Genomic DNA, 57520 nt, shown 5'->3' on the forward strand with positions numbered 1-57520 from the left:
GGGCACATAGTCGGTCGAGGTCACGTCGCACCAGCGCCGTGCCGCGGCGAGCGAGGCCATGCCGTTGCCGGCCGCGACATCCAGCACCGTGGAGCCGGCCTTCAGATCCAGGCTTTCGCAAAGCTGCTCGCCGACGATCTGCAGTGTCGTGCCGACGATGGCATAGTTGCCGGACGACCAGGCCGCCTGCTGCTTGGTCTTCATCGCGGCGAAATCTGGTGTTGCCGGCGCTTGCGATGTGGCGCTCAATGCGGTCGCGGTGTTGGACATATTCCTCCTCCTGAAATATCCGGGCGCGGCACTGTGCCGCCCGTACTGAACCTGTATGGCCTTCGGCGCACCCAAAGACTCTGAGGGGAGGAGCATTTTGCCTTGAGGGCGGCGTGATTTTTTGCTGAGACGCCTGAAGGGGCGAGGATAGGCCTTGCGATTTCTCTTTTCAGACCATGAGCTTGACACTGATCTGCGCGAGCTGCGCCGCGGCGGCGAGCGGATCGCCGTCGAGCCGCAGGTGTTCGACCTGCTGGTCCATCTGATCCAGCATCGCGACCACGTCGTCAGCAAGGATGATCTGATCGAGACGGTCTGGGGCGGCCGCATCGTCTCGGAATCCACGTTGACGAGCCGCATCAACGCCGCGCGCCGGGCAGTCGGCGACAGCGGCGAGCGGCAGCAGGTGATCCGCACCATCGCGCGCAAGGGCTTTCGCTTCGTGGGCGAGCTCGCGCCCGACGCCGCCCCGCCGCGCGAGCGGACGCCGGAGCCGGCGAACGGCGGCGCGCCGCAACAGGCCGAGGCGCAGCCAAGCGAGCCCACCCTCCGCCCGGCGCTCGATCGCATCGCGATCGCGGTGCTGCCTTTCACCAACATGAGCGGCGACCGCGAGCAGGACTATTTCTCCGACGGCATCACCGAGGACATCATCACCGCGCTGTCGCGGCTGCGCTGGTTCTATTGCATCGCGCGCAACTCCTCCTTCGTCTACAAGGGCCGCGCCGTGCACCTGAAGGAAATCGGCGAGGAGCTCGGCGTGCACTATGTCGTCGAGGGCAGCGTGCGCAAGGAGGGCGGCCACGTCCGCATCACCGCGCAGCTCAACGATGTCGCGACCGGCAGCCATCTCTGGGCCGAGCGCTACGACCGCGATCTCGCCGACGTGTTCGCCGTGCAGGACGAGATCACCCAGGCCGTGGTCGCCGCGATCGAGCCGCAGCTCTACGCCGCCGAGAACTTCCGCGCGCAGCGCAAGGGGCCCGACAACATGGACGCTTGGGATCTCGTGGTGCGTGCGCTGTCGCATTACTGGCGTGTGACGCGGCAGGATCATCTGGTGGCGCAGGCGCTGCTGGAAAAGGCGATCGCGTTCGATCCGCAATATGGTCGCGCGCTCGGCCTGCTCGCCGCGACCCACATCTTCTCCGCCCATATGGGCTGGGTCGACATGGCGGCGACGCTGCCGGTCGCCGAGCGCGCCGCGCTCGCCGCGATCCACGCCGACAGCGAGGACCCCTGGGCGCATTATGCGCTCGGCAGCGTCTATCTGTTCGAGCGCCGCTTCGACGATTCGCTCGCCGAATTCGAGCTCGCGCTGCGGCTCAACCCGAGCTTCTCGCCGGCGCGCGGCATTTATGGCGTCGCGCTCGCCTATTGCGGCAGGTGGGAGGAGGGCGACCGCGCCGCCCGGCACGCGCTGCTGCTCTCGCCGCGCGATCCCTTCGCCGGCATCTATGACGGCGTTGCCGCCTACTGCCAGTTCGTCGGCCGCAACTACACGGAGGCGATCCGCTTCGCCCGCGAAGCCCTGCGGCTGCGCCCCGATTTCGTCGGCGCCCACCGCGTGCTGACAGCCGCCGCCGCCATGGCCGGCCAGGACGATCTCGCCGCCTCCTCGCTGGAGGCGCTGCGCATGGCCCAGCCCGGCGTCTCGCTGTCCTGGCTCGAGAGCGAGATGCCGTTCAAGCTCGACGAGGAGCGCGAGCATTATGTGGGGGCGTTACGGCGGGCGGGGTTGGGGTAGGGGCGCGAGGTGTGTCCCCTAGCACCACGGGGCATGCACGCACCATGAAGCGCTCTAGCAGACTGTTGAAAAAAAGCACAATGATTCGCGGTGCGATTCCAGTTTGTTCTCTTTCGGATTCAGCTACGTTCACCGGCAAAACGATTTTTTCAACAGCCTGCTAGTGCAGATTGTGCTGTACGCAAATTTGCACGACGCTATCGCTTTTGTGGAACATCAGGCGCGCGTACCTGAGCGCCGGTCCGATTTTAGCCGGTCTGAAGACGACTACTTTAGACTAGCGCGCCTAAATCCCGAAAACCCAAACCGCAACAACCGTCCCGAGCACGGCTAGGCCGGAGATCGCCCAGCCGGTGACGTACGCGGCATGATCTGTTGCAGGTCTATCGACCATCGTGTCGTGCACGTGGGTCATGACGGCCTCCGGTAGATTGCTCCTGGAGGTAGGTCGCCGCCAGGGGCTCTAGGTTCAAACTCTTGGGGCGCTGACACACCTTCCAGTAGGCCGATATTGCTTTTTCGATCATTGCGACGATTGCGGCGCGGCCGCGGGATCACAGCGCGCAGAATGGTATGCCTGCGAGGACCGCTACATTCAAGAAGTCGATCCACAATCTTTCTTCAGGAGCATTGACACAACTCGTGCGCGAACGTCCACTCAGGCGCTCGATCCACTGCGACAGCGCGATGCGCAACAATGGCAATTCGACATTCATTCGAACCGAACGCTGGATATCGGTTTTTCAAAGGCAATGTGTCCGTGCTATTGCACGCGGCCGCGCGCTTTAAGCGCGACGCCGTTGTTACAAATATCGACCTGTTTAACTTTTTTCGTCATCTGAATAGATATCTTCAGAACGTTGGCGCATATGAATTCGAGCGCCAAGGCCCAAGCAAGCTAATGACTGCCGACAACTTTTTAACTCTGGAAGGTGCTGTATTCTATAAATTCATGTCTGACAGCACGCTCAGTCATTTCATGAACGGATCATTTCAACTCGGTTCGATTAGTTACTATCGCAGCATTGAGCAACAAAATAGCAAGGACGCCATGGAAGGACTTGCTAACATAGCGTTTCAGGCACCCGGAAACGTGTTCGGCTTATCGTTGGCATCAGGATACAATTTCGGCATTTTTTGCGGAGCACAGAACTTGGACCGATGCGCTGAAATGTCAGAACGATTCGGGCCTCGCATCATCAGGATCGCGAACTTGCAAAGTTTTGCAGAGGAGATAAAGATATTGTTCGGTGCCAATCGCTTCTATTACGGCCACGTAATCTACAATGATCTAAAACTACTAAGAGCAAAAACGCTCAAAACGATCCGATTGTCGCAAGAGCCGTCAACAAACTTCGATCCAGCGCTGATCAACGATGCACTATTTGATCTTCTTTATAAGACTAGCTTTCATCCGAGCCTCTTTATGAAGCCAACGCGGTTCGCGATTGAGGATGAGTTGAGACTCGTCTTCGAAATGCCGGTAGATGTACCGCCACCATACGTTCTTAGAAAAGCAAATGTCGATCTCATGAAGCACATCGATATCATCCGTTAGCTTGCCAGCGGCTTGGTCGCTAGATCGGGAGTCGCAGCAGTCAATGCCGGTGACAAGCGCGAGATGGCGTTGACGCGATGGTCTCTGCCGCCACCGCGCACAGGTGGCCCGTGACAGGACGGACTGCAAAGAAGCTCTGCAATCCCTCAACCATACGCCGGCCCATCGACCAGCGTGCCGATCAAACGCAACAGGGCCTGGTGCTCAGGTCCTTTCACGTCCCCTCGCAAGAACTCGCCTAGCTCGATCTGCGACGGTCGGCCACCGGAGGGCGCGTTTGGCTCATGAATGACGAACGCCTTGCCGCTGGCCGGTTCGCGCGCAAGGAACCAGGCGTCGCCATTTGGACTGCGATACAGCTCTCTTCTCTCCGACATCGGGTTGCTCCTGATTTTGCCGACCGGCGCCAACCAAGCTCATTCGGTCTCGTCGCCGTTCAGTTCCCGCTCCGCCTGTAGCCAGAACTCGAGGTCGCGGCCCGCAGGCCTACCGTGCTGTTCCCAAAGTTCGTGAGCTCGCGCCTTGATTTCCTGCCTGGACCGCCGCGCGGCTATGCGCCGCCGCAGCCCCTCGCTCAGCTCTTCGACAAATGCGCGGAGCCGCTGATACGTGGTCTGGTCTGATATTCCCGAGGCAAGCCGCTTCGCCTGTTCGAGTTGGCGCTCTATTTTGCGGCGATCGCTGCTCTGGCCCATGGCCACCTCCGTCCAGATAAGACGGCGGGAGCCAAAATCGTTCATTTTGAGGTGGTTGCCTCGGGAAGCCGGATCACGAGGCGCGCCCCGCTCCAAAGCTCGATACTGCCTCCCTCAAGCAGCCGCCCGGCTCGCTCGATGGCTTCTTCGTCATTGACGCAGACCATCGGTTCAAACCCGACGATATGACCGTCCACGCTGACGAGGTAGGCGCGGTACTCCGCCATGGCTATTGCGGGGCGCGCAGGCCGGGAGAGCTAAGCCATTCATCGATGTTGGCGGCGGTCTCGCTCTGCCGCGCGCTCCGCAGGAGGCTCTCTCGCTCCTTACCCGGCGGCAGTCGTCTCGCCTGGTCACGTGCGCTCTTTGCGTGTGCGACCAGGCGATCCCGGAGGGATAATGTCTGCTTGAAACGCCGTCTCATGGGCGCGCTCCTTCAAGGCGGGAGCACAACACTCTCAGTCACCGCCAGGTGCCGGAAGATGGAACGGTGATAGCGTGAGGCTATACCCAGTCTGTCTCCGTGTATGTCCACAAGTGCACACAAGCCGGCGCGCTGCAAAGCAATAGGAACCTTGGGCTCCGCCAGGAGTCGACTCTTCAGGTTAGGCAAGCCAGGTCTTCATAAGCCTCATTCGGCACGCTGATGTAGAGGGAAAGGGAGCAGGAAGTGACTTACGTCCATGAGTCGAGAAAACCCACGCCCGCCCAGCGCGAGGCCCAAAAGGCTTTCCGGGAAGCGGACGCCAAGGTCGCGATGTCAGAGTACCAACGCGCCCAAAACGCATTTCATGCGAACCGGGAGCGATTGAAGGCGGAGCGATTGGCTCGCGAGGCGGCAGCGAAGGGCGAAGTCGCGCAGAAGCGAAACCCTTGAACGGCGCAGTATTGCCATCGGCAAAGAAAGGATGGCTTCCGCCATCAGGCACAAGACGGGCGAAAGGGCTTTCGACTGTCCATCATTTCCGATTTTCCGAAATTTCCTTGACGCCTATCCCAAATCAGCACTACAAATTCCCCGTCCCGCCCGACATGAGGGGCGTATCGCGATCGTCACGAACGTGCGGCGGGATGCGGTGGACGCTGATGGCGCGACAGACGAGTGCGCTTGTCGGCGGACGGCGAAGTCGTGTGGTTCTGGCGCCGCGACGCTGGCGTCAAGTCGGTGAGAGGCGAAAGCATCTCGCAGGCGACGGTGGCAAAAAAAGCCCGCTCACCGGGAAGATCACGAAGTAAGCCGTAAACCATTGCGCGGGGAAGGCCGGATGTTTCCGGTTGAACCTGTGGTCCTACCCCCGTGCTTTTTGTTGCACGGGACCCATGGGTGCAATCGGCGCCCGGCCTTCCTCGCGCCCTCTGATCTCTTTCAAGGGCGGATCTGTCAGCAACACTCGGGCGCCTCGCGCCGCGGGACCGCTTGCGTGCGTCTTGCCCTGCTTCTTCTCTCTTGTGTTCTCTTGGCTGTATGAAAATTGAATCAGAACGGCTGGATCATGATGCGATACGTCCAATCGCATCATGCTCTAATCTCTTTGTTTGAGCATGATCTCCGCGCAAACGCTTCGCGTTTGTCGCGCGGGAAAACCGCTACACACTTTTCCGGATCATGCTCTATCGCGCGATCGGCTTCACGCGGCGCGCGGTCTTCGGCCTGGCGGCTTCGGCGAGCGGATTCGCCGCGGCGTGGGCGGCCGCTTCGGCCTCTTTCGCGTGGCGAAGTGCGCGCAGCCGCTCCATGTTCTTGCGCACGGCGATCGCGTCGCGTTGGACATCGGCCAAGGCGCGCGCGCCTTCCTCCGCCGCGATGCGCTGGCGGTTGGCTCTCGCGATGCTCTCGGGCGAAAGTTCTGTCGGCTTCCTGGCCATGGATTATCCTGTCTTCGAATAAGATGAAGCCCGCCCAATCCGCTGGATCGAGCGGGCCGCGTCGTCATTCCAGTACATCCGTGGAACGACGCTGAGCATGATCCCGAAAAAGTGCGCGGCGGCCTTCTGAGCCAATCACGCTCAAGAAAGGCTCACGCCAGCGAGAGATTCTCTGCGCTGGTCTTGCCACGCATCTTGTCGGTCTTCAGCTCGAACGAAACCTTCTGTCCTTCGGCGAGGCCGGAAAGACCGGCACGCTCGACCGCACTGATGTGAACGAACACATCCTTGCTGCCGTCGCTGGGCTCGATGAAACCAAAGCCCTTCTGGCCGTTGAACCACTTCACAGTGCCTGTCGGCATTTCTCTTCTCCAAACGGTTGCTCGCGTGGTGGACGCGTCACCAATTCAACCGACGATGTTCTTTGGAAAAGGGCCGATGGGACCATTCAACAAGGCACAACGGCTAATCGAATGATTGAAATATATGCACTTTTTCCGTGAAGACAAGGTCCGGACGGGGCAGGAGCGCGGCCGCGGGTTCCGTTCGAGGTCGCTTCCGCTCTCAGCGCAGGATGCTGAGCGCGGGATCGTGCGGCAGATGCTCGGACGATCAGCGGTTGAACAGCTGCCGCAGCACTTCGTTCATCGCCGGATTGTCCTGCGGGGCGGCCGCATCGCCCGGCGGGGGCGTCGGCGGCGGCGGGGCATCGTCGGAGGGCGATGGCGCAACGCTGCGGCCCGGAGCCGGTGCCGGGCTCGGGCGCGAGGAACTGCCCTGGCTCAGACTGCCAAGGCCCTGCTGCAGCAGATTGCCGATGGTCTCGCCGAGCTGCCCGCCGAGCGAATTGGCGCCCGCGGGCGGCGCGCTGCCGCCGGGCTTCCCGTCGTTGGCGCCGCCCTGACCGCCATTGAGGAGGCCGCCCAGCCCGCCGAGGCTCTGGCCGTGCGATCCGAACAGGCCCTTGCCGAGTTCCTTCAGCTTCGCATAGGCGGCCTCCGGATTGTCGAGCACGCCCTGCACCTCGGGATAGATCCGCGGCGCGGCCCACGGCCCCTCGATCATCACGGGGATGCCGAAGCCGACCGGGCTGCCGGCACGGCCCTGGCCTTCCGTCGTCATCACGAGCTGCGGCTCGACGCGGAAGCCGATCTGCCTCGTGTTGAGGTCGATGGTGCCGGTCCCGGTCATCTTCACCAGCGGCCCGACCAGATTGAGATCGGTGGTGACGGCCTGGCCCTGGTCGATCTTGAACGATGCCGAAAGCTGGCTGAGATCGGTCGCGAGTCCCTCGCTTTCCTGCCAGCCCGACAGCGTGCCGGCGGCGAGGTTGCGGATCATCTGCGCGACGTTGAGGCCGCGGATCGCGCCGTCCTGGAACACGGTGAACGCGGTGCCGCTCAGGTTGGCGACGATCGCGCGCTCGCTGTTGCCCTGGGAGCGCAAGTTGATCTTCGCCTGCATCTTGCCGTCGAGCTTGTCGAACTCGGCAAGGCTCTTGAGCACCGGCAGCGCACGCACGCCGGCGAGATCGAGCCGCAACGCATAGGTCTGGTTGGCGGTCGTGGCGTCGATGGTGATATCGCCATTGACGCTGCCTTCATAGGCGCCGAGCTTGGAAAGCTGGCCTTTCAGCACGCCGCTCGCGAGCGTGGCGTCGATCGCCGCCGGAGCGAAGCGGCCATCGCCGATCACGAGTTCCGCCGCCGAGATGCGCGCCTGCCCGTCGACATAGTTCAGGCCTGTGAGATCGATCGAGGCGTTGCTCCAGGAGATGCCCGAAGAGGTGTTCGAAGGTTGCGACGCGGCGTCAGGTTGGCCCGGTGTGGTCGCAATCGAGATCCGCTGGAAGTCGAGATCGAGCTTCACCAGCGGCTTGTTGCCGGCAAAATCGACCGAGGCCCAGCCGTTGAAGGCGCCGTCGCCGCCGAGCGTGCCGGAGACGCTGTTGAACATCGCGACCGTGCCGTTCAGCCGCACCTCGGCCTTTGCCGCGATCGGCGAGGGCAGCAGGTCCGGCGCGTCGATGGTGAACTCGGCCGGCAAGTTCTGCCGGTCCGGCGCCGCCGCAGCAGCCCTGATCTCGAATTTCAGCGGCTTGTCGCCCCCGCGGGCGTTGCCCGTGATGACGATATTGCGGTCGGCGCCGATGGTCGCATTTGCGTTCAGCGTCTCGATGCGGCTCTCGACGCGGTCGCGGATATTGGAGAATACGACGGTGCCGCCGGTGAGGCTGACATGCTCGATCGTGATGCCGGGAGCGTCACGCGATGCGGCGGATTTCGCCGGTGGATCGTTGTCGCGTGTTCGCTCGCGCTGCAGCGGCACGTTGATTACCGGGCGGACGATGACGAGGTCGCTGATCTCGGGCCTGTCGGACCACAGGCTCGACAATGTCATGTCCGCCCGGATGCTGCTCGCGGTGAAGCGGTTGTTGATCTCGCGCTCCTTCGGGTCCTGCAGCGCGACGTCGCTCAGCGTGACATTGACGGTCGGCCAGATGCCGATGCTCACGCCACCATTGATCGCGAGCTTGTAGCCCGTCTCGCGCTCCACCCGATCCTTGATTGCCGAGGTCAGGAAGGTGGAGGGGATTCCGATCAGCGCGAGCAGCGCGATGATCGCGATCACGGCGGCGATTGCACCTCCGGCAAATTTCAATGCTCTCATGTCGAGTTCCAGGCCGCGCAAGCGGCATCAGATTGGTCGCGTCACCAGTGGGAACGACCGATCGCGCGAGTCTATCCGCAAAACGGAACCTCGCTCCAAGGGTTGCAAAAATAATCGGCGCTCCGCGTGAACTTATGTGACTTATCACACACTTCCATGGGAGTGAGCTTTGTTAACCGGCACAACGGGAGCGCCGGCTTGATTTTTGGAAGGTAATATTATGAGCAAACAGGCCGAATTTGCGGTCATTCTCAAGATGAATCCGATGTTCGCGAATTTGGGCGCGGATGAATTGCAGCGCCTCGCGGGTCATTGCCATACCCAGCAGCTCGCGGCCGGCCAGGTCCTGTTCCAGAAAGGCGATGCCGGCGACGCACTGTTCGGGGTCCGCAGCGGCCAGGTTCGCATCGAGACCGGCGCCTCCGACGGCAGACGGCTGACGCTCAATTTCATGGGCCCCGGCGATCTCTTCGGTGAGGTCGCCGTTCTCGACGGCCAGGCGCGCACCGCAGACGCGACCGCGGGCGAGGCCAGCGAACTGTTCGTGCTGCGGCGGGAGGAATTCCTCGGCTTCCTCGAACGTGAGCCGAAGGTCGCGGTCAAGCTCATCGAATTGCTCAGCCGGCGCATCCGCTGGCAGAGCGAGCGCATGGAGGAATCGGTGCTGCAGCCTTTGCCGGTGCGGCTCGCGCGGCGGTTGTGCGCATTGTCGGAGGATTTCGGTTCCGAGGTGCATATTTCGCAGGAGCAACTCGGCATTTTCGTCGGCGCGGCGCGCGAGAGCGTCAACCGTCAGCTACAGGCCTGGCGCCGGGACGGCATCCTTGACCTGCAGCGCGGACGTATCCTGCTGCACAACATGAACAAGCTCACTGCGGTGGCGCGCAACGAATAGCGCCTTATCCAGAAAAGTGTGTCGCGGCTTTCCGAAAAGATAATGCTCAGACACGAACCAGAAGCGATCACCTTGCGTGAGCGGAACTTCCTTGCGTCGTCGGCGAACGTATACATGCGCGGACAATCTGCTCAAAAGACTTGCTTGCGGAAACAGCGTGGGATCGCTTTCATCCTTGGCGCGGGTCCTTGGGGTGACACCCAGCCTTGCTGGCCTCACGCCATCCACCTGCAAACCCCTGCTGTCTCCCAGGACCGCAGGGGTTTTGAATTTTGGAGACGCCGTTCCAGCTATTCTCACTCCGCCGCGGGCGACACCATGTTCGGCGGCGGGCCGGGCGGTCCCTTGGCGGCCGGATCGGCGGGATGTTCGGCCGGCGTCAATTCATGGTCGGCATGGGAGACGATCAGCCGCTTGCCGAGGCGCCAGGTCAGCGCGCCGATGTCGTCCATCACCATGAACATCGCCGGGACGAACACCAGCGACAGCACGGTCGAGAACAGTAGCCCGCCGATCACCGCAAGCGCCATCGGTGAGCGGAACTCGCCACCGGCGCCGAAGGCGAGCGCGGAGGGCATCATGCCGGCGACCATCGCGACCGTGGTCATCACGATCGGGCGGGCCCGTTTCATGCCGGCGTCGATCATCGCCTCGTCGCGCCTCTTGCCGTCGCGCATCGCTTCGATGGCAAACTCCACCAGCATGATGGCATTCTTGGTGACGATGCCCATCAGCATCAGGATGCCGATCCACACCGGCGTCGTGAGCTGCTTGCCGGTCAAGAGCAGCGCGCCGATCGCGCCGCCGATCGAGAGCGGCAACGAGAACAGAATGGTGATCGGCTGCAGGAATGTGCCGAACAGCAGCACCAGCACCGCGTAGACCATCATCAGGCCGGCGGTGATCGCGGTGGCAAAGCCGTCCGAGAGTTCATTCAGGCTTTCGGCATCGCCGGACGGGCTGACCTTGACCCCCTTGGGCAGGCTCTTCATGACCGGCAGCTCGTAGATCAGCTTGGTGGCGTCGCCGAGCGCGGCATTGCCGACGAGGTCGGCGGCGACAGTCGCCTGCCGCTCGCGGTCGTAGCGGTTGATGCTGGTCGGGCCCTGGTCGAGCTGGATATCGGCGACGACAGACAACGGCACGCCGCCGCGCTCACCGCGCTGGCCGAGCGGCACGCGCAGTTGCTCCAGCATCTGCAGGTCGCTGCGCGCATTGTCCTCGAGCTGGACGCGGATTGGCACCTGGCGGTCACCGGCGTCGAACTTCGCCAATGCCGGGCCGACGTCGCCGATCGTCGCGACGCGGATGGTCTGCGACAGGCTTTCGGTCGAGACGCCGAGCCGTGCCGCGAGTTCGGCGCGCGGCCGGATCCGAAGCTCGGGCCGATCGAGCGCCGTCTCCGAAATGACGTTGGCGATGATCGGTATCCGCTTCATCTGCGTCGCGAGTTCACTGGCGACATTGTTGACGATGTTGCTGTCGGTTCCGGTGACCACCAGCGAGATCGCCCGCAGGCCGTTCTCGTCGAGGAACCAGAAGCGGATGTCAGGCACGTTCTCGAGCTCTTTGCCGATCGCAAGTTCAAGCTCGCGTTGCGTGATCTTGCGGTCCTTCTTGGGCGTGTAGTTGATGATCAGCGAGGCGCGGCGAACCTCCTGCGTGCCGGGCGGCACCCGTCCGCCATCGACGAAAACGCTGCGCACTTCCGGCCGCTTGCGCAAGCGCGCGACGATCTCCTCGGTGACCTTCTCGGTATAGGCGAGCTGCGAGCCCGGCGGCAGCTCCATTGCGAGCAGCGATCGCGCGGTGTCCTGCGCCGGCAGGAAACCCTGCGGCAACAGCGTGATGCTCCAGATCGAGGCGGCGAAGATCGCAAACCCGATCAGCACGGTGATAAAATAGTGCTTCACCGACCATGTGACGACGCTGTGATAACCGCGCAGGATCCGCCCGGGCGGCGGCTCGTCATGGGCGTGAGGTTTGAGGAAATAGGCGGCAAGCATTGGTGTCACGAAGCGCGCGGCGAGCAGTGAGAAAAACACCTGCACCGAGACCGTGATGCCGAACTGCTTGAAAAACTGCCCGGCAATACCCGACATGAAGCTCGCGGGCGCGAAGATCGCGATGATCGTGAGCGAGATCGCGATCACGGCGAGGCCGATCTCGTCGGCGGCTTCCAGCGCCGCGCGATACGGCGTCTTGCCCATCCGCATGTGTCGGACGATGTTCTCGATCTCGACGATGGCATCGTCGACGAGAATACCGGTCGACAGCGTGATGGCGAGGAAGGAGACGAGGTTGAGCGAGAAGCCGAGAATGTCCATCGCCCAGAATGCCGGGAAGATCGACAGCGGCAGCGAGACCGCGGCGATGATCGTGGCGCGGATATCGCGCAGGAACAACAGCACGATGATGACGGCGAGGATCGCGCCTTCGAACAGGGTCGAGATCGCCGCCTCGTAATTGCCCTTGGTAAATTCGACCGACGTGTCGATCAGCTTGAGGTCCACGTCAGGATAGGCCGCCTTCACCGCTTCGATGCGCTTCTGCACCGCGGCTGCGACCACGACGTCGCTCGCGCCCTTGGAGCGCTTGATGCCGAGCGCCACCACCGGTTCGCCGTTGAAGCGGGCAAAGGTGCGGCGGTCGGCGATGGTGTCGGTAACCGTCCCTAGATCGTCGAGCCGCACCTCGCCACCGCCAAACAGCGGGATCATGGTGCCGGCTAGCTCGTTCAGCGTTTTGGCGCCGGCGAGCGTGCGGATCGCCTGGTCGTTCTTGCCGATCTCGGCACGGCCGCCGGCGAGGTCGACATTGGTGCCGCGCAGGATCTGGCTGACGTTGACCGCGGTGAGGCCCGCGGCCTGCAGCTTGTCGGGATCGAGCGACACCAGAATCTCGCGCTCAACGCCGCCGATGCGCTCGACCTGCGCGACACCGCGCACGCCCTGCAGCGCGCGCTTGACCACGTCATCGACGAAGTAGGAGAGCTGCTCCGGCGTCTTGCCCGGCGATATCGCGGCGTAGGTCACGATCGGCAGGCCGATCACGTCGACGCGCTGAATCAGCGGTTCGGTCACGTTCTGCGGCAGGTTGGCGCGCACGCGGGTGACGGCGTCCTTGACGTCGTTGAGCGCGCGGTCGGTGTTGGTTTCCAGCGCGAACTGGATCGTGGTGACCGACAGGCCGTCGGTGATCGATGACGAGATGTGGCGCACGCCCTCGACACCGGAGACGCCGTCTTCGATCGTCTTGGTGACCTGCGATTCAAGCTCCGAGGGCGCGGCGCCGAATTGCGAGACCGCGACGGAGATCACCGGAATGTCGGCGCTCGGCAACCGCGTCACCGCGAGCTTGGTGAAGGAGACCCAGCCCAGCACGAGCAGGATGATCGAGAAGACGATCGAGGGAAGCGGGTTCCGGATCGACCAAGCCGAGATGTTCAGAGCCATTAGCGTGCCCGCGTGCGATCTAGTTCGTCTGCGAACATGGTTTTGATCTGGTCGCCGTCATGCAGCGAGGTGCCAGCGTCGGCCACGACGATTTCGCCGACGTCGAGGCCTTCGAGGATTTCGGTCGCGGTGTCCGACGTCAGCCCGACCCGCACCTTGCGCGTCTCGATCGTGTTGCCCTTAACGACCTGCAACGTGAGGCGATCGATCGCGGTGCGCGGCACGGCGACGCCGCACGAGCGCTTGGCGTCGATATTGGCGCGCGCGAACATGCCGACCTTGAGCGTGGGATTGTTGTTCAGCGAAATGCGGACATGCCCAAGCTGGGTCGTGCGGTCGATCTGCGGCGAGATCTGGCGAACCTTGCCGACCATGTCGGGCGCGTCATCGCGGCTGATCCGCACGGTCGCGCCGGGGTTGAGCTTCAAGAGCTGAAAGCTCGGCACTTCGGCGTCGAGCTCGATCTCGTTGTTGATCGAAATGCGGAACATCGGCCCGCTCTGCGGCGAAGCCGGCGCGCCGACGGCGGTGCGCACCTCGGTGATGAGGCCGGCCGCCGGCGCGCGCAGCACAATCGGCTGGGCATTGCCTTGCGCTGTCTGCTGCGGCGGCGGGGTCAGCCGGGCGAGGTCCTGGTTCTTGGTGACGATGTCGCCTTCGCGCACGAGCACGTCGGTGACCTTGGAACCCTCCTGATCGACGTTCACCTGCGCTTCGCGGCGCGGCACGATGAAGCCGGTGACGCGGACCATGTCGGAGAAGCAGGCATTGGTCGATTTTGTCACCACGACGAGCGCCTGGCCCGGCGTTTCCTTCTCCTCGGGACGCGAGCGGTGCTCGAATGCGTAATAGGCGACGCCAAGCGCGACAAGGAACGCCGTTCCGAGCGCAGGCTTGAGGTAGTCGGAAAGATTCATTGCCGGATCAATCCAGAGGGTGGCGCGTCATGATCGTTCGGATCGTCATCCCGCTTGGTACCTTGTTATTCGAGCATGCGGAATGCCGATACCCATTCTTCCGGATCATGCTCGGGCGTCATGTGAAGCGAGCCGAATGGCTGCTCCCTGAAGCACCCCAAAAGCAAATGCGTCCCGCCGGGGTGCGAGACGCATTCTAACCTCAAACAATCACGCCACGCCACGCCCATCACTTGGACGCGGTCGCCTTGTTTTCCATGTTCACGACCTGAACGCGGCGGTTCACTTCCGCCATCGGCTGGCTTGGGTCCTTCAGCTTGCTCTTGCCATAGCCGACGGTCACGAGGTCGGCGCCGTCGACGCCGGATTTGTCGACCAGGTAGCGCTTGATGGAATCGGCGCGCCGTTCGGAGAGGCCCTGGTTGTATTCCTCGCCGCCGGCGGCGTCGGTGTGGCCGGCGACCACGAAGGTCGAGCCCTTCAGGTCGGGATTGGTCAGCGCGCGGCCGAGCGCCTGCACCGAGGGCAGCGATTTCGCGCTGATGTCGGCGGAGTTGTAGTCGAAATTGATTTCGAGATCGATCTTGGGTTTGTGCTTGACAATGGTCGCGATCTCCTCGCGCTCGGCCGTCGACAGCGAGCGCGTGGCGCGGCCGCGGACGCTCTGGACGAACTTGGCCTGCTCCGCGTTGAGTCCGGGCGAGGCCTGGGGGGCTGCCGAGAGGCCGCGCGTCAGGGGCTGCTTCTCGGATGCCAGCGCCTTGACGATCTGCTCCTCGGTGACGTCGTCGCCGGCGCGGGCGGCGGCCACGCCGCACGAAAGTGCGGCACCGATAGTCACGATGGAAAGGATTGCAATCAGACTCGCGGATGGTTTGAACATGTTTGGTCCTGCTGCGCCAATCGGCGCGGTTCCAATAAATATTCAAAAATCATCGCCGGCACCTAGCGCGCCGGCATGCACCCTCTGATATGTCTGCCAGTTCCACCCGCGGTTCGAGGAATGCCGCAGGCAGCTTCAAAATGCGTCACTGGACGCCGTATTCGGCGAATTCCTTCACAATATTAGGATCCATCGCCTTGGCGTTCGTGATGTCGAGATCGCCCTCCGCGATCGCGCCGTTCCGCTTCTTGGCGAGGCCGCGTCCATACAACGAGGAGGTCAGGCGCGGGTTGATCTTCAGCGCGGCGTCGAAATCGGCGATGGCGTTCTTGTTCTGCCCGCCCTTCAGGTTCATCAGCCCGCGGCTGTCGAGCGCATCGACGAAATTGGGACGCAGCCGCAGCGCCTCGTTGCAATCCTTCAGCGCGGCCTGCAGGTCGCCGATCACGGTGCGGGCCCAGCAGCGGTTGTTATAGGCCTCAACGTCCTTCGGGTTCAGCCGCAGCGAATTGGTGAAATCCTTGATCGCGAGGTCGTAGGCGCCTTTGCTGGCATACACTTGGCCGCGCCGGTAGAGCGCGGCCGCATCGTCGGGATTGTCGTTGAGTTTGGCGGTGAGGCTCTTGATCGTCGGGTCGTCGGCGAGCGCGACGGTGGTCGGGCTGGCCGAGGTCGTCGGTGCTGGCTGGACGACGGTCGGCGCCGGAGGGGGCGGCGGCGGCAGCGCGATCTCGGCCGGCTTCTGCGGCGCAGGAGCGGGTGGCTCGGTCGCAGCCTGGACCTGGGGCGGTGCAGGCGGAGCGGGAGGCGGCGTGGCGGCCGCCTCACTCGGCGGCGGGCTTGATGGCCGCGGCGCGTTTCCAGGAATGAAGGAGAAGTCCTCTGCGAGCGAGGACGAAATCCATGGCACCTGCTCCTGGCGCGAGGCGCGGGTGACGCCGACGCGGGTGCGATTCAGCGTCTCCTCCGCCATCAGGTCCGGCGTGCGGATCTCCTTCAGCAGTTCCCGCACGAACAGGCTGCGGTCGCTACCATTGTCTGAGACGACCGAGGACAGCGCGGCCGAATACATCACGAGCGTCCCGTTCGGCGCGATCACCGGTGCCAGCCCGGCCGAGAAGCTGCGGAACCGGCGTTCGAACGGGTTGCGCCTGGAGGCGTCAATCAACGCGATCTTCACGCCCGCGCCGCGACTGTTGATCTCGCCGAGCACGGCCTCGAGACTGAAGCCGTCGCGGCGGACGTCGGACTCGGCCCAGATCTGCGCATCGACGGGAATCATGTAACTCTGGCGGTTCGACTGGATGCCGTAGCCCGAAAAGAACACCAGCGCGACCGAACCCGGTTTGATCTTGGCATAGAGCTTTTCGAAGGCGCGGCGCATCCCGTCGCCTGTCAGGTTCTCGCCGACCTCGACGGCAAAGCCATCGCGCTTGAGTTCTTCAGCAACGTCCCGTGCGTCGTTGATCGGCTCCTTCAGCGGCGCGTCGGCGTCGGGATATTTGGCATTGCCGATGATCAGCGCGAACCGCTCGCCGGCCGCAAGGGCGGGAGCGGGCGAGGCGATCGAAAACACCAGGGCGGCCAGTAAGGCAAGACGGATTTTCATAATCGCAGCAATCCAGATCGCGGCATTCCAAATGAAATGGCGCCGAATCCAGCTTGCGCCTCGGCGACTCTATCCTACGAAAATCCATTATCAAACCACCCCAATCCCCTCGTCAACCGCTTGCGATGTCATCGTTAATTGCGACAATTGACCGCGACAGATCAGGTGCATCGCAGCGGAGGCATCTCGGGTCACGACGAATCGCCACGGAACGGGTTCCCGGAAGCCTGTCATGTGACCGCTCTCGGGGCTGCGCGACCCTGTCATGCGCCCGTCCCGGTCATCAGCAGTTTGACCTTTGCGACAGGTGATGGCTTGCTGCGGCGAGCCAGCCCAACACGTCAAGAAGAGCGAAACCGATGGGAAGCGCCTACGAGATCTACGCACTCCGCTATGCGACGATGTCGCCCCGCACCCCCCACCTGAATTTTCTTGTCCCCGATCCGCACGACACGACGGCGCAGGACCTCGATTACTTCGTGTGGCTGATCCGCGGCCAGGGCCGCGACATCCTGGTCGACACCGGCTTCAACGCTGAGGAAGCCAAGCTGCGGGCCCGCAAGCTGACGCTCAACCCCGTCGATGCGCTGGCCCGCTTCGGCGTCAGCGCCGACGCGATTGGCGATGTGATCGTCACTCATCTTCACTACGATCACGCCGGCAACCTCGATCGCTTCCCCAATGCCCGCTTTCACCTGCAGGAACGCGAGATGAGCTACGCAACCGGCCGCTGCATGTGCAACGGCATGCTGCGGCATCCGTTCTCGATCGAGCACGTCACGCAGATGGTGCGGCATGTCTACGGTGAGCGCGTCGCCTTCCATTCCGGCGATGGCGAGATCGCGCCCGGCATCACGGTGCACCGCGTCGGCGGCCATTCGGACGGCTTGCAGGTGGTGCGGGTCGAGACCGCGCGCGGTCCCGTCGTCCTCGCCTCCGACGCCGCTCATTACTATGCGAACCTGCACAAGCGCAGCCCATTCCCGATCGTCTACAATGTCGGTGACATGGCGCAGGGCTGGGAGATTGTCGAGCGGCTCGCCGGGCATCCGGACCGTTTCATCCCCGGCCATGATCCGATCGTGAGCGAGATCTACCCGCGCGCCAGTGACAAGGTCGATGCGTTTGCCTTGCATCTCGCCCCCTCGCGCTCGTTTGCGAAATAGGCCGAAGCGCTTTCAAAGCGAAGTTGACACGCGCCAAGAGAAGACTGGACATGTCCGACTACAAGACGCTCGGCTTTATCGGCCTCGGCGTGATGGGTGAGCCGATCTGCCGCAACCTCGTAAGGAAGAGCGGCAAGCGCGTGATCGTCTTCGACCTCGCGGCCGAGCCGTTGCAGCGGTTGCGCGCCGACGGCGCCGAAGTCGCACACTCGGTCGGCGACGTCGTCAATCATTGCGATGCGATATTCCTGTGCCTGCCGAGCGCCAGACATGTGCGCGCGGTGTTTGAAGGCGATGGCATCCTGCGGAACGTCAGGAGCGGTCAGGTCGTGGTCGATCTCGGCACGTCCTCGGTCGCCCAGACCCGCGACTTTGCCGGGCAGTTGCAGACCAGGGGGGCGGCCTGGGCGGATGCGCCGATTGCGCGCACGCGTCAGGCGGCGCAGGACGGTACGCTCAGCGTCATGGTCGGCGCGGCGCCTGCGCTCTATGCGGCGATCGAGCCCTTGATCCGCTGTTTTGCCACCGACGTCACCCGTTGCGGCGACGTCGGCGCGGGACAGGTCACGAAGATCCTCAACAACATGGTGCTGTTCGAGACCGTGAATGCGCTGGCGGAGGCCGTCGCGGTGGCCAAGCACAACGGCGTCGACCCAAAACTGTTGCTGGAGACCCTGTCGAAGGGCTCGGCCGACAGCTTCGCGCTGCGCAACCACGGCCTGAAGGCGATCGTGCCCGGTGCGTTTCCGGAGCGCGCCTTCTCGACCGAATATGCGCTGAAGGACCTGTCCTACGCGCTCGAACTGGCGCGCGATGCCGGCGTCAAGATCCGCGGCGCCGAACTGGCCGGCACCATCCTGCAGGAAGCGATCGACGCGGGATCAAAGGACAATTATTTTCCTGTCATCGCAAGGCACATCGACAGGACGTAGCGCAGTCTCTCCGCCCTCATTGCGAGCGAAGCGAAGCACCGCCCGTCCACCGAGTACGTATCCCGATCCCCGCCGGGACGTGGGAGAGCGACGGGCCTAATACGCTTCCTTCGCGTCCGCCTCTTCGCTGGTCTGGACCAGCGCAAGGCTCTTCTCGACCTTGCCGAGCAGGCGTCCGAGATCGCGGCGCTCCTGTGCCGACAGGCAGGACAGGATCTCCTGCTCCTTGCGCAACAGGCGCGGGATCAGTTCCTCGTAGAGCGCGTGGCCCTTGCGCGTCAGTTGCAGGCGGAATTCGCGACGGTCGTCCTCGTTCTCGACGCGCTCCACGATCTCGCGCTCCATCAGCGCCGAGACGGCTCGACTGATGGTGGATTTGTGTGTGCGTGTGCAGTACGCGATGTATTGGGCGCTGCAGGCATCATTGCGGAAGCCTAGCGTTGCGAGCACGCGCCATTCCGGAATGTCGAGGTCGTAGCGCGCACTATATTCGACCGAAAGCGCCGAACTGACCTCGGCGGCGAGACGGTTCAGGCGGAACGGCACGAAGTGGAACAGGTCGAGGCGCTTTCTCCGCAGCGCGATGTCGTCGCGCGGATCGGCCTCCACCGCGGGGCCCGGCCGGGGCGGGGGCTGGCTCGCAGACGTCCTTGCCAAAAATCCCTCCAATTTGAGTTGACGACCAGCCCGACAGGGAGTTTAGATAGTTGCATGTGAGACTAATTTAGCAAGGTCGCATCTCGGTCGCAAGGCCGTCACAGGCCACAAAAGTAAAAGACCGGCGCTTCAGGGAACGGTCACGCCATGGCACAGGCCAAAACCCAGTTCGGCTATCGCCGTCATCCCGATCAGGATCGGGCGGGAGCCAACGTCGCAGAACACGCGGTTGTAGTGGTCGGCGCCGGACCGGTCGGCTTGTCGCTTGCGATCGATCTGGCGCAACGTGGCCAGCGCGTGGTGCTGCTCGACGATGCCGACCGGATCGGTGAGGGCTCGCGTGCGATCTGCTTCTCAAAGCGCTCGCTGGAATTCTGGGACCGGCTTGGCGTGGGCGACCGCATGGTCGAGAAGGGCGTGGTGTGGAGCGTCGGCAGGATTTTCCATGGCGCTTCGCAGCTCTATCAGTTCAACCTGCTGCCCGAGGAGGGCCACAAGCGGCCAGCCTTCATCAACTTGCAGCAATTCTATGCAGAGGCCTATCTGGTTGACCGCGTCGAGCAGTTGCCCGAGATCGATCTGCGTTGGCGCAACAGGGTGATTGCGCTGGAGAGCCGCAACGATCATGTCGCGCTGACGGTCGCAACCCCTGACGGCTCCTATCGCCTGCATGCATCTTTCGTCGTTGCCTGCGATGGCGCCCGCTCGTCGTTGCGGCAGATGGTGGGCGCGGACTTTGCCGGCCAGATGTTCGAGGACCAGTTTCTGATCGCCGACGTCAGGATGACGTCGGCCTTTCCGACCGAACGCTGGTTCTGGTTCGACCCGCCGTTCCATGCCGGCCGCTCGGCGTTGCTGCACAAGCAGCCGGACGACATCTGGCGCATCGATCTGCAGCTCAATTCGGATGCCGATCCGGCGGTGGAGAAGCTGCCGGAGAACGTCCGGCCGCGGATCGCGCGCATGCTCGGGCATGACAAGTTCGAGTTCGAATGGATCTCGCTCTACAAGTTCCAGTGCCGGCGGATGGCCAAGTTCATCCATGGCCGGGTAATCTTCGCCGGCGATGCCGCGCATCAGGTCTCTCCGTTCGGCGCACGCGGCGCCAATTCGGGGCTTGAGGACGCCGAGAATCTGTCGTGGAAGCTCGATCGTGTCCTGCGCGGGCTCTCGCCGGAAGGCCTGCTCGAGAGCTATCACGTCGAGCGCGGCGCCGCAGCGGACGAGAACATCCGCGAGTCGACGCGCTCGACCGACTTCATGGCGCCGGCCACGCGGCAGGAGGCGCGGCTGCGCGAGGCCGTGCTGTCGCTCGCCGCGGAAACCGAGTTCGGAAAGCGCATGGTCAATGGCGGCCGCCTGTCGGTGCCGTCGGTCTATGACACGCCGCTGTCGACAGATGACCGCGACAGCTGGCGCGGCGGCCCGCGGCCGGGCGCATCGATGCCGGACGCGCCGGTGACGGATCAAAGCGGCAGTTCCACCTATCTGACTGAAGCCTTCATCAAACAGGGAACGCGTTTCACATTGCTCGCGTTTGGCAATGGCGCGGTGATCGACGTGCCCGACGGCGTCGGCACGCTTCGCGTCGGCGGCGGTCTCGTCGACATCAAGGGGCTTGCCGGCCAGCGCTACGACGCCGAACCTGATACGGCCTACCTGCTGCGGCCCGACGGCTATGTCGCGGCGCGATTCCGCAAAACCTCGCGGCTGGCGCTTGATGCGGCGCTGGCGCGCGCGTCCGGCCTGAACTGAGGTCTGCTCATGGCGCTGTCGACCAGCTCGAATTTCGCGAAGCCCGACGACGCCTTCCGCGCCATCGTCGAGGCCCATCGCGGCCTGACCGAGGCGCAAAGCGCCGATCTCGACGCCGCGCTGGTTCTGATTCTGGCCAATCATATCGGCGACATCGACGTGCTCAGGGATGCGATCGTGCTTGCCAAGCGTCGAATGTTGGACACGAGCCGGCAACAGCAACAGCAACAACAATAGTCACCGACAAGAACCGACAGGATCGAACTGATGGCCAAAGGTTTTGCCTCGACCACTGACCTCGCAGAGAAGAAGATCACGTTCTCCGAGATCGGGACCGATCTCTACGCCTTCACCGCCGAAGGCGATCCCAACACCGCCGTCATCGTCGGCGAGGATGGTTGCCTGGTGTTCGACGCGCAGGCGACGCCCGCGATGGCCAACAAGGTGATCGAGCGTGTGCGCAAGGTCACCGACAAGCCGATCAAGTATGTCGTGCTGTCGCACTATCACGCCGTGCGCGTGCTGGGAGCCTCCGCCTACCATGCCCAAGGCATCGTCGCCTCGCAGGAAACCTTTCGCCTGATCGAGGAGCGCGGCCAGCAGGACTGGGATTCCGAATATGGCCGTTTTCCCCGCCTGTTCCAGGATGCCCAAAGCATCCCCGGCCTGACCTGGCCGACGCTGACCTTCGAAGGCGAGATGTCGATCTATCTGGGAAAACGCGAGGTGCGGCTGATGCAGCTCGGCGCCGGGCATACCTCCGGCGACATTGTCGCCTGGGTGCCGGATGCGGAGGTCATGTTCTCCGGCGACCTCATCGAATACCACTCCGCCTGCTATTGTGGCGACGCGCATCTGCGTGAATGGCCGATGACGCTGAACGAAATTCGCGCCTTCAATCCGAAGGCGATCGCGCCCGGCCGCGGCGATGCGCTAAAGGGGCTCGCCACCGGGCGCGATGCAATCGCGATGACCCGCGATTTCGTCACCACGCTCTACAATGCAGCCGAAGCCTCGGTTGCCAAAGGCCGCACGTTGAAGGAATCGATGGCGGCGACGCGCGAGGCGATGGACCCGAAGTTCTCGAGCTTTGCGATCTACGAGCACTGCCTGCCCTTCAACGTCTCCCGCGCCTATGACGAGGCGTCGGGGATCGACGATCCCGTGATCTGGACCGACAAGCGCGACCAGGAGATGTGGGCCGCGCTGCAAGGAGGAGGATGAGCATGAATATCAATACCTCGCCTGATCAGATCGCGCGCAGCAGCGCGCAGGTGACACCGGGTTACATGTCCGGATTCGGCAACAGCTTTGAAACGGAGGCACTGCCGGGCGCGCTGCCGATGGGGCGGAACTCGCCGCAACGCTGCGCCTACGGGCTCTATGCCGAGCAATTGTCCGGCTCGCCGTTCACCGCGCCGCGCGGCGCCAATGAGCGATCCTGGCTCTATCGCATCCGCCCGTCGGTCAAGCACTCCGGCCGCTTCGCAAAGGTGGACGCCGGGCTATGGCGCACCGCGCCTTGCCACGAATACGATCTGCCGATCGCGCAATTGCGCTGGGACCCTGCGCCGATCCCCAAGGAGGACCAGACCTTCCTTCAGGGCGTTCAGACCATGACCACGGCGGGCGACGCAGATACGCAGGCCGGCATGGCCGCTCACGTCTATCTCATCACCAAATCGATGGTGGATCAGCATTTCTACAATGCCGATGGCGAGATGATGTTCGTGCTGCAGCAGGGAAATCTGCGCTTGGTCACCGAGTTCGGCCGCATCGATGCCGAACCGGGCGAGATCGTGATGATCCCGCGCGGCGTGAAATTCCGTGTCGAGATACCCTCAGGTCCCGCGCGCGGTTATGTCTGCGAAAACTATGGCGGCGCCTTCACGTTGCCGGAGCGCGGCCCCATCGGCGCCAACTGCCTCGCCAACTCGCGCGACTTCCTGACGCCGGTCGCGAGCTACGAGGACAAGGACACGCCGACCGAGCTGTATGTGAAATGGGGCGGGTCGTTGTTCAAAACGACGCTACCGCATTCGCCGATCGACGTGGTCGCATGGCACGGCAATTACGCGCCGTACAAATACGATCTGCGCACCTTTTCGCCGGTCGGCGCGATCGCCTTCGACCATCCCGATCCCTCGATCTTCACGGTCTTGACCTCGCCGTCGGAGACCGCTGGCACCGCGAATATCGACTTCGTGATTTTCCCGGAGCGCTGGATGGTAGCCGACAACACCTTCCGCCCGCCCTGGTACCACATGAACATCATGTCGGAGTTCATGGGCCTGATCTACGGCGTCTACGACGCCAAGCCGCAAGGCTTCGTGCCCGGCGGCATCAGCTTGCACAATTGCATGCTGCCGCACGGCCCCGACCGCGAAGCCTTCGAGCACGCCAGCAACGTCGAACTGAAGCCGGTGAAGCTGACCGGCACCATGGCCTTCATGTTCGAGACGCGTTTCCCGCAGCGCGTCACACAGCATGCCGCGACGTCACCGACCTTGCAGGATGATTACTCGGATTGCTGGAAGGGACTGGAGAAGAGATTCGATCCGAACAAGCGATGATGTGAGTTGCACGTTGAGCCGTCATGCCTGGCCGTCCACGTGGCGGCGGAAGAGAAAGTCGTGGATTGTCTGGACCAGACCCGGTCACGACCGCGTAAACTGGAGGAAATGGTGTCCCATCCGAACGACCCAAAACTTCGTTCTTTCATCGACGTCGCGCCGACCTCCGATTTTCCGATCCAGAATCTCCCCTATGGCGTGTTCTCGTCGAAGGACGGCCTCGCCTCGCGAGTTGGCGTTGCAATCGGCGATTACGTGCTCGACCTCTGGGAGCTCGAACAGGGCTCGCGGCTTGACGTCGGACCGCTTGGCGTATTCTCGCAGCCCTCGCTCAATCCTTTCATGGCACTCGGCCCCAAGGTCTGGTCGAAAACCCGGGCGCGAATCAGCGAGTTGTTGCGTTCCGATCATCCGGAGCTGCGCGACAACAGGGAGCTGCGCGCCCGCGCGCTGGTGCCGACGGCGGACGTGAAGCTGCACATGCCGTTCGCGGTCGCCGGCTACACCGATTTCTATTCGTCGAAGGAGCACGCGACCAATGTCGGCGTCATGTTCCGTGGCAAGGACAATGCGCTGCAGCCGAACTGGCTGCACATGCCGATTGGTTACAACGGCCGCGCCTCGACGGTGGTGGTGACAGGCACCAAGGTGCGGCGGCCGCGCGGGCAGTTGAAGCCGCCGGCCGCCGAGTTGCCAAGCTTCGGCCCCTGCAAGCGGCTCGATTTCGAACTGGAGATGGGCGTCGTGGTCGGGCAGGCCTCTGCCATGGGCGAGATGCTGACCGAGAAGCAGGCCGAGGAGATGATCTTCGGCTTCGTCATCCTCAACGATTGGAGCGCGCGCGACATCCAGCAATGGGAATATGTGCCGCTTGGCCCGTTCCAGGCCAAGGCGTTCGCGACCTCGATCAGCCCATGGGTGGTGACGCGCGAGGCGCTGGAGCCCTTCAGGACGCAGGGCCCCGCGCAGGACCCGACGCCGCTGGCCTATCTGAAGCAGGCGCAGCCGAACAACTACGATCTCGTGCTCGAGGTCGGCTTGCGCGCAGGTGCCATGAACGACGCGAGGACGGTCTGCAGCACCAATTTCAAATACATGTACTGGTCGTCGGTGCAACAGCTCGTGCACCACGCATCGAGCGGCTGCGCGATGAATGTCGGCGATCTCCTGGGGTCCGGCACGATCTCCGGCCCGGAGAAGCATCAGCGCGGCAGCCTGCTGGAAATCAGCTGGAACGGCACCGAGCCGGTCGAACTCGCTGATGGCGTCAAGCGGACCTTCCTCGAAGACGGCGATTCGCTCGTCATGCGCGGCTGGTGCCAGGGCGACGGCTACCGCGTCGGGTTCGGGGAAGTCGAGGGGACCGTCGACGCCGCCGAGTAGATCTCTCAGCCGTCATATCCGCCGAAGCCTCGGCGAAGGCGGAACCAATCGATCTGTCGTCGTGTGCGGAGCGATGGATTGCCGCGCTGCGTTGGCAATGACGGGCGCGCTCCTAACGGTCCTCCGGCCGAACATCCCGCAGCCGCGCCGAATGCGCCGCGACATCGTCGAGGCTGTATTTCAAATGCATCCGCTTGTCCGAGGGCGGATGTTTTGTCACACAGACGCCTGTCCGCCATTCCTTTGCGGGCCGGATCGGGCGCGGCACGAAGCCGCCGCCGCAGTTTGGGCAGACGTTGCCGAGCTTGGTCTCGACGCAGTCGGCGCAGAACGTGCATTCATACGAGCAGATCCGTGCGTCGGTTGCGCTCGGCGGCAGGTCCTTGTCGCAATACTCGCAGTTCGGTCGCAACTGCAGCGCCATGGTTGTCTCTCGTCTCCAGATCGGGGTGGATGATCGCAAATCGCGGCGCGAAAGCGAATGCCGTATTTCCCTCGATTTGCGCCACCTCATGCTTGCAGCGCGCTCAACGGCAGCTTCGCGCTCTCCTTCAGCCGGTCGAGTACGATCGAGGAGCGAACATGTGCGACGCTCTGGTGCGGCATCAAAACGTTGTTGACGATGTCAGAGAGGCTTTTCAGGTCGCGCAATATGACCTTGAGGAGGTAGTCGGCATCGCCGGTCAGCGAATAGGCCTCCTGGATGTCGTCGACGCGGCTGACCAGCTCGCGAAACCGTTTCGCGTTGTCGGGCGAATGGGTCGCCAGCGTGATGTGGATGAAGGCGATGAGGCCGAAGCCGAGCACTTCTCCGGCCAGGTCGGCGTGGTAGCCGGATATGACCTTCTCCTCCTCGAGCCGCATTCGCCTCCTGGAGCATTGCGAGGCGGAGAGGCCAACGAGCTCGGCGAGCTCCTGGTTGGTCAGCCGGCCATCGTCCTGCAGAGCGGCCAGCATCTTGAGGTCGAAGGCGTCGACTGGGATCATGCGCTGAATGGCGATTTAGTGCACGGATCGTGCGTGATCCTAGCCAGCTTTGAACCATTTTGCACGCACTTTGCGCCCGGCAGAGCAGAAAATTCCTTCCAGCCAGATCTGGAGATTCCACAATGGGTCCGTTTCCGCACGATGCGCCGCCGGCCGAGATCAGCGCCGACAATCCGATGGGTACCGACGGCTTCGAGTTCGTCGAATATGCTCATCCCAATCCGGAAGAGTTGCATGCGCTCTTCAAGCTGATGGGCTATGTGCCGGTTGCCCGCCACAAGACCATGAAGATCACCGTCTATCGCCAGGGCGACATCAATTGCCTTGTCAACGAGGAGACCGGCACCCACGGCTTCGACTTCATCAGCGCCCACGGGCCGTGCGCGCCGTCAATGGCGTTCCGCGTGGTCGACGCCACGCATGCTTATGAGCGCGCGATTGCGCTGGGCGCCGAGCCGGCCGATGTTTCACCGGCGCATAAGGTGCTCGACGTTCCCGCGATCAAGGGCATTGGCGGCAGCCTCCTCTATTTCGTCGATCGTTACGGCGCCAAGGGCTCGCCCTATGACGCTGAGTTCGAATGGCTCGGCGCGAGGGACCCGCGCCCGGTCGGCGCGGGCCTCCATTACGTCGATCACCTCACCCACAACGTCCATCGCGGTCGCATGGATGTCTGGACCGGCTTCTATGCGAAGCTGTTCAACTTCCGTCAGATCCGCTTCTTCGATATCGAGGGCCGCGCCTCGGGCCTGTTCTCGCGCGCACTGACCAGCCCGGACGGCAAGATCCGCATTCCGATCAATGAGGACGCCGGGGAGTCCGGGCAAATCGAGGAATATCTCAACACGTATCGTGGCGAAGGTATCCAGCACATCGCCTGCGGCGCGCGCGATATCCATCACACCGTCGAGACGCTGCGCGAGGCCGGCCTGCCGTTCATGCCGTCACCGCCGGACACTTATTTCGAGCGGATCGACACCCGGCTGCCAAAGCATGGCGAGGACGTCGCGCGACTGCAGAAGAACGGCATCCTGATCGACGGCGAGGGCGTCGTCGATGGCGGTCAGACCAAGGTGCTGCTGCAGATATTCTCGGCGAACGCGATCGGGCCGATATTCTTCGAATTCATCCAGCGCAAGGGCGACGATGGATTCGGCGAAGGCAATTTCAAGGCCTTGTTCGAATCGATCGAGGAAGACCAGATCCGCCGCGGTGTGCTGAAGGTCGATCACGCGGCGTAGCGTCAGTCCGGGGCGCGTCGGCGCGAACCCGAAATCTCGATGCAACGTCCTCCGTCATTCCGCCTTCGCTTGCTTCACGAGCGCCCGGAATGACGGTCATTTCTTCCATGCAGCCGTCACATCGGAAAGCTTCGCCACCTCGGGCTCGCGGATCGCGGAGGGGGTGCGAGAGAAGCGCGGCGCCGGCGCGGGTTGGGTCACGCCGTGACGCTCGACGAATACGTTGCGCGCGACCATGTGCGGATGTTTCGGAGCTTCCGCCATGGTGAGGATCGGCGCGAAGCAGATGTCGGTGCCCTCCATGATGTTGCACCAATCTTCGCGCGTCTTGCTCTTGAAGACCTTGGTCAGCTTCTCCTTCAGCGCCGGCCAGGCCTTGCGGTCCATCTGCGCATCGAAATCGGCGTCGGTCAGGCCGGCATGTTGGCGGAGTAGCGCGTAGAATTGCGGCTCGATCGAGCCGATCGAGATGAAGTTGCCACAGGAACATTCGTAGACGCCGTAGAAATGCGCGCCGCCGTCGAGGAAGTTCTGGTCGCGTCCCTCGGTCCAGCGCCCCATCGCGCTCATGTCGAAGAACATCGACATCAGAGACGCGGCGCCGTCGCACATCGCGGTGTCGACCACCTGGCCTTTGCCGGACTTCCGGGCTTCCAGCAGCGCGGCGAGCACGCCGACCACGAGATAAAGCGCGCCGCCGCCGAAATCGCCGACCAGATTGAGCGGCGGCACCGGCTTGTCCCTGGGGCCGATCGCTGCAAGCGCGCCGGTGATAGAGATGTAGTTGATGTCGTGCCCGGCGGCGTGCGCCAGCGGGCCTTCCTGGCCCCAGCCGGTCATCCGGCCAAAGACCAGTTTGGGATTGCGCGCGAGCACGACGTCAGGGCCGAGACCAAGGCGTTCCATCACACCGGGGCGGAAGCCTTCGATCAGCGCGTCGGCGTGATCAAGCAGGTCGAGCACCTCCGCGATCGCGGCCTTGCTCTTCAAATCAAGCTCGATCACCTTTCGGCCGCGCACCGCGACCGCCTTGAGATTCTTGCCGGCGCCCACACGATCGAGGGTGATCACCTCGGCGCCCATGTCGGCGAGCAACATGCAGGCGAAGGGGCCGGGGCCGATACCGGCGAATTCCACGATGCGGAAGCCGGCGAGCGGGCCGGAGGCGCGAATGGCGGCTTGAGAGGCTGGTTTATCGAGCACGTTGTCGTTCCAATGCTGCTGGGCAGGAAGCGGCTGAGGTCTTGCTGCCGTGGCGGTCGCGATCGCTCAGCGTCATGTTGGCCGTCGGCCAGAGCTTTGCGTTCTCTTTCCAGCGCGCGGCGGCATTTTCAATGGCTGATGAACCAAATTGTCTCGCCGAATGCGCGATGTGGCAAGCGGCTTTTGCCTGGAGCGGCCGATAAACGCGAACGGCGCGCATCGCTGCGCGCCGTAGCTCATTTGTGTTTAGGCGCTGTCAGCCGGCGGCCGTCACCGCGCGCTGTCCCATCACTTTCACGAGGTTCGCGCGATACTCGGCCGAACCGTGGATGTCGGCGAGCAGGCCGTTGGCCGAAATCGTCACGCCGCCGAGCGCACCCGCCGACCAGTTCGCTTTCAGCGCTTGCTCGATCGCCGGTACCCGCATGACGCCGCTTTGCGATGCGCCGGTCGCCGTGGCGCGTACGTCGCCGGCCTTGGTCTTGGCGACGAACACGCCGGTCAGCGCGAAGCGCGAGGCTGGATTCGGAAACTTCGCGTAGCCCGCTTTTGCCGGAACCGGGAACGAGACCGCGGTGATGATCTCGCCGTCTTCGAGCGCCGTTGCGAACAGGCCCTTGAAGAAGTCGTCCGCCGCGATCGAGCGCTTGGTGGTCTTGACCGTCGCGCCGAGCGCCAGCACCGCCGCCGGATAGTCGGCCGCCGGATCGTTGTTCGCGAGCGAGCCGCCAATCGTGCCGCGATGACGCACGGCGGGATCGCCGATCATCGACGCGAGATGAGCGAGCGCGGGGATCGCTTTCCGGACCGCATCGCTCTGCGCCACATCGTAGTGCGTGGTCGCTGCCTTGATGGTCAGCGTATCGCCCGAGGCCTCGACGCCTATCAGGTCCTTGATCTTGCCAAGGTCGATCACGTCGGAGGGCGCGGCGAGGCGCTGCTTCATCACGGGAAGCAGGGTCTGCCCGCCGGCAAGGAATTTTGCGTCCGTGCCTTTCGCGAACAGCGCCGCGGCGTCGTCGACCGAGGAAGCGCGGTGATAATGTGTCTCGTACATGGCGTTCCCTCCTCAACCGTGAATGGCGTGCCAGACGCGACCGGGCGTCGCAGGCATTTCCAGCTTGTTGTTGCCGATGGCGTCCGTGATCGCGTTGATCACGGCAGCGGATGCGCCGATCGCGCCGGCCTCGCCGCAGCCCTTGACGCCGAGTGGATTACCAGGACACAGCGTCGTGGTGTGGGACAGCTGGAACGACGGCAGGTCGTCGGCCCGCGGCATGGTGTAGTCCATGAATGACGCGGTCACGAGCTGACCGGTGCCGTCATAGACCACGCCTTCGAGCAGTGCCTGGCCGATGCCCTGTGCGAGACCGCCATGGACCTGGCCCTCGACGATCATCGGGTTGATCAGCCGGCCGAAATCGTCGGCAGCGACGAAGTTGACGAAGGAGGTCTTGCCGGTGCCCGGATCGACCTCGAGTTCGCAGATGTAGGCGCCGGCCGGAAAGGTGAAGTTGGTCGGATCGTAGAACGCTGTCTCCTTCAGGCCGGGCTCCATGCCCTCGGGCAGGTTGTGCGCGGTGTAGGCCGCGAGCGCGACCATCGGCAACGCAATCGACTTGTCGGTACCAGCGACCTTGAACTCGCCGTTCTCGATCACGATGTCGCTCTCGGAGGCTTCGAGCGCGTGCGCGGCGATCTTCTTGGCCTTGGCTTCAACCTTCTCCATCGCCTTCACGATCGCCGTACCGCCGACCGCGATCGAGCGCGATCCATAGGTGCCCATGCCGAACTGCACCTTGTCGGTATCGCCGTGGACGATCGAGACCTGGCTTAAGGGCACGCCAAGACGCTCCGCGATGATCTGGCAGAATGTCGTCTCGTGACCCTGGCCGTGGCTGTGTGAGCCGGTCAGCACCTCGATGGTGCCGACCGGATTGACGCGGATTTCCGCTGATTCCCACAGGCCGACGCCGGCGCCCAGGCTGCCGACTGCCTTTGACGGCGCAATGCCGCAGGCCTCGATGTAACAGGAGACTCCGATGCCGCGCAGCTTGCCGTCCGCCTTGGCCTTGGCCTTGCGGGCGGAGAAGCCGGCATAGTCGATCGCCTTCATGGCCGCGTCGAGCGACGCATGGAAGTCGCCGATGTCATAGGCCATGATGACCGGCGTCTGATACGGGAACTGGGTGATGAAGTTCTTCTTGCGCAGTTCGGTCGGATCGACCTTCAACTGCCGCGCCGCGGTCTCCATCATGCGTTCGAGCAGATAGCTCGCCTCGGGGCGGCCGGCGCCGCGATAGGCGTCGACCGGCGTGGTATTGGTGTAGACGCCCATCACTTCGGCGTAGATCGCCGGGATCACATATTGGCCCGACAGCAGCGTCGCGTACAGATAGGTCGGCACCGCCGACGAGAACAGGGACATGTAGGCGCCGAAATTGGCGTGGGTCTTCACCCTGAGGCCAAGGATCTTGTTGTCCTTATCGAACGCCATTTCGGCCTTCGAGACATGATCGCGGCCATGCGCATCGGTGAGGAAGGCTTCCGAGCGGTCGCCGGTCCACTTCACCGGGCGGTTGATCTTCTTCGAGGCCCACAGCGCCACCATCTCTTCCGGATAGATGTAGATCTTGGAGCCGAAGCCGCCGCCGACGTCAGGCGCGATGACGCGCAGCTTGTGCTCGGGCGCGATGTTGTAAAACGCCGACAGCACGAGGCGGGCGACGTGCGGGTTCTGCGACGTCGTGTAGAGCGTAAAATGCTCTTCGGCCTGGTCATAGTTCGCGATGGCCGCGCGCGGCTCCATCGCGTTTGGCACCAGGCGGTTGTTGGTGAGGTCGAGCGTCACCACATTGGCGGCCTTGCTGAAGGCTTCCTTGACGGCGGCTTCATCGCCCAGATGCCAGTCATAGACGACGTTGCCGGAGGCTTCGGGGTGCAGTTGCTGCGCGCCAGGTTTGATCGCGGCCTTGATGTCGGGCACCGCCGGAAGCTCTTCGTAGTTGACGACGACGGCTTCGGCTGCGTCCTTGGCCTGGTTCTTGGTCTCGGCGATCACGACCGCGACGGCCTGTCCGACGAAGCGCACGGTCTCCGGAGCCATCGCCGGCCACGCGCCCATTTTCATCGGCGATCCATCCTTCGAGGTGATCGCCCAGCCGCAGATCAGGTTGCCGACCTTGTCGTCGACGATCTGCTGCCCGGTCAGCACGGCGACCACGCCGGGCATCTTCACGGCTTCAGACGAATCGATACCCTTGACCTTGGCATGCGCATGCGGGCTGCGGATGAAGTGAGCGTAGGTCATGCCCACCATTTTGACGTCGTCGACGTAACGCCCTTGTCCTGTAATGAAGCGGCGGTCTTCCTTGCGCACGACGCTTGCGCCAATTCCTTCAACACCCATTGTCTGGTCCTCCCGACCGGAGATTTCGATTTGCCGCCGTTTTCCATCGAGATCGGCGGTGATGAGCTTGATCGTATGTGGTTCGCCAGGCTGCTATTCGGCGGCTTGCGCGACCTTCATGCGGCTGGCCGCATCCAGCACCGCCTTGACGATGTTGTGGTAGCCGGTGCAGCGGCAGATATTGCCTTCGAGCTCGTGCCGGACGGTTTCCTCGTCGAGATTGCCGCCATGGCGATGCACGATATCGACCGCCGACATGATCATGCCGGGGGTGCAGTAGCCGCACTGCAGGCCGTGATTGTCGCGGAACGCTGCCTGCATCGGGTGCAATTCGTCGCCCTTGGCGAGGCCCTCGATGGTGGTGACGTTACAGCCCTCCGCCTGGCCGGCCAGCATTGTGCAGGATTTGACCGCCCGCCCATCGACATGGACGACGCAGGCGCCGCACTGGCTGGTATCGCAGCCGACATGGGTGCCGGTCAGGTTCAGGTTTTCGCGCAAGAGCTGCACGAGAAGGGTCCGGTCCTCGACGTCGACCGCGACCGCCCTGCCGTTTACCGTTAGTTTGACTGTGGACACGCGCCTATCCTCCCGATTGTTCTGTAATTATTCCAATTAGAAACAGCGGCTGTTGAAACTTGCAACAGGGATTTTGGTCGCGATGCGCGATGCCATGATTAAGGGAGCTCCGCCCGTATCGCGGCCGTCCCGCTAAAGCGAACGTCCGCCTCGTACCCAAAAACGGCGCGTATTTACGTACCTTTATCCATTCTGCGCTAGTTTTACTGACCGGGTCTGGGGGGCGGGGGCGCCGCAGACACCGCGTGGTTTTCAGAATGAAGACGGGGGTTGGAATGCCGGGGCTCAAACGATCGCTGTCGATCAAATTCCCGACCCTCCGATTCCGCGGCAAGATCATGCTCGGCTTTGCCGTGACACTGGCCATTTCGGCAGCCACCATGGGCTTCGCCTATATGGGCTTCGAGCGGGTCTCCGCCGGCGTCGAATCGTACCGCCAGAGCGTCACGGAAGCCGATCTCGCACGCAACATCGACCGCGAATTGATCTCCTACCGATCGCTGGCACGCTATTTCGTGGCGACCGGAAAGGAAGAGGACGCCAAGGCGGCGCTCGCCGCCGAGGCCAGCCTGAAAGACGCCATCCTGGCCTCGATGAAAGGTACCAGCAACCCCGCCCGCCTCGATCAGGTCACCAAGCTGGAGCGCGAGTTCCGTGCCTTCACCAAGATCTTTGCCGAGATCGTCAAGCTCAAGGACGAAAGTGCGCAGGTCGCGCAAAACAAGCTTGCCCGCACTGCGACCTCGCTGCGCTACAAGCTCGATGACCTCCCGAACGCTGCCGACGATTCCGAGCAGCGGGCGATCCAGTTCGGCGCCAAGAAGGTCGCCGACCAGCTCCAGGCGGCGACCGCGTTGGCCAACATGTTCGTCGTCAATGGCGACAAGACGATCGCCAACAGCGCGATGGCGCGGCTGAAATTCGTCGAGAATGCGCTGCACGCGATCACTTCGAACGGCGAGCGGGTCGGCCAGGGGCTGAAGGAGGTCGCCTCCCTGCTGGGTGATTACAGTCAGGCGCTGGCCCAACTGATCGAGAACTCCAAATCCATCGACGAACTGACCGTCGAGATGACCGAATCGGCCGCCGCCATCAGCCAGGGCTCGGCCGCGATGAAGTCAGACCTGCTCGCCGACCAGAAGCGGCTTGAGAAAGAATCCCACGCCACGATCGGCGAGACCGAACGGCTGATCCTGATGCTCGCCGCCGGGGGCTTCGCGCTCGGCTTCATCTGGGCATTGCTGCTCGGCAAAGGTATCTCCCGGCCGATCGCGGCGATGTGCGCCGCGATGCGCGAGCTCGCCGCGGGCAATTTCGACGTCGTGCTCCCGGGCCTTGGCCGGCGCGACGAGCTTGGCGAGATGGCCGGCGCGGTGGAAGAGTTCAAGCTCCAGGCGATCGCCAAGGCCGAGCGCGATGCCGCGACCCAGGAGGCCCAGAACAAGGCAGGCGCTGCCGCCCGGCGCGCCGAACTCATCCGCTTCGCCGACGAATTCGAATCCGCCGTTGGCTCGATCGTGTCAAACGTATCGGCCTCGGCGGTGCAGCTCGAATCAGCGGCGGGTACGCTGACGCGGACGGCGGAGACCACGCAAAACCTCTCGACCCAGGTGGCCGGCGCGTCGGAGGAGGCGTCCAGCAACATGCAGTCGGTTGCTTCCGCCACAGAAGAACTTTCCGCCTCCGTGGACGAGATCGGCCGGCGCGTGAAGGAGTCGAGCCGGATCGCGGACGCCGCGGTGCGCCAGGCCGAGCGGACCGACACGCGCATCGGAAAGCTGTCGCGTGCCGCGCAGGAGATCGGCGACGTGGTCAAGCTGATCACCGCGATCGCCGAGCAGACCAATCTGCTGGCGCTGAACGCCACCATCGAAGCAGCCCGCGCCGGCGACGCCGGCCGCGGCTTTGCGGTGGTAGCGGCCGAGGTGAAGTCGCTCGCAAGCCAGACCGCGAAGGCGACCGACGAAATTTCAAACCACATCGCGGGCATGCAGGCCGCGACGCAGGAATCGGTCGCCGCCATCAAGGAGATCGGGGGCACCATCGGCCAGATCTCCGAAATCGCGGCCACGATTGCCAGCTCGGTTGAGCAACAGAGCTCGGCAACGCAGGAGATCGCCCACAGCGTTCAGAACGTCGCGAAAGGCACCCACGAGGCCGCCACCAGTGTCACCGAGGTCAACCGCGGCGCGACCGAAACCGGCGCGGCGTCGGAAGAAGTGCTGAACTCGGCGCGCACGCTGGCGATCGAGAGCACCCGCCTGCGCGAGGAGCTCGATCGCTTCATGGCGAATATCCGGGCAGCGTAGCGGATGCTCTGTCGTCCCGGCGAAGGCCGGGATGACGGATTCAATCGCGGCCGAACTGGTGCTTCAATTCCAGCCTGGCGCGCTCCAATCGCGTTCGTTCGGTCTTCGGCAGGCTCTTGCCCGCGCGGTTGATGTAGAAGGTCAGCATCGACAGGGCGGATCGATAGGCGCCGCTCTTGCGGCGCGCGCTATGCTCGGCGGAGCGTTTCAGCGATGCCGCGATTTTCTTTGCGCTTGTCAGTTTGAAGACGCCCTGCTTGAGGTCAAGCGCATCGCTTTGCCTTGTCACGCGCTGTGACCAGCGCTTCGGCGGCGTCTTGCGTGCTCCGCTCTTCCGGCGCGCCCTGCCCGGCTTCCTCACGGTGGATTTTCGTGTGGTCCTGCGCGTTGCGTGCTTGCGTGCCGCCATATATTCGCCTCCTTGCAATTCAAGCCGGAAACAGCTTACGGCGGACTCCGCTCCCGTCGCGCGCCCTGCGGGAACTCCCGCGCGTCGCCTGCGTTATTTCGCTGTGGCGGGCATCCCGTTTGCCGCAATCCTGGGAGTGAGAACCTTGGAGCGCTTCGTTCCAGGGTTTTTCCCGTTGGTCTATTCTGATGAACGCGCAGCAGATACAGCACAGCTCTGCGACGACGGACGAGGTGAAGTCGCCGGCCGCGCCGGATAACGGGCGCATCATCGAGACCTCGATTCCGCTTCGCCTCGACGATCTTCGCTGGAGTGGCTTTCACACCCGCGTCGTGGTGGCGCTTGGCATCACATGGATCCTCGATGGTCTCGAGGTTACGCTCGCCGGCGCGCTGTCGGGCGCGCTGAAGGAGAGCCCGACGATGAGATTCTCCAACTTCGACGTCGGCCTCGCCAACAGCGCCTATCTTGCCGGCGCAGTGCTCGGCGCGCTCGGCTTTGGCTGGCTCACCGACCGGATCGGGCGCAAGAAGCTGTTCTTCATCACGCTTGCGCTCTATCTTTCCGCGACCGCCGCAACCGCGCTGTCCTGGAGTGTCGCAAGCTACGCGCTGTTCCGCTTTCTGACCGGCGCCGGAATCGGCGGCGAATACACCGCGATCAATTCGACGATCCAGGAACTGGTGCCGGCGCGCTATCGCGGCTGGACCGACCTCGTCATCAACGGCAGCTTCTGGATCGGGGCCGCGATCGGCGCCGCGAGCGCGATTGTCCTGCTCGATCCGGCGGTGCTGGCGGTGGATCATGGCTGGCGGCTCGCCTACTTCACCGGCGCGGTCCTTGGCCTCGTCGTGCTTTTCATGCGGATGTGGATCCCCGAAAGCCCGCGCTGGCTGATGATCCACGGCCGTCCCGACGAGGCGCACAGAATCGTCGCCGACATCGAGACGTCCGTCCTTGGCCGCGAACAGTCGAGCAAGGGCTTCGACACGATCAAGCTCAGGATGCGCGACCACACTCCGTTGCGCGAAGTCGCCACCACACTGTTCTCGACCTATCGGCAGCGCTCGCTGGTTGGGCTTACGCTGATGGTCGCGCAGGCGTTCTTCTATAACGCCATCTTCTTCACCTTCGCGTTGGTGCTGACGGATTTCTTCGATATCCCGGCCAACCATGTCGGCTGGTACATCCTGCCCTTCGCCGCCGGCAACTTCCTCGGCCCGCTGCTGCTCGGCAGGCTGTTCGACACGCTCGGCCGCCGCATCATGATAGCGGCGACCTACGGCTTGTCGGGCGTGTTGCTGGCGCTGTCCGGCTATCTGTTCTCGATCGGCGCGCTGAGCGCGCAGACCCAGACCATCGCCTGGATGGTGATCTTTTTCTTCGCCTCGCCGGCCGCGAGCGCCGCCTACCTTACCGTGAGCGAGACCTTTCCGCTGGAGGTGCGCGCGCTTGCCATTGCCGCATTCTATGCGATCGGCACCGGCATCGGCGGCGTGATAGGGCCCGCTCTGTTCGGTGCGCTGATCGACACCGGATCGCGCAACAGCGTCTTCGCCGGCTATCTCCTGGGGTCGGCGCTCATGATCGCAGCGGCAGGCGTCGGGTGGCACTACGCTGTGGCGGCCGAGCGCAAATCGCTCGAATCCGTCGCACGGCCGCTGGCATTTTTGGAGTAGAATGAGATGAAGCATCATGTGGCTGAAATGCCTGACAACGACACTGCCCCGGACGATGCGCGAACGCCGGAAGCCGTTCCGGTGCCGGCATCGCTCGTTCCGCATCTGAGCGAAACCGCGGTGCTGCTCGACATCGACGGCACGTTGCTCGATCTGGCGCCGACGCCGCGCGAGGTCTGGGTGCCGCCCGGGCTTGCGCAAACATTGAAGCGGCTGCACGAGCGTACCGGCGGCGCGCTGGCGCTAGTCAGCGGCCGCTCGCTCAACGACATCGATCTGATCTTCGCACCGGATCTGTTTCCCGCCGTCGGCGGCCATGGCGCCGAGATGCGGCTTCAGACCGACAACGAGGCGGTGGCCGCACACGCGCCGCCGATGGACAAAGAGTTGAAGCGGCGCCTTGCCGCGATCGCAAAGCTCAGCCCGGGAATCCTGCTCGAGGACAAGGGCTATTCGCTCGCGCTGCACTACCGCCTGGCGCCGCAAGCCGAAAAGGCGATCTACGAGGCGGTGTCTCTAATCCGCGCCGAACTGCCGAACGCGCCGATCGAGGTGCTGCCGGGCAAGAGCGTCTGCGAGATCAAGCATTCCGGCTTCACCAAGGCGAGCGGCGTGCGCGAGTTGATGACGCATGAGCCGTTCAAGGGGCGGCGTCCGTTCTTCATCGGCGACGACGTCACCGACGAGACCGTGTTTGCGATCATGCCCGATTTCAACGGCCTGTCATTTTCCGTCGGCCGCCGTGCCACCGGTGTCGCCGGGCATTTCGATGCGCCGAGCGATGTGCGCGAATTTCTCGCGCATCTTCTCGACGACGAAAGGAACGTGGCCCTGTCCTAACCAAATCGCAGCAAGCCTTTGCGACGCATCGAATGCGGTTCTTTTGCGTCCCAATGCGCGACTCGCGAGAGATTTTCTTTTTGGGTTCCAGTGAGTTCCTGCGGCCTTCGCCAGAATTTGGTTTCATTTGGGAGATTCCTTGCCAAGGAACCATCTTGATGAATGGCTGTTAATACGCGACTGCCCAACAGCCGCGACTGACCAACAGGAGGGGACCGGGTGAACCTCGTCGTCGTTTCAAACCGCGTGGCGCGCGGAAAACCCAATGAACCCATGACGGGGGGACTTGCAGCGGCATTGCTGCCTGTCGTCGAAAAGACCGGAGCGATATGGGTTGGTTCCAGCGGACGCGTCCGCGACGGGAACCTGAAGGAACCGTTCGCCGAAGTCGAAGCCCTCGGCGCCGGTGCGCTCGCCATGCTCGATCTGCCGGCCGCCCATTACGGCGGCTACTACGAAGGCTTCGCCAATTCGGCGCTGTGGCCGGCGCTGCATTCGCGCGCCGATCTGATCCGCGCTTCGCAGGAAGACTATGCGAGCTATCGCGCGGTGAACGCCTTCATGGCGCGTGCGCTTCTGCGCTTTCGCAAGCCGGACTGCGCGTTCTGGATCCAGGACTATCACTTCCTCGCGCTCGGGGCGGAGCTGCGCGATCTCGGCGTGAGATGCCCGATCGGCTTCTTCCTGCATACGCCGTGGCCTGCGCGTGCAGTGATCGGCGGCGTGCCGAATCATCGTGAGCTGATCGAGGCGATGCTCGCCTACGACCTGATCGGCTTCCAGACCGAGGAGGACTGCGAGAACTTCCTCGGCTATGCGCGGTGCGACCTCGGGCTTGCCGTTCACGATGGCTTTATTACGTCACAGTTCGGCCGCACGCGTGCCGCCGTGTTCCCGATCGGCATCGATCCCGAGAGGTTTGCGCAGCAGGCGACCAAGGCGATGACGCACCCCGACGTTTCACGGCTGCGTCGCAGCCTCAACGGCGAGAAGCTCGCGATCGGCGTCGACCGGCTCGATTACTCCAAGGGCCTGATCAATCGCATCAAGGCGTTCGACCGGATGTGGACGGTGCAGCCGAACCTCAAGCGGTCGGTGTCGCTGTTGCAGATCGCGACGCCCTCACGCGGGGCGATCGAGGCCTACGGCAATCTGCAGAGCGAACTCGCGAAGCTCGTCACCGATGTCAACGGCGTGCATGGCGAGGTGGACTGGACGCCGATCCGCTATCTCAACAAGGGTTTTAGCCAGGCGGTGCTCGCAGGCCTTTATCGCACCGCGCAGGTCGGTGTCGTGACGCCGCTGCAAGACGGCATGAACCTCGTCGCCAAGGAATATGTCGCGGCCCAGAACCCTGCCGATCCCGGCGTGCTCGTGCTGTCGAAATTCGCCGGCGCCGCCAACGAACTCGACGCCGCGCTGCTCGTCAATCCGCACGACATCGACGGCATGGCGCGCACGATTGCAACGGCGCTTGCGATGCCGCAGGCCGAGCGGCAGATGCGCTGGGAGGCGATGATGGCGAAGCTGCGCACCGGCACGATCCAGCAATGGTTCGCCGACTTCATCGAGGCGTTGCAGGATGCGCAGCACAGCGGCGACTCGATGCTGCCGGAGCCGCCGACCCTGTGGCCGCGCCGCGCCGGCGATCTGGCCGCGCGTTATCACTGAGCGGATCTACCGAATGTGATCGTCCCGGCGCAGGCCAGGACAGTCATGTTTGGAGGCATGCGCGCTTCCGGGCTGACGGGATTGTGGGAGGCCCGGCGCCGAGACTCGCGGCATGATCGGCACATGCGATTGCACCGCGCTTCCTCGGTCTCAATAGCAATACGCCGCGCCATCGAGCACGGGGCAGCGTGCGCGGCGCGGATCGCTCGGGTTTTCCATCGGCGCTACACCCTTGCCATGGCCGACGAATACGCCTTGCCCGACCACGACCGACGATTTGTTGCCGACGATCACGCTCGGATGTGGCGAGGCCATGCTGGACCGCGTGCCGTCGCTCCAGATGATCGTGTCGCCCGAGAGCACACCGCGCCGGCCGTCGTCGCAGCTCACGTCGACGCCCGCTCTTGTGCAGGATTGCGCCAGCGCGGGCGCCGCGGCACAGGCGGTAACCGCGCCAAACATGATGGAAACGATGAGCCTGCGTGCGATGGGCATGTCACGGACCTTGGCTGATTTGCGCGTCAGCGAAAGCCCGCCGCCGGTTCAAGCCGGAACCTGCGCGCGCGGGCCTCGGGAATGGCGCAATTATTCAATAATTTCAATCAATTGGGGAAATTTCAGCTCCCGCCCCCGCACTCCCTTGCAAAATCCGCCTCGGCCCTTCAAGAGAGGGCCTCCCGGAGAGATGGCCGAGTGGCTTAAGGCGCACGCTTGGAAAGCGTGTGTGCGGGAAACCGTACCGTGGGTTCGAATCCCACTCTCTCCGCCAGACCGTATTGAAAACATTGAATTATTAGGAATTTTATAGATAAACCCACGGCTGGTCCTCCGACCCGGATCACGCTTACTCCCGAAATTCCTTGAAGGCTTTTAGGAGTTTCATGGTGGCTTCCATCCCCAACTCGTCGCCGGAGTAGCGGCACTGGTAGAGGCCCTGCAAATTTGACGGAAGTTCGAGGCCAACGCCGTCTTCAACCACGAGGATGAAGTTGCGCTTGTAGAGCGCCATCGCGGCACCGATTTCGATCAGCACGTTGTCGTTTATTTTGGGACGCTCCGGGCGACATACGAAGCGGTTGAATGGCGCACGGGGCGGTGGACGGCATGGAAACCAGTGCATCGGACCCGGCTTACGCGCGAGCTTTCGAAGCAAAGCTGCGGATCGTGCCGATCACGCAAACCAGCCGATGCAAATCCGACTTTTGCCCGACACTTGCCCAATAGGGCGCGAGATGGAATCCTAGGTAGGACCGCGCTGGATCGAACGGTCAACAGAGAGCTAAAGGCGCGGACATGTAGTTCCTACGCCATCAGCCGATGGCGAGCGCGCGTGGAACGGCATATGCAGAATCTGGGAGGACAAGATGGCGAGCGCTTCCGAGCGGCGAACCTTGGTTCGTGCAGCATGCCCACACGATTGCCCGGACACCTGCGCGATGCTGGTGACGGTAGAAGATGGACGCGCGGTCGCGGTACGTGGTGACCCCCAGCACCCCTTCACCCGCGGAGGGCTTTGCGTAAAGGTCAACAACTACGAACAGCGGGTCTACAGCCCCGATAGAGTGCTCTACCCGCTCAAGCGCTCGGGACCGAAAGGGACCGGACGGTTCGAGCGCATAGGCTGGGACGAAGCCGTCGAAATGATCCGCGACCGCTGGACCGGGATCATCGGCAAGTATGGGCCAAGCGCGATCCTGCCATACAGCTATTTAGGCACCGAGGGCATCCTTAACGGGCTGAATGTGGGCGATGCCTTCTTTAACAGGCTTGGCGCCACCATCAGCGAGCGGACCTTTTGTGATTCGGGCTCGTGCACGGCCTATTTCATGACGATAGGTCCCTCTCCCGGCATGGACCCGGAGAGCTTCAAGCATTCGAAATACATCATTCTATGGGCGTGCAACACGATCAGCACCAATTTGCACCACTGGCCGTTTATCGCAGAGGCGAAGAGCAGGGGCGCAAAGCTGGTCGTGATCGATCCAGTCAAGACGCGGACAGCCCGCGAAGCCGACTGGCACATTCCCATCCGACCTGGCACCGACGCGGCGCTCGCGATGGGTATGATGAACGTTATCATCAGCGAGAATTTGATCGATCGCGAGTATGTGGAGAACTATACGGAGGGGTTCGAGGAGCTTCGGGAGCGCGTCCAAGCCTACTCGCCCGAGCGGGTCGCCGAGATCACCGCCATTTCGCCGCAGGACATCAGGACCCTAGCGCGGGAATACGCTACCACTCAGCCGAGCGTGATCCGTATCGGCGTCGCGATCGAACGCCACGCGGGCGGTGGCCAGACGGTGCGCGCTGCCGCGTGTCTTCCGGCCCTCGTCGGTGCGTGGCGCCGGGTTGGCGGCGGCATCTTGCAGCTGCCAATTTGGGCCTTCCCGGTCAAATGGGAAAATCTGATGCGGCCGGACTGGATCAAGCCCCGAACGCGGGTGCTGAATCAGTGGCGCCTCGGCTCGGCGCTCTTGGACGAAGACAGGCTCGACCCGCCCATCAAGTCCTTGTTCGTTTACAACTCCAATCCGGCGATTGTTGTGCCGGAACAGGACAAGATTATCCGAGGCCTCGAGCGCGAAGATCTTTTCACCGTGGTGAGCGAGCAGTTCCTCACTGACACCGCCCGGTACGCGGATATTGTACTCCCTGCTACCACGCAGCTGGAGCAGTTCGACATCATGTTCTCCTGGGGACATCTGTATCTGTCGCTGAATCAAAAGGCGATCGAGCCACTCGGCGACGCGGTCTCCAACACGGAGCTGTTCCGACGACTTGCCCGCACCATGGGCTTCGATGATCGGCAATGGCAACGTAGCGACGAAGAGATGGCGTTGGACGCTCTAGATTGGGCAAGTCCGGCGCTTCAAGGCATAACGATGGATCTTTTGAGGGAGAAGGGATGGGCGCGTCTCAACATTGGGACACCCGACACGTACGCGCCGCATGCCGCGGGTAACTTCCTCACTCCATCGGGCAAGTGCGAGTTCAAGGCGTCGATGGCCGCGGGCGGCAATTTTGTCCTACCGTTGTTCCGCCAGGGCTCGAACGAGTTTCAGGCGGGCGAGCCGGTAGACCCATTGCCAAACTATATTCCACCACGAGAGTCGCCGGCGACCAACGCGCGATTGGCGGCGAAATACCCCCTCAACGTAATCTCGCCGAAGAGTCACGCTTTCCTCAATTCCTGCTATGGCAATCTGCCGGCTCAACTGCATCACGCGGGCGAGCAGGTCGTGCTTGTCAATCCAAAAGATGCGATCGCTCGTAATGTCGGCGAGGGAAGCGCTGTGCGGATTTTTAACGATCGCGGCAGCTTCGAAGCAATTGCGAAGGTAAGCGCTGAGGTCATGCAAGGGGTTGTTGTCGCACCCCTGGGATATTGGCGCGACCTGAGCCGGGCGAAAGCCACGGTGAACGCTCTCAATCCCGGCGCCTACGCCGATCTCGGAAGGGCTCCGACATTCTCGGACACACTGGTCGAAGTAGCGATCGCCCAGCCAGCCGCCGCCGAATAACGTTGGGAGAGCGCGACGCTCGCTGGCGTGACCTGGGAATAAGGTAGAGCAGACACCGTCCAGGCCAGTGGGGGTGGTCAGATCTCTAGGTGCTTTTCAGTGCGAACGGGGCTCCCTGGTTTTCCGGCAAAGAAGTCCAGAAAACCCACAGAGACGCGGGTCGCTGACCTGAGCGGACGTCATGCTGATGATCGTTCTCGCGGCGCCGAAGGGTTTCAGGGAACGATCTTCTCCGCGCGAAACTCGCGCATGAGCCGCACGAACATCTCTTCGCTGTCGACCACATCGTGGAAGCCGAAGCGGCGCGACTTAGTAACGTCCGACATCACGTCCCAGTCGCAACCGAATACGTAATCGGCAAAGGGCCACGCCACGAGCTCGTTGTAGGCGTAGGGCTTCAGCCCATATTTCTCTCTCATAACACGCCAGAGTGGTGCGTTGTCGATCATGTGTGCGGTAAGGCTTATCGTCTGCACGTCACCGGCGGGCATATCGAAAGTGGCCGCGAGCTTCGGCCACAGATTCTTCCAGCGGAAATAGTCGCCGTTGGTGATGTTGAAAGCTTTGAGCCCGCAGCGAGGCGTGCTCGCTGCCCAGAGCGCTGCGTTGGCGAAGTGCGCCGATTCGGTGACCTGGTAGATCGATGTATAGGCACGAGGCTTTCCCGGGAAACGCAGCGGCAACCCAAGCTCCTTGCTGATCGCGGCGTACACCGCGATCGCCGGCGCCAGACTCATCGGCGTGCCCGGCGCAAAGCCGCATAGGGTCTGCGGCCGCAGCTCCACCCAGTCCCAGCGCTTGTCGCGCTGGAAGGCGGCGAGCCAGTCGATCTGATCGAAATAATAGTTCGGCCCCATGTGGCGCGGGTCACTCTCTCGTGCCGGTGTTCTGAATGGCCCGAGGTGTGAGCCATAGTATTTTGTGCCAGTGACCAGCACCACGCGGCGTAGCGCGGACGACGCGCTGTCGATCGCGGTCACGGCGTTGACCAGCATGTCGCGGTTTGGAGCGATGTTCGATGCATAGCCCGCGGCTGCGCCCGTCGCGGGCTGAAACGCTGCGTAGAAGACGTGGGTAGCTCCCGTCAGGCCGGCGAGCTTCGTCGCCGCGTCTTCACGATCCAATAGATCGACACTGATATGGCGGTAGCGCGGCGCGGCGTCGGCCGCACGGCGCGACAGACCAATGACGGACCAGTCGTCCTGTCTCAGCAGACGCTCGACGACATAGCGTCCGATCACTCCGAGCGCTCCGACGACTACGGCCTGTTTGTGCTCACTCATGTGTGCCCAATTCGTTGCGACTGGATGGTAGCCGTGTCCAAGGCTCTTGTCGCCCGCATTGGGACGCTATCTGGCGGGGACCCGCTCGGCCTAATCTGAATATTCCGGGCAACTTCCTCGCGCTCGCCGACGAGGTAATCGAGTCAGCGGCTGATGTCCGAGTCTGGGCCTCGAAGCGGACATAGGCACGCCCGCCACTGATACCGCTTTGCACGGCATAGCGACTGAGGGAGACGGGTTGCTCGAATCATAAGACAGCATTGCTGTCACACCAGAATCTCGTTTTCTGGATATCTTCCAAGAAGGTTTAAGGTAAGCCGGAGTTAACACGTTCGGCTGGATTGGGAGCTCGAACGCGTAGCTTGTAGGAGGTTGCTATGACCAACTTGATGATCAGGATCGTGACGCTCGCAACGTGTTCGATTGCGCTGACCGCTGCGTTCTCGGTCACTCCGGTTGTTGCGGCCCCAGGCATTGAGCCAGGTGGCAGTGAGGCAAACTATGGCGGGATAGGCCAACGCTCCGCCTATCCGCCTTCGTCATACCCGAAGCGGTCGGGCAGCAAGGCCACTCACGTGCCCAAGGCCAAGAAAGCCAAGCAGTCCCTGTTCGACGACCCCGCCTTCGCTCATCGGTATCGCGCAGCTTATTCGGCGATCTACGACCGCACTGACTATGCCTCTGCGATTGAGCAGTTGAAGACACTCGGCCACGACGATCACCCGAATGTGGCCAATCTGATCGGCTATTCCTATCGCAAGCTCGGCCACTATAAGCTTTCGAGGGTCTGGTACGAGCGCGCCCTGAAAGCAGATCCGAACCATGTGCTGACCTGGCAATATTACGGTCTATGGCAGATCGAGCAGGGCAACCGCGATCAAGCGCAATATCATTTGAGTCGGATCGCGGCGATTTGCGGGACTGGCTGCGAGGAGTATCGGTCGTTGGCCGCCGCGCTAGAGAAATCACCCGGCACTAGCCTGGTTTATTAGGACTCTTTGCAGCGCCGGTCAGAGCTCGGCGCGAACGCGATGGGTGAGGCTATGTCTGTTCATGGACCCTCACCCGACGTCCGGTCGTATCTGCTCAATCAGGGAAGTACTTGAGTTGGCAACCTGTTCCATGCGCGGTCGTACGCTTGCCGCGTTGACCCCGGGTGTCCTGAGTCAATTTGGTTGAGAACGTGTTATCCTAGCTCTCGGGACAACGTTCGCATGAAGGAAGCCTGGCAGTTGGATAGCGAAATCGACTCCAAGAGGCGGGATTGAAAAATGCAAGCCGGGCGGCACGGCCCAAACTCGACCTCGACAGCTGGCGGCCGTGCATCGGCGTCATGGGATGCGCTGCTTTCGGCCACCTCACGGGCCGCTCCGGCGCTGTTATTCGGGATCCGGCTATGGGCCGCGGTGTGCCTTGCCTTGTACGTCGCGTTCTGGCTTGAGCTCGACAACGCTTTTTGGGCAGGCACGTCCGCGGCACTGGTCTGCCACCCACATCTCGGCGCATCGCTGCGTAAAGGCTGGTTCCGGATGATAGGAACCTTGGTTGGAGCGGTCGCGATTGTCGCTTTGACGGCGATCTTTCCGCAAAACCGTGCCGGCTTCCTCCTGAGTCTCGCGTTGTGGGGCGGTCTCTGTGCACTGGTTTCAACCTTGCTGCGTAATTTTGCTGCTTACGCCGTTGCGCTTGCCGGCTTTACGGCCGCCATAATTGCTGGAGATGAGCTTGGCGCCGTCGGGGGCGCAAACGGCGAGGCGTTCACGCTCGCCATCGCACGCGTGAGCGAAATCTGGATCGGCATCGTGTGCGCCGGAATCGTTCTGGCCGGAACGGATTTTGGCGGGGCACAGCGCCGACTCGCGGAGCTTTTGGCTGAGCTGGCGGGAGACATCGCAAGTCGGTTCACGGCAACTCTGCGACGGGGCAGCCCGGAGTCGCTGACGCAGAAAGTGCGACGCGAGTTTATCCGAAGGGTCATTGCAACCGACCCTGTCATTGATGAGGTGAAAGGCGAATCGGCGGCCCTGCGCTACCATTCGCCGGTGCTCCAGCAAGCCGTCGATGCGATGTTTGCGGTGCTCGCTGCGTGGCGGATCGTCGACTCACGCCTACGGCGCGCGCTCGGCTCATCCGGCGCACAGGAAACGCACCACGTGCTGCGCGCGATTCCAACTGAGTTGCGCGAAGCCCTTGAAAGGAGCGACCGCTCGCCTTGGTTGAGCGATCCGGCCAGGATGCGCGGGCTGTGCCGGACGGCGTTCGATACGCTCGTCGAGATGCCTTCCCGAACGGTATCGCTACGGCTGCTCGCAGACCAGACCGCCGCCGTCATCGCCGGCTTGTCTCGGGTTCTCGACGGACTTACGCTGCTGGCGGGCGATACGGTTCGAGAGAGTTCACCAGGTCGCGGCTTCGAGCTACATGTCAGCGACTGGCTGCCGGCGCTTGTCAACGCTGGACGGGCGTTTGCAACGATTGTCGCAGTTCAGATCTTCTGGATTTGGACCGAGTGGCCAAATGGGCCTCTTGCAATCACGTTTGCGGCGATCACCGTCATCCTGCTGTCGCCCCGTTCTGACGAGTCCTACGCGGCGGCGGTCAAATTTACCGCCGGCGCGGCCATCGCCGCCCTTGCCGCCGCAACCGTATTGTTTGCCGGTTTGCCCAATGTAGACAGCTTTGTCGGTTTTGCGATCGTGTTGGGCATTTTCCTCGTACCCGCCGGCGCGATGATGGCTCAACCCTGGAACACCGTCTTGTTCGTGGCGATCACTGCCAATTTCGTCCCCCTGCTCGGCCCGGCCAACCAGATGAGCTACAACACGATCCAATTCTACAATGCGGCGCTTGCGATCGTCGCCGGAGGTGGTGCGGGTGCGCTTTCATTTCGCCTCATCCCGCCACTCTCGCCAGAGCTACGGTCGTGGCGCTTGCTGGCGTTGAGCCTGCGGGACCTGCGTCGTCTTGCCGCTGACCCAGGCCAGCGCGAACATTCCTGGGAAGGACGGTTGTACAGTCGCATCGCCGCATTGCCCGTCCAGGCGGAACCTCTGCATCGAGCACTCCTCATCACGGCATTGGCCGTCGGCCAGAACATGGTCTTGCTTCAACGAAGTGCTGGTCAGTTCGGCTGTGCCCGGGAAATCGATGCGGCCCTGAGGCACTTCAGTTCGGGAGATTGTGAGGCAATGGTAACGGAGCTGGAGGCCGCGGACCGCAGGCTTGCCGCACTCGCAGGAAATCTCCTGCCGGCCATGCGCGCAAGTGCAGAGATCCTCGCCATCCGCGATGCGCTATCCGACCATCGCACCTATTTTGAAACCGGAGCTGAACATTGAAGTTTGTCGAAATCGATTTGCTCGGCGTCTACGTTGCTCCGATCTCGGTGCTGATGATCGCGGCTTGGCTCGTGACCGTTGGCCTGCGTCGCGCTGCCGCGCGCTTTGGTCTGCTGCAGTATGTATGGCATCCTGCTCTTTTCGTATTCGACATCTACATTATCGTGCTCTCATCATTGGTTCTTCTCATCGCGCGGTGAGATCGCCATGTCCGATACTGAAGCAAGACCAGAGCTACGAATAGCGGACCATCTTGATACCACCAACGCGGGTCCGCCAGTCGCGAAGGTCTCGAAGCCGAGACTGCGTGCCGTTCCGCTTGTGATCACGCTTGCGGTGACGGCGCTTGCGATTGTCGCGGGCGCTCTCATGTGGGACGCGTATATGGGGGCACCATGGACGCGCGACGCAACGGTCCGGACTTATGTCGTGACCATGGCTCCGGAAGTGGCCGGTCGTATCGTGCAATTGCCGGTAAAGGACAACCAGTTCGTCCATAAGGGCGACCTATTGCTGGTCATCGATCCCACCGACTACAAGAACGCCCTGCAATCAGCCGAAGCCAACGTTGAGCAGAACAAGGCGATTGCGCTCAATGCCCTAATGCAGCTTCGGCGGCGGCAGAAGCTGACCGATCTCGCCGAGACGATCGAAGACCGACAAATTCATGAGGCGAACGCTGCCGCGAGCCAGGCCCAATACGACGCCGCTCAAGTTAGTCGAGATCAGGCCAAGGTGAGCCTGGAACGCACACAGCTCCGCTCTCCTGTGAATGGCTGGGTCACCAATCTCCTGACGCAAGTCGGAGATTATGCGAGCGTCGGACGGAATGTCATTTCGCTGGTCGACGCCGACTCATTTTGGATCGACGCCTATTTCGAAGAGACAAGACTTCCTTCCATCCAGGAAGGGGATCCTGCGAAGATCAAGTTGATGGGACACCGCGAGATCATCTTGGGCGAAGTCGGCAGTCTCGCGCGCGGTATTACGGTGGCGAATGCGCGACCGGATCTGGCCGGGCTTGCGAACGTCAACCCAATCTTCACCTGGGTTCGGCTCGCGCAGCGCGTACCAGTGCGGATCAACATCAAGCAACTGCCGGACGGCGTTCGTCTGGTTACCGGATTGACGGCGACCGTTCAGATCGAGCCGCGATCCAATTCATCCTCCCGTTAAGACGCGCTTTCCCGCAAAGATGCGCGTCAATTGTACCGTTACTAGCCTGGAATGGGCGCGCATTCCATGGTCGGCGTGCGGCTGGAACGCCGGCGACGCGAGACGCCGGAATATAGCCACTCAACTACAATCTCCCTCGATTGGTGGCCTCTTTTCCTTTTCCTATGTCGCCTGTTGGCCGATTCTGTTGAAAAAGTCGAACATGCCGCCAAGGCTCATTTCACGAATGCTTGCCGGCGACAGATTTCTTCCGAGGATGCGTTCTTCATGCGAGGAAGAAGAAGGTCGCCGAAAGGTGTTGTTCAAGTCGATGTGGTCCAACGTGTCTGACGGCGTTAAACGCGTCAGTGGCTCTTAAAAATTTGGTCCCGACAACGGCGAGGACTTTTTCAACAGAATCGCCCAGAGGCGGACGTCATCGCCCGCGTCTCGCTCTGGCTACCGTCAGTTCTCCAACGCCTGGGCCACCAGCGCCTTGATCAGGCGGCGGTAGTAGGGACGGATGGCACCCGGTGTCTGCGCCATGTAAACGGCGGCGAGCTGCTCTTTGGGATCGATCCAGAAGAATGTTCCTCCGGCACCAGCCCACATGTACTCGCCTTCAGAGCCATGTACGCCGGCAAGCCCCGGTCCCTGTCGAACCATGAAGCCGAGCCCAAACGTATAGCCATCCACACCCATCAGAAGAGCGCCAGGAGAGAGCGGTGATCCAGGGCGATTGCCCAGGTGATCTGACGTCATCAGCTTCACGCTGGTTGGGCTCAGATACCTGCGGCCATCCAGCGTTCCGCCGTTCAGCATCATTTGACAGAAGCGCAAGTAGTCGGCAGCAGTCGACACCGCACCGCCACCGCCCGAGTCGTTCAACGGGTCGATCTTCACGTCGAGCATGACGTCGTTGGGGCCGCCTGTGAGCGGATTTTTCGGCAACGGCTCAGCGATGCGGCTCCATTGCGCCTCAGGAACCTTGAAGCCGGTGTCAATCATGTTGAGGGGGCGAAAAAGCCGCTCATCGAGAAATGCAGAGAGGCGCTGACCCGAGATCGCCTCGACGACGCGCCCGAGCACATCGACGGCCATGCTGTATTCCCATGTCGTGCCCGGCTCATGCACGAGTGGCGCTTTGGCGATGCCGGTGACGAACTGGTCCGGCGTGATCATGCGGGATTCCGCGGTGATGTCGGTCCGGTAAAGCTTCGCTTCTGCGTAAGCCGCTTTGATTTCCGGGACGTTCGAGAACTCTCCATAAGCAAAGCCCGCCGTATGCCTGAAGAGATCCTGGATGGTCATTTGACGCTTGGCGGTCTCCCGCGTGATCTTGCCGTCCTTGTCGGTGACGAGAACGTCCATCTTGGCGAACTGCGGCAGAAACTTTGCTACCGGATCGGTGAGCTCCATCCTGCCTTCCTCGATCAGCATCATGGCGGCAACGGAGGCCAGGGGTTTCGTCATGGAATAGATGCGAAAGATCGCATCCTTGGTCATTGACTTGCCGGCGGCCTTGTCCTGGAAGCCGATCGCTTCGGAATAGATCAACTTACCTCGGCGGGCGATCATCACAACGGCGCCAGGCATGCGATCGGCGTCGATCTCCTTTTGCAGCACGGTCCGAATGCGGGAGAGCCGGTCCGGCGCAACATCGACGGTTGCGGGCTCTGCGGTCGGTAGTACCTCCGCAAAGGCGTGGCCAGCGAGGACCAAGGTCGTCGCGACAAGCAGCAGTCTCAGCGCGGTTTTCATGCTTTCCTCCCTTGTTTGTCACTTTTGCCCAATGGGTGCGGGATCAGGCGCCGATGATGTTCTATCGATTGTTTCTCGACAAGGCTGGCGACAGGGGATTTTGTCCGCGGGACTTTGACGCGCCGAGGGCCTTCTGCGGAAGGCTGGTATGGATCAACATGCGACCTCGCGGGGAGGCTGCTTTTGGCGTCAAAACTGATGACGATGTCCGGCTAATCTTCTGCGGCCGTCTCATGGAATCCGCCCAATTAGCTGCCAGCATATTGGTCTCGTTACGCAACGCCGCCTGTTGCCGAAATCGGGCGGATGCAGTTGTTCTCAACATGCCATGCGCTTCTCGGTAGCGAACATCCGTACTGACGCACCACCTTGGCAAAATAGCCGAAGGTCGACGCGGGCGAATCGCTGAGGCAAGACGTGCTATCCTGGAGAGATTGGGATAACGTTGCTTCGCCGTGGGTCTAAATTCGGCCAGCCGCCAACCCGATGTCGGTGGAGCCAATGCAGCAGATTGCGGAGTGGCTCGAGAAGCTTGGTTTGGGGCAATACGCGCGGCGCTTTGCCGAGAACGACATTGATCCAAGCGTTCTGCGCGATCTGACCGACCATGACCTCGAAAAAATCGGTGTCTCGCTCGGCCATCGCAGGAAGTTGTTGCGCGCGATTGCGGAGCTCAATGGGGCCGGACGGAGATCCGCGCCTGCTCCTCAGACCGCGGCCCAGAGACGACAGCTCACGGTGATGTTCGCTGATCTTGTTGGCTCGACAGCGCTCTCGACAAGGCTCGACCCTGAGGACTTGCGTGAAATCATTGGCGCGTACCACCGCTGCTGTGCCGAGCAAATCGAGAAATCGGGCGGATTCGTCGCCAGATACATGGGCGACGGCGTGCTCGCATATTTCGGCTATCCGCGGGCGGATGAGGACGATGCTGAGCGCGCGATATACGCCGGGCTCGCATTGGTCGCGGCCATGGCGGGACTCGATGCCGGCCGGCAGGCAAGATTGCGAGCGCGAGTTGGCATAGCCACTGGTTTGGTGGTCGTCGGTGATCTCATCGGGCAGGGCGCGTTGCAGGAACACGAGGTAGTCGGTGAGACTCCCAATCTGGCCTCGCGGCTTCAGGCGCTGGCCGAGCCGGATACGGTGGTCATCGACGGCGGCACCCGCCGCCTCGTCGGTGGGCTCTTCGAGTATGTCGCTCTTGGGAGCGCGTCCATCACAGGCTTCAGCGACCCGGTGCCGGTCTGGCGAGTCATCGGTGCGAGCGCCGTCGATAGTCGCTTCGAGGCCTTGCGCGTAGCCAGAACGCCACTGCTCGGCCGCGAAGAGGAGATCGAGCTGCTGATGCGCCGCTGGCAGCAGATAAAACGCGGCGAGGGCTCGGTCGTGCTGATATCGGGTGAGCCCGGTATCGGCAAATCGCGCCTCGCCGAGACCGCGCTGGAGCGGCTGGGCGATGATCCACACATCCGCTTGCGCCGTTTCTGCTCGCCGCACCACCAGGACAGCGCGCTTTTCCCGACCATCGCACAGCTCGAGCGGGCAGCCGGCTTCCGGCGTGACGACACCGACCAGCAACGGTTGGACAAGCTCGAAGCGTTGCTCGCGGAGGCAACCGTTGACCTCAGCGAGGCCGTCCCTCTAATCGCAGACCTGCTGTCGGTGCCGATCGGCAATCGCTATCCACCGCTTAGCCTCACCCCGCAGAAGCGCAGGGAGAAGACGCTCGGGGCCCTCCTGGCCCAGCTCGAGGGACTGGCGGCGCGCCGGCCCGTGCTGATGGTGTTCGAGGATGTGCACTGGATCGACCCTACCTCGCTTGACCTGTTGGACCGCATCGTCGACCGGGTGGCCACCCTTCGGGTCTTGCTGATCATCACTTTCCGGCCAGACTTCGTGCCGGCCTGGATCGGGCGCTCGCACGTGACGTTGATCAGCCTCGGTCGCCTGCCGCGTCGACAGCGCGCCGAGATGATCATGAGGGTGACCGGCGGCAAGCCGTTGCCCCAGGAGATCGCCGAACATATCGTCGATCGGACTGATGGCGTACCGCTCTTCATCGAGGAATTGACCAAGACGGTGATCGAGAGCGGCATGCTGACCGACGTTGGCGACCGGTTTGATGCGAGAGGGCCCGTGCCTCCGCTTGCCATCCCTACCTCGCTCCAAGCCTCGCTCCTGGCACGGCTCGATCGCCTGGCACCCGTGCGCGAGATGGCGCAGATCGGAGCCGCCCTTGGGCGGTCGTTCTCGCATGAGCTGATCAGCGCCGTCGCGGCCATGCCGCAGCAACAGGTGGACGGAGCCTTGGCGCAGCTCGTACGCGCCGAGCTGGTCTTTCAGCGGGGCACCCCGCCCGACGCAGAGTACACCTTCAAGCACGCGCTGGTGCAGGAGGCAGCCTATAGCACGATGCTTCGCGGTCGACGCCAGCAGATCCATGCCCGCGTTGCGATGACGCTGGAGAGCCAGTTTCCTGAAATCATGGCCGCTCAGCCGCAACTGATGGCCCACCATTGCGCCGAGGCCGGTTTCAACGAGAAGGCGGTCGGCTACCGGCTCAAGGCCGGTCAGCAGGCGGTCGCGCGCTCGGCGATGACGGAGGCGGTGGCGCAGTTGCAGCGGGGGCTGGAATTGCTGGCTAACATGCCCGAGGAGTCGCGACCCGTGCAGTATGAGCTCGACCTGCAAATTGCCCTCGGCCGGGCGCTGATGGCCGCTAACGGATATTCGGCGCCGGTGGTGGCCGACACCCTCGTCAAGGCGCGAGCACTCGCTGAGCGGGTCAATCGACCCGATCGTCTCGCCCCGCTGCTCTATTTCCAATGGGGCTTCCATATGGTTCGGGCCGAGCACGAGTTGGCGGTGTCCCTTGCCGAGCAGCTGGAGGAATTGGGCGAGACAAGAAAAGATCAAGCCACCCTGCTGCTGGGTCACTATATCCACGGCGCCAGTTGTTACTTTCGCGGGGAGTTTGTGACCGCGCGCGCCATTCTCGAGCTGTGTGATGGCTTGGGAGATCCGGCCGTTCGCGAAATTTGCGCCGCGATCGCGGTGGCCGATCCGCACGCGGCGAGCCTAAGTCACTTGGCGTTGACATTGGCGCTTGTGGGCCACATCGATCAGGGACGCGCGCGGGTAGACGAGGCGTTGTCGCAAGCCCGCCGGCTCGACCATCCGTTCACGGTGGCCTTTGTATTGAGCAAGGTGTGTGCGGTCGAGGCGGCCGCCGGGTTGCCGCATGAGGCACGGCGGCATGCGGAGGAGCTGGTGGCTCTCTCGAACGAGCACGGTTTTCCGCTTTGGCTGGGCCTCGGGCTTCTTCAGCATGGTCGGTCATTAACAGCACTTGGACAGCCGCTGGATGGCCTCCCGGTGCTCGCGAGAGGGCTCTCGGTGCTTCGTGGTGCCGGAGCGGTCGTGCACACGCCGTGCGCGCTCTGCTTTCTCGCCGAGGCTCACACCAAGGTCGGCCATCTGCAGGAGGGACAGAATTGCCTCGTCGAGGCTGCACAGCTCATCGAGGCGACCCACGAGCGGTCCAGTGAGGTCGAGCTGCATCGACTTCGAGGCGACATGATGAACGCGCGAGGCGGCCAAGTCGCCGCGGAGCAGAATTACCGTCGAGCGCTCGCTGTGGCGGAGCGCCAGAGCGCAAAGACGTTAGGGCTGCACGCTGCGACCAGCCTCGCTCTCCTATGGCGCGACCAGGGCAAGCGCAGCGAAGCTCACGATCTCCTCGCGCCGGTATATGGCCGGTTCACCGAAGGCTTCGACACGCCGGTCCTGCGGGACGCCAAGGCGCTGCTCGACCAGCTGGCCTGATGCACTTCACCTCTTGCGTGGCGGGGACAGCTGCTCGTCGCCGCCGACGCGCCGGGTGTGAGGAGGGGATGCGATTGCTACCGTATGCGCCCCATGCCGTCGGAATGTCGGCATCGGGTCTAAACGCGACCTCTTCGACCCGTCCGTTTATGGAGCGAAGCTTAGATGGTCTGACGCATCGCGGCCGCGGCTCGCTCAAGCAGCCGATCGCCGCTGACTGGTTAACGATCTCTTAACCATAGCGACTTAGCCTGCGATCATCAGCGCGATTACCGACCGGTTCGTTCCCAGGAGAACCGCTGATGTCCATTGAGACGCTGACATATGCCGCACTTGGAATCCGCCTGACAATCTCGCCAGAGGCCGCTCGGTCGCTTGCCAAGCGACATCGGTTGCCGCGCTCTCTTTCGGAGGATGGCAAAGCTCTCGTGAGCATTGATTTCGCTGAGATACGGCATACGCCCCGGCCACGCCGTGGTCGCCAAGTAGGCAATGTCCACCCATTGGCAGCAGAGATCGAGGCATTGCAGGCGGAGCTCGCGCGGCTCAAAGCACGGGAAGTCGACCACGCAGCCGATCTCGTGCGCGAACGTGAGCGTGCCGATCGCGTGACGATTGAGCTGCTGCAGGCGACTGCCGAGATCATGGTGGCCAAAGAGGAAGCGGCACGGCTTGAAGATGAGGTGGCGGCGCTGCGGGCCGGTGGCGGTGGTTTGATCGACAGCCGCGATCAAGCTGCACGTCGACTGGGACATTTAGCCGCGAGTGTAGTGAAGGCAGACCGCAAGGCTTGCAGGTAGCCATCTCCGTCCTCTCATTCCCCAGCCTGCCGGAGCAACGTGAGGCACAAATGACCAGCACCGTTGATATTCGCGAGATAAAAGCGCGCATTGTCGTGATCGGGGTCGGCGGCGCCGGCGGCAACGCCGTCAACAACATGATCGTGGGCGGGCTGCAGGGCGTCGACTTCATCGTCGCCAATACCGACGCACAGGCGCTCGGCATGTCCAAGGCCACGCGCGTCATCCAGATGGGCACCCAAGTGACTAAAGGCCTTGGCGCCGGCTCACAGCCCGAAGTAGGGTGCGCCGCGGCCGAAGAGGCAATCGGTGCGATCCGCGATCATTTGACCGGCGCACATATGGTGTTCGTCACGGCCGGAATGGGCGGTGGTACGGGCACCGGGGCAGCGCCCGTTATAGCCAGGACCGCGCGTGAGCTTGGCATTCTCACCATTGGTGTCATCACCAAGCCGTTCCATTTCGAGGGCCGGCGCCGCATGCGTCTTGCCGAAGCAGGTATTGCGGAACTGCTGAAGGCCGTTGACACGCTGCTGATCATCCCAAATCAGAACCTGTTCCGGGTAGCCACCGAGAAGACCACGTTCGCCGACGCCTTCGCCCTGGCCGACCAAGTGCTTTATTCGGGCGTGGCGTGCATCAGCGACCTTATAGTCAAGGAAGGTCTGATCAATCTCGATTTTGCCGACGTTCTCTCCGTCATGCGCGAGAAGGGTAAAGCCATGATGGGCAGGGGCGAGGCTTCGGGTGAGAAACGCGTGCTCAACGCCGCTGTGGCCGCAATTTCCAATCCATTGATCGAGGACCCCTCGATCAAGCGCGCCAGTGGCCTCATAGTCTCCATTACCGGCGGCAGGGATCTGACGCTGTTCGAGGTCGACGAGGCTGCTACCCGCATTCGAGAACAGGCCGACCCGGACGCCAACATCATCGTCGGCGCCACTTTCGAAGAAAGCCTGGAAGGCATCGTCCGTGTCTCGGTGGTGGCGACCGGCATCGACAATCTTGGCCCGGCGCGACAGACGCCACTGGCGGAAGGCTCACTCACCGAACTCGCGGGCAGGCTACGGAACGACAACCGTCGCGTTGCCAATCGGATCGAGCGTAGCGCACCAGTGCTGCAATCAGAGGGTCCGCCGCTCCGCCCGACGACCCGCCACCCCGAAGGGCGACCGGCACAGCCGAGTTCGCAATATGCGCTCCAGGCGGCTCCGCAAGGCATCGATCCGTACGGTCGCTCCTCCCCTGTGCGGAATTTGATCGAGGAAAACGTTCTCGATATTCCGGCCTTCCTGCGCCGCAAGGCCAACTGAGCCATCGCCGGAAACGAGGTCATTCTTTTCCTAGTGCCGGAACTTGATCCCGCGACGCGATAGCAAAAGTCCGTCACATGAGCGTCGAGTTCTCGAGGGCGCCGCGCGCCGACGTCACGCTGCTGTGCTGCGCGGGTTCTCCGCCGCTTCTTTTTTTCCCACCTCGTTGCTGCGCGACAGCCACGCTGGAAGACGGAGTAATCGAAGCAGGCGATCACTAATATCGTTTGGCAGCTCGGTCGGCGCCTCATTGGCTAAACACGAGAGATCCAGTGCAGCGTGGCGGACTCGCACCGCGTCCGCACGTCGGTCCAGTTCGCGCAATAAGGAATCGATTGCAGCTTCGACTTCGGTCGCGACGGATGACAGAAAATTATTAAGCTCGCGGGCTTCGGGTATGACTGCCGCCGCCATCTCGGTCGCCTGGCAGAGCTCGCCGATGACAGGTGTAAACGCTTTGGCAGGTTGCATGATTCGCTTTTTTACCGCTTCGATATCGCCGAGAACGTGATTGCGTTCGCGCCGGTCCTTTTCTTCGGAAAGGCGGGCTTCGATTTCGGTGATCTGAGCCGTCAGTGTCGTGACATCGGATGCAAGTGCGTCGCGTTTTCCGCGCGCGCGATCGAGCTCGCGGCTGAGAGTGTCCACTAGATCGTTCTCTCCGAACATTTTTTACTCCGCGTAGGTAACGCGAACCGTCAGTCTGGCAAACGAACAAATAGTGGGATCGCCCACAATGGCGCCGACGTCGTTGGCGTCGCGGGCGCCGACACGATGGATCTTAAATTCCCTCCAAATCATTCGCATTAGGCGACCGTAGGGTTAACAATTGGTTAAATTTCGAATGCTCTGATGTAGCTGTGGTCCGCCGGACGAGAGCGGAAGCCTCACTTGGGTTGCCTCGAAGCTATTGGCCAGCCGCTAGCAGGGCTACTGGCCGAGCTGCGGCTCAACGCGACGCATGGCCTACGGTTTCCCTGCAGGTGAGCGTCTCATTCGAGAGACCGACGAAAGCGCAGCGGCGATCCGCGACATCACGGCTTGAACGCGCGCCAGTGGGCGAATCCTGGGATGCACAATCAGCCAGACTTCGCGGGTTAGGACGGTTTCGCAACCGGGCATAATTCGGAGTTCTTTAAAACGGTTCTTCATGAAGGTGGGAA

47 protein-coding genes, 1 tRNA gene and 3 pseudogenes (2 of these 51 running past the window's edge) are annotated in these 57520 nt (G+C 62.7%); 24 read left to right on the plus strand and 27 right to left on the minus strand.

The features are described from left to right. Positions 1-270, minus strand: partial view of a class I SAM-dependent methyltransferase gene (locus JQ553_RS20295; RefSeq protein ID WP_212501773.1) — the 5' portion only. The gene continues 582 nt to the left of window position 1, outside the view; the window shows 270 of its 852 coding nt (coding positions 1-270); it begins with the start codon at positions 268-270; its stop codon lies beyond the left edge, outside the window. Between the two features lie 154 nt (positions 271-424). Between JQ553_RS20295 and JQ553_RS20300 the strand changes: the two genes are divergently transcribed. After that, entirely contained in the window at positions 425-2017 is a 1593-nt protein-coding gene (locus tag JQ553_RS20300; protein ID WP_212501774.1) for a winged helix-turn-helix domain-containing protein, read from the plus strand. A gap of 286 nt (positions 2018-2303) precedes the next feature. Here JQ553_RS20300 and JQ553_RS34935 read toward each other — a convergent pair whose 3' ends face one another. Then, entirely contained in the window at positions 2304-2432 is a 129-nt protein-coding gene (locus JQ553_RS34935; RefSeq protein ID WP_283817269.1) for a hypothetical protein, read from the minus strand. A 282-nt stretch (positions 2433-2714) separates the two neighbouring features. On the opposite strand from JQ553_RS34935, the gene JQ553_RS20305 reads away from it, so the two are divergent. Continuing rightward, positions 2715-3575, plus strand: coding sequence for a hypothetical protein (locus JQ553_RS20305; protein WP_212501775.1), 861 nt, complete (start codon positions 2715-2717; stop codon positions 3573-3575). Between the two features lie 146 nt (positions 3576-3721). Here JQ553_RS20305 and JQ553_RS20310 read toward each other — a convergent pair whose 3' ends face one another. From JQ553_RS20310 to JQ553_RS20335, 6 genes are all read right to left on the minus strand, one after another. Further along, positions 3722-3952 carry a hypothetical protein gene (locus JQ553_RS20310; protein WP_212501776.1) on the minus strand — a complete coding sequence of 77 codons (231 nt, stop codon included), beginning with the start codon at positions 3950-3952 and terminating at the stop codon, positions 3722-3724. Positions 3953-3991: 39 nt separating this feature from the next. Continuing rightward, on the minus strand, positions 3992-4315 hold the full coding sequence (locus JQ553_RS20315; RefSeq protein ID WP_249144444.1) for a DUF2934 domain-containing protein: 324 nt from the start codon (positions 4313-4315) through the stop codon (positions 3992-3994). After that, positions 4312-4497, minus strand: a complete 186-nt coding sequence (locus JQ553_RS20320; RefSeq protein ID WP_212501777.1) for a hypothetical protein — start codon at positions 4495-4497, stop codon at positions 4312-4314. Before JQ553_RS20320 ends, JQ553_RS20315 begins: the two co-directional genes overlap by 4 nt. 1384 nt (positions 4498-5881) lie before the next feature. After that, positions 5882-6136 (minus strand): hypothetical protein, encoded by a 255-nt coding sequence (locus tag JQ553_RS20325; protein WP_212501778.1) that lies wholly within the window; start codon positions 6134-6136, stop codon positions 5882-5884. 152 nt (positions 6137-6288) lie between these two features. Continuing rightward, on the minus strand, positions 6289-6498 hold the full coding sequence (locus JQ553_RS20330; RefSeq protein WP_212501779.1) for a cold-shock protein: 210 nt from the start codon (positions 6496-6498) through the stop codon (positions 6289-6291). Positions 6499-6748: 250 nt separating this feature from the next. Then, positions 6749-8806 carry an AsmA family protein gene (locus JQ553_RS20335; protein WP_212501780.1) on the minus strand — a complete coding sequence of 686 codons (2058 nt, stop codon included), beginning with the start codon at positions 8804-8806 and terminating at the stop codon, positions 6749-6751. A gap of 220 nt (positions 8807-9026) precedes the next feature. On the opposite strand from JQ553_RS20335, the gene JQ553_RS20340 reads away from it, so the two are divergent. Then, on the plus strand, positions 9027-9701 hold the full coding sequence (locus JQ553_RS20340; RefSeq protein ID WP_212501781.1) for a Crp/Fnr family transcriptional regulator: 675 nt from the start codon (positions 9027-9029) through the stop codon (positions 9699-9701). Positions 9702-9997: 296 nt separating this feature from the next. Here JQ553_RS20340 and JQ553_RS20345 read toward each other — a convergent pair whose 3' ends face one another. The 4 genes from JQ553_RS20345 to JQ553_RS20360 form a co-directional block, all read right to left on the minus strand. Beyond that, positions 9998-13156, minus strand: coding sequence for an efflux RND transporter permease subunit (locus JQ553_RS20345; RefSeq protein WP_212501782.1), 3159 nt, complete (start codon positions 13154-13156; stop codon positions 9998-10000). Next, entirely contained in the window at positions 13156-14073 is a 918-nt protein-coding gene (locus JQ553_RS20350; protein WP_212501783.1) for an efflux RND transporter periplasmic adaptor subunit, read from the minus strand. Before JQ553_RS20350 ends, JQ553_RS20345 begins: the two co-directional genes overlap by 1 nt. Positions 14074-14302: 229 nt before the next feature. Continuing rightward, a complete protein-coding gene (locus JQ553_RS20355; RefSeq protein ID WP_212501784.1) occupies positions 14303-14956 on the minus strand; it encodes an OmpA family protein in 654 nt (217 codons plus the stop codon). 145 nt (positions 14957-15101) lie between these two features. Then, entirely contained in the window at positions 15102-16565 is a 1464-nt protein-coding gene (locus tag JQ553_RS20360; RefSeq protein WP_212501785.1) for a caspase family protein, read from the minus strand. Between the two features lie 359 nt (positions 16566-16924). Between JQ553_RS20360 and JQ553_RS20365 the strand changes: the two genes are divergently transcribed. Both JQ553_RS20365 and JQ553_RS20370 read left to right on the plus strand, forming a co-directional pair. Further along, a complete protein-coding gene (locus tag JQ553_RS20365) occupies positions 16925-17731 on the plus strand; it encodes an N-acyl homoserine lactonase family protein (RefSeq protein WP_212501786.1) in 807 nt (268 codons plus the stop codon). Between the two features lie 50 nt (positions 17732-17781). After that, positions 17782-18663 carry an NAD(P)-dependent oxidoreductase gene (locus tag JQ553_RS20370; RefSeq protein ID WP_212501787.1) on the plus strand — a complete coding sequence of 294 codons (882 nt, stop codon included), beginning with the start codon at positions 17782-17784 and terminating at the stop codon, positions 18661-18663. A 96-nt stretch (positions 18664-18759) separates the two neighbouring features. Here the strand turns inward: JQ553_RS20370 and JQ553_RS20375 are convergent, their stop codons facing one another. After that, positions 18760-19320 carry a MarR family winged helix-turn-helix transcriptional regulator gene (locus JQ553_RS20375; RefSeq protein ID WP_409363082.1) on the minus strand — a complete coding sequence of 187 codons (561 nt, stop codon included), beginning with the start codon at positions 19318-19320 and terminating at the stop codon, positions 18760-18762. A gap of 132 nt (positions 19321-19452) precedes the next feature. On the opposite strand from JQ553_RS20375, the pseudogene JQ553_RS20380 reads away from it, so the two are divergent. The 5 genes and pseudogenes from JQ553_RS20380 to fahA all read left to right on the plus strand — a co-directional run. Beyond that, positions 19453-21075, plus strand: a pseudogene (locus tag JQ553_RS20380) (FAD-dependent oxidoreductase); the annotation flags it as partial. 9 nt (positions 21076-21084) lie between these two features. Then, positions 21085-21312, plus strand: a complete 228-nt coding sequence (locus tag JQ553_RS20385; protein WP_212501789.1) for a DUF2783 domain-containing protein — start codon at positions 21085-21087, stop codon at positions 21310-21312. A 30-nt stretch (positions 21313-21342) separates the two neighbouring features. Next, positions 21343-22299, plus strand: a complete 957-nt coding sequence (locus JQ553_RS20390; RefSeq protein WP_212501790.1) for an MBL fold metallo-hydrolase — start codon at positions 21343-21345, stop codon at positions 22297-22299. Between the two features lie 2 nt (positions 22300-22301). Then, entirely contained in the window at positions 22302-23648 is a 1347-nt protein-coding gene (hmgA, locus tag JQ553_RS20395; RefSeq protein ID WP_212501791.1) for a homogentisate 1,2-dioxygenase, read from the plus strand. A 111-nt stretch (positions 23649-23759) separates the two neighbouring features. After that, positions 23760-25031, plus strand: coding sequence for a fumarylacetoacetase (gene fahA / locus JQ553_RS20400; protein WP_212501792.1), 1272 nt, complete (start codon positions 23760-23762; stop codon positions 25029-25031). Positions 25032-25143: 112 nt separating this feature from the next. Here fahA and JQ553_RS20405 read toward each other — a convergent pair whose 3' ends face one another. Both JQ553_RS20405 and JQ553_RS20410 read right to left on the minus strand, forming a co-directional pair. Continuing rightward, positions 25144-25455, minus strand: a complete 312-nt coding sequence (locus tag JQ553_RS20405) for a DUF1272 domain-containing protein (RefSeq protein WP_212501793.1) — start codon at positions 25453-25455, stop codon at positions 25144-25146. Positions 25456-25541: 86 nt separating this feature from the next. Then, entirely contained in the window at positions 25542-26018 is a 477-nt protein-coding gene (locus JQ553_RS20410; RefSeq protein WP_212501794.1) for an Lrp/AsnC family transcriptional regulator, read from the minus strand. A gap of 122 nt (positions 26019-26140) precedes the next feature. Between JQ553_RS20410 and hppD the strand changes: the two genes are divergently transcribed. Then, positions 26141-27259 (plus strand): 4-hydroxyphenylpyruvate dioxygenase, encoded by a 1119-nt coding sequence (hppD, locus tag JQ553_RS20415; protein WP_212501795.1) that lies wholly within the window; start codon positions 26141-26143, stop codon positions 27257-27259. 96 nt (positions 27260-27355) lie between these two features. On the opposite strand, the gene JQ553_RS20420 is transcribed toward hppD, so the two are convergent. From JQ553_RS20420 to JQ553_RS20440, 5 genes are all read right to left on the minus strand, one after another. Continuing rightward, positions 27356-28462: a CaiB/BaiF CoA-transferase family protein gene (locus JQ553_RS20420; RefSeq protein WP_212501796.1), complete on the minus strand. Its 1107-nt coding sequence runs from the start codon at positions 28460-28462 to the stop codon at positions 27356-27358. Then, a complete protein-coding gene (locus JQ553_RS20425; protein ID WP_212501797.1) occupies positions 28452-28682 on the minus strand; it encodes a hypothetical protein in 231 nt (76 codons plus the stop codon). Before JQ553_RS20425 ends, JQ553_RS20420 begins: the two co-directional genes overlap by 11 nt. A 36-nt stretch (positions 28683-28718) precedes the next feature. Further along, on the minus strand, positions 28719-29519 hold the full coding sequence (locus JQ553_RS20430) for a xanthine dehydrogenase family protein subunit M (protein ID WP_212501798.1): 801 nt from the start codon (positions 29517-29519) through the stop codon (positions 28719-28721). Between the two features lie 12 nt (positions 29520-29531). Next, the gene (locus JQ553_RS20435; RefSeq protein WP_212501799.1) at positions 29532-31871 is read right to left on the minus strand and encodes a xanthine dehydrogenase family protein molybdopterin-binding subunit; all 2340 of its coding nucleotides are present in this window, start codon (positions 31869-31871) and stop codon (positions 29532-29534) included. A gap of 93 nt (positions 31872-31964) precedes the next feature. Then, entirely contained in the window at positions 31965-32450 is a 486-nt protein-coding gene (locus JQ553_RS20440) for a (2Fe-2S)-binding protein (RefSeq protein ID WP_212501800.1), read from the minus strand. A gap of 275 nt (positions 32451-32725) precedes the next feature. On the opposite strand from JQ553_RS20440, the gene JQ553_RS20445 reads away from it, so the two are divergent. Next, on the plus strand, positions 32726-34759 hold the full coding sequence (locus tag JQ553_RS20445; protein WP_212501801.1) for a methyl-accepting chemotaxis protein: 2034 nt from the start codon (positions 32726-32728) through the stop codon (positions 34757-34759). A gap of 40 nt (positions 34760-34799) precedes the next feature. On the opposite strand, the gene JQ553_RS20450 is transcribed toward JQ553_RS20445, so the two are convergent. After that, on the minus strand, positions 34800-35168 hold the full coding sequence (locus tag JQ553_RS20450) for a DUF3175 domain-containing protein (protein WP_212501802.1): 369 nt from the start codon (positions 35166-35168) through the stop codon (positions 34800-34802). Positions 35169-35356: 188 nt separating this feature from the next. Between JQ553_RS20450 and JQ553_RS20455 the strand changes: the two genes are divergently transcribed. From JQ553_RS20455 to JQ553_RS20465, 3 genes are all read left to right on the plus strand, one after another. Continuing rightward, positions 35357-36847, plus strand: a complete 1491-nt coding sequence (locus JQ553_RS20455) for an MFS transporter (protein WP_212501803.1) — start codon at positions 35357-35359, stop codon at positions 36845-36847. 6 nt (positions 36848-36853) lie between these two features. Then, on the plus strand, positions 36854-37687 hold the full coding sequence (otsB, locus tag JQ553_RS20460) for a trehalose-phosphatase (protein WP_212501804.1): 834 nt from the start codon (positions 36854-36856) through the stop codon (positions 37685-37687). Between the two features lie 219 nt (positions 37688-37906). Continuing rightward, complete coding sequence (locus JQ553_RS20465; protein WP_212501805.1) at positions 37907-39358, plus strand: trehalose-6-phosphate synthase; 1452 nt, start codon at positions 37907-37909, stop codon at positions 39356-39358. Positions 39359-39508: 150 nt separating this feature from the next. Here the strand turns inward: JQ553_RS20465 and JQ553_RS20470 are convergent, their stop codons facing one another. Then, entirely contained in the window at positions 39509-39853 is a 345-nt protein-coding gene (locus JQ553_RS20470) for a hypothetical protein (protein WP_409363083.1), read from the minus strand. Between the two features lie 184 nt (positions 39854-40037). Here JQ553_RS20470 and JQ553_RS20475 point away from each other — a divergent pair. Beyond that, positions 40038-40127 (plus strand) — tRNA-Ser (locus JQ553_RS20475). Positions 40128-40202: 75 nt separating this feature from the next. On the opposite strand, the gene JQ553_RS20480 is transcribed toward JQ553_RS20475, so the two are convergent. Further along, on the minus strand, positions 40203-40478 hold the full coding sequence (locus JQ553_RS20480; protein ID WP_283817270.1) for a TIR domain-containing protein: 276 nt from the start codon (positions 40476-40478) through the stop codon (positions 40203-40205). A 244-nt stretch (positions 40479-40722) separates the two neighbouring features. Here JQ553_RS20480 and JQ553_RS20485 point away from each other — a divergent pair, with 244 nt between their 5' ends. Next, the gene (locus JQ553_RS20485; RefSeq protein ID WP_212501807.1) at positions 40723-42879 is read left to right on the plus strand and encodes a molybdopterin-dependent oxidoreductase; all 2157 of its coding nucleotides are present in this window, start codon (positions 40723-40725) and stop codon (positions 42877-42879) included. 215 nt (positions 42880-43094) lie between these two features. Here the strand turns inward: JQ553_RS20485 and JQ553_RS20490 are convergent, their stop codons facing one another. Beyond that, a complete protein-coding gene (locus JQ553_RS20490; protein WP_212501808.1) occupies positions 43095-44162 on the minus strand; it encodes an SDR family oxidoreductase in 1068 nt (355 codons plus the stop codon). A 377-nt stretch (positions 44163-44539) separates the two neighbouring features. Between JQ553_RS20490 and JQ553_RS20495 the strand changes: the two genes are divergently transcribed. The 4 genes from JQ553_RS20495 (at position 44540) to JQ553_RS20510 (ending at position 48676) form a co-directional block, all read left to right on the plus strand. Further along, on the plus strand, positions 44540-45154 hold the full coding sequence (locus JQ553_RS20495; RefSeq protein WP_212501809.1) for a lipopolysaccharide assembly protein LapB: 615 nt from the start codon (positions 44540-44542) through the stop codon (positions 45152-45154). Between the two features lie 279 nt (positions 45155-45433). Next, positions 45434-47500 carry an FUSC family protein gene (locus JQ553_RS20500; RefSeq protein WP_212501810.1) on the plus strand — a complete coding sequence of 689 codons (2067 nt, stop codon included), beginning with the start codon at positions 45434-45436 and terminating at the stop codon, positions 47498-47500. Then, positions 47497-47700 (plus strand): DUF1656 domain-containing protein, encoded by a 204-nt coding sequence (locus JQ553_RS20505; RefSeq protein ID WP_212501811.1) that lies wholly within the window; start codon positions 47497-47499, stop codon positions 47698-47700. The genes JQ553_RS20500 and JQ553_RS20505 overlap by 4 nt, the downstream gene beginning before the upstream one ends. A 235-nt stretch (positions 47701-47935) precedes the next feature. Next, entirely contained in the window at positions 47936-48676 is a 741-nt protein-coding gene (locus tag JQ553_RS20510) for an HlyD family secretion protein (protein ID WP_249144485.1), read from the plus strand. Positions 48677-49120: 444 nt separating this feature from the next. Here the strand turns inward: JQ553_RS20510 and JQ553_RS20515 are convergent, their stop codons facing one another. Further along, positions 49121-50416 carry a serine hydrolase gene (locus JQ553_RS20515; protein ID WP_212501812.1) on the minus strand — a complete coding sequence of 432 codons (1296 nt, stop codon included), beginning with the start codon at positions 50414-50416 and terminating at the stop codon, positions 49121-49123. Between the two features lie 501 nt (positions 50417-50917). Between JQ553_RS20515 and JQ553_RS20520 the strand changes: the two genes are divergently transcribed. The 3 genes and pseudogenes from JQ553_RS20520 to ftsZ form a co-directional block, all read left to right on the plus strand. Then, entirely contained in the window at positions 50918-54244 is a 3327-nt protein-coding gene (locus tag JQ553_RS20520) for an AAA family ATPase (RefSeq protein ID WP_249144447.1), read from the plus strand. A gap of 302 nt (positions 54245-54546) precedes the next feature. Next, positions 54547-55044: a hypothetical protein gene (locus JQ553_RS20525; protein ID WP_212501814.1), complete on the plus strand. Its 498-nt coding sequence runs from the start codon at positions 54547-54549 to the stop codon at positions 55042-55044. A 50-nt stretch (positions 55045-55094) separates the two neighbouring features. Next, positions 55095-56045, plus strand: a pseudogene (gene ftsZ, locus JQ553_RS20530) (cell division protein FtsZ); the annotation flags it as partial. A gap of 426 nt (positions 56046-56471) precedes the next feature. Here the strand turns inward: ftsZ and JQ553_RS20535 are convergent. Both JQ553_RS20535 and JQ553_RS35295 read right to left on the minus strand, forming a co-directional pair. Then, positions 56472-57026 carry a hypothetical protein gene (locus JQ553_RS20535; RefSeq protein ID WP_212501815.1) on the minus strand — a complete coding sequence of 185 codons (555 nt, stop codon included), beginning with the start codon at positions 57024-57026 and terminating at the stop codon, positions 56472-56474. A 297-nt stretch (positions 57027-57323) separates the two neighbouring features. Beyond that, positions 57324-57520, minus strand: a pseudogene (locus JQ553_RS35295) (LysR substrate-binding domain-containing protein); its annotated part runs 85 nt beyond the window's last position; the annotation flags it as partial.

The sequence above is a fragment of the Bradyrhizobium lablabi genome, from assembly GCF_018131005.1.
Lineage (GTDB): Bacteria > Pseudomonadota > Alphaproteobacteria > Rhizobiales > Xanthobacteraceae > Bradyrhizobium > Bradyrhizobium lablabi_D.

Coding starts and splice junctions, on each gene's coding strand:
- JQ553_RS20350 (WP_212501783.1), bottom strand. CDS start 14,073: ATGAATCTTTCCGACTACCTCAAGCCTGCGCTCGGAACGGCGTTCCTT.
- JQ553_RS20510 (WP_249144485.1), top strand. CDS start 47,936: ATGGCTCCGGAAGTGGCCGGTCGTATCGTGCAATTGCCGGTAAAGGAC.
- otsB (WP_212501804.1), top strand. CDS start 36,854: ATGAAGCATCATGTGGCTGAAATGCCTGACAACGACACTGCCCCGGAC.
- JQ553_RS20485 (WP_212501807.1), top strand. CDS start 40,723: ATGGCGAGCGCTTCCGAGCGGCGAACCTTGGTTCGTGCAGCATGCCCA.
- JQ553_RS20480 (WP_283817270.1), bottom strand. CDS start 40,478: ATGCACTGGTTTCCATGCCGTCCACCGCCCCGTGCGCCATTCAACCGC.
- JQ553_RS20445 (WP_212501801.1), top strand. CDS start 32,726: ATGCCGGGGCTCAAACGATCGCTGTCGATCAAATTCCCGACCCTCCGA.
- JQ553_RS20320 (WP_212501777.1), bottom strand. CDS start 4,497: ATGGCGGAGTACCGCGCCTACCTCGTCAGCGTGGACGGTCATATCGTC.
- hppD (WP_212501795.1), top strand. CDS start 26,141: ATGGGTCCGTTTCCGCACGATGCGCCGCCGGCCGAGATCAGCGCCGAC.
- JQ553_RS20455 (WP_212501803.1), top strand. CDS start 35,357: ATGAACGCGCAGCAGATACAGCACAGCTCTGCGACGACGGACGAGGTG.
- JQ553_RS20360 (WP_212501785.1), bottom strand. CDS start 16,565: ATGAAAATCCGTCTTGCCTTACTGGCCGCCCTGGTGTTTTCGATCGCC.
- JQ553_RS20405 (WP_212501793.1), bottom strand. CDS start 25,455: ATGGCGCTGCAGTTGCGACCGAACTGCGAGTATTGCGACAAGGACCTG.
- JQ553_RS20305 (WP_212501775.1), top strand. CDS start 2,715: ATGGCAATTCGACATTCATTCGAACCGAACGCTGGATATCGGTTTTTC.
- JQ553_RS20525 (WP_212501814.1), top strand. CDS start 54,547: ATGTCCATTGAGACGCTGACATATGCCGCACTTGGAATCCGCCTGACA.
- JQ553_RS20325 (WP_212501778.1), bottom strand. CDS start 6,136: ATGGCCAGGAAGCCGACAGAACTTTCGCCCGAGAGCATCGCGAGAGCC.
- JQ553_RS20500 (WP_212501810.1), top strand. CDS start 45,434: ATGCAAGCCGGGCGGCACGGCCCAAACTCGACCTCGACAGCTGGCGGC.
- hmgA (WP_212501791.1), top strand. CDS start 22,302: ATGAATATCAATACCTCGCCTGATCAGATCGCGCGCAGCAGCGCGCAG.
- JQ553_RS20450 (WP_212501802.1), bottom strand. CDS start 35,168: ATGGCGGCACGCAAGCACGCAACGCGCAGGACCACACGAAAATCCACC.
- JQ553_RS20355 (WP_212501784.1), bottom strand. CDS start 14,956: ATGTTCAAACCATCCGCGAGTCTGATTGCAATCCTTTCCATCGTGACT.
- JQ553_RS20435 (WP_212501799.1), bottom strand. CDS start 31,871: ATGGGTGTTGAAGGAATTGGCGCAAGCGTCGTGCGCAAGGAAGACCGC.
- JQ553_RS20425 (WP_212501797.1), bottom strand. CDS start 28,682: ATGCGCGCCGTTCGCGTTTATCGGCCGCTCCAGGCAAAAGCCGCTTGC.
- JQ553_RS20310 (WP_212501776.1), bottom strand. CDS start 3,952: ATGTCGGAGAGAAGAGAGCTGTATCGCAGTCCAAATGGCGACGCCTGG.
- JQ553_RS20495 (WP_212501809.1), top strand. CDS start 44,540: ATGACCAACTTGATGATCAGGATCGTGACGCTCGCAACGTGTTCGATT.
- JQ553_RS20430 (WP_212501798.1), bottom strand. CDS start 29,519: ATGTACGAGACACATTATCACCGCGCTTCCTCGGTCGACGACGCCGCG.
- JQ553_RS20370 (WP_212501787.1), top strand. CDS start 17,782: ATGTCCGACTACAAGACGCTCGGCTTTATCGGCCTCGGCGTGATGGGT.
- JQ553_RS20470 (WP_409363083.1), bottom strand. CDS start 39,853: ATGCCCATCGCACGCAGGCTCATCGTTTCCATCATGTTTGGCGCGGTT.
- JQ553_RS20315 (WP_249144444.1), bottom strand. CDS start 4,315: ATGAACGATTTTGGCTCCCGCCGTCTTATCTGGACGGAGGTGGCCATG.
- JQ553_RS20410 (WP_212501794.1), bottom strand. CDS start 26,018: ATGATCCCAGTCGACGCCTTCGACCTCAAGATGCTGGCCGCTCTGCAG.
- JQ553_RS20390 (WP_212501790.1), top strand. CDS start 21,343: ATGGCCAAAGGTTTTGCCTCGACCACTGACCTCGCAGAGAAGAAGATC.
- JQ553_RS20385 (WP_212501789.1), top strand. CDS start 21,085: ATGGCGCTGTCGACCAGCTCGAATTTCGCGAAGCCCGACGACGCCTTC.
- JQ553_RS34935 (WP_283817269.1), bottom strand. CDS start 2,432: ATGACCCACGTGCACGACACGATGGTCGATAGACCTGCAACAGATCAT.
- JQ553_RS20335 (WP_212501780.1), bottom strand. CDS start 8,806: ATGAGAGCATTGAAATTTGCCGGAGGTGCAATCGCCGCCGTGATCGCG.
- JQ553_RS20330 (WP_212501779.1), bottom strand. CDS start 6,498: ATGCCGACAGGCACTGTGAAGTGGTTCAACGGCCAGAAGGGCTTTGGT.
- JQ553_RS20340 (WP_212501781.1), top strand. CDS start 9,027: ATGAGCAAACAGGCCGAATTTGCGGTCATTCTCAAGATGAATCCGATG.
- JQ553_RS20515 (WP_212501812.1), bottom strand. CDS start 50,416: ATGAAAACCGCGCTGAGACTGCTGCTTGTCGCGACGACCTTGGTCCTC.
- JQ553_RS20365 (WP_212501786.1), top strand. CDS start 16,925: ATGGGAAGCGCCTACGAGATCTACGCACTCCGCTATGCGACGATGTCG.
- JQ553_RS20490 (WP_212501808.1), bottom strand. CDS start 44,162: ATGAGTGAGCACAAACAGGCCGTAGTCGTCGGAGCGCTCGGAGTGATC.
- JQ553_RS20345 (WP_212501782.1), bottom strand. CDS start 13,156: ATGGCTCTGAACATCTCGGCTTGGTCGATCCGGAACCCGCTTCCCTCG.
- JQ553_RS20535 (WP_212501815.1), bottom strand. CDS start 57,026: ATGTTCGGAGAGAACGATCTAGTGGACACTCTCAGCCGCGAGCTCGAT.
- JQ553_RS20520 (WP_249144447.1), top strand. CDS start 50,918: ATGCAGCAGATTGCGGAGTGGCTCGAGAAGCTTGGTTTGGGGCAATAC.